The 55,647-nt window shown below is 62.9% G+C and carries 58 protein-coding genes (2 of these 58 running past the window's edge); 35 read left to right on the top strand and 23 right to left on the bottom strand.

All coding sequences use genetic code 11. From position 1 onward, the window contains the following. The 3 genes in view from G455_RS0110875 to G455_RS0110865 are tightly spaced (at most 17 nt apart) and all read left to right on the top strand, a layout consistent with a single transcriptional unit that may run on beyond the window. Nucleotides 1-380: the 3' portion of a TetR/AcrR family transcriptional regulator gene (locus tag G455_RS0110875; RefSeq protein ID WP_028093735.1), read on the top strand. 259 nt of this gene lie to the left of the window's left edge; only the last 380 of its 639 coding nucleotides appear in the window; its start codon lies beyond the left edge, outside the window; its stop codon occupies nucleotides 378-380. Between the two features lies 1 nt (nucleotide 381). Beyond that, complete coding sequence (locus tag G455_RS0110870; RefSeq protein WP_028093734.1) at nucleotides 382-792, top strand: organic hydroperoxide resistance protein; 411 nt, start codon at nucleotides 382-384, stop codon at nucleotides 790-792. Between the two features lie 17 nt (nucleotides 793-809). Then, nucleotides 810-1,787, top strand: a complete 978-nt coding sequence (locus G455_RS0110865; RefSeq protein WP_028093733.1) for a zinc-binding dehydrogenase — start codon at nucleotides 810-812, stop codon at nucleotides 1,785-1,787. 4 nt (nucleotides 1,788-1,791) lie between these two features. Here the strand turns inward: G455_RS0110865 and G455_RS0110860 are convergent, their stop codons facing one another. Further along, nucleotides 1,792-2,712, bottom strand: a complete 921-nt coding sequence (locus tag G455_RS0110860; protein ID WP_229861764.1) for a LysR family transcriptional regulator — start codon at nucleotides 2,710-2,712, stop codon at nucleotides 1,792-1,794. Between the two features lie 223 nt (nucleotides 2,713-2,935). Here G455_RS0110860 and G455_RS0110855 point away from each other — a divergent pair, with 223 nt between their 5' ends. The 11 genes from G455_RS0110855 to G455_RS0110805 all read left to right on the top strand — a co-directional run bounded on the left by G455_RS0110855 (nucleotide 2,936) and on the right by G455_RS0110805 (nucleotide 13,832). Then, a complete protein-coding gene (locus G455_RS0110855) occupies nucleotides 2,936-3,718 on the top strand; it encodes a 5-oxoprolinase subunit PxpA (protein ID WP_028093731.1) in 783 nt (260 codons plus the stop codon). Between the two features lie 33 nt (nucleotides 3,719-3,751). After that, the gene (locus G455_RS0110850; protein WP_028093730.1) at nucleotides 3,752-3,988 is read left to right on the top strand and encodes an acetyl-CoA carboxylase; all 237 of its coding nucleotides are present in this window, start codon (nucleotides 3,752-3,754) and stop codon (nucleotides 3,986-3,988) included. Nucleotides 3,989-3,990: 2 nt separating this feature from the next. Continuing rightward, nucleotides 3,991-5,373, top strand: coding sequence for an acetyl-CoA carboxylase biotin carboxylase subunit (locus G455_RS0110845; protein ID WP_028093729.1), 1,383 nt, complete (start codon nucleotides 3,991-3,993; stop codon nucleotides 5,371-5,373). Continuing rightward, the gene (locus G455_RS0110840; RefSeq protein WP_028093728.1) at nucleotides 5,370-6,245 is read left to right on the top strand and encodes a 5-oxoprolinase subunit B family protein; all 876 of its coding nucleotides are present in this window, start codon (nucleotides 5,370-5,372) and stop codon (nucleotides 6,243-6,245) included. The genes G455_RS0110845 and G455_RS0110840 overlap by 4 nt, the downstream gene beginning before the upstream one ends. Then, nucleotides 6,235-7,206, top strand: coding sequence for a 5-oxoprolinase subunit C family protein (locus G455_RS0110835; protein ID WP_028093727.1), 972 nt, complete (start codon nucleotides 6,235-6,237; stop codon nucleotides 7,204-7,206). Before G455_RS0110840 ends, G455_RS0110835 begins: the two co-directional genes overlap by 11 nt. A gap of 70 nt (nucleotides 7,207-7,276) precedes the next feature. Continuing rightward, the gene (gene torT, locus G455_RS0110830) at nucleotides 7,277-8,347 is read left to right on the top strand and encodes a TMAO reductase system periplasmic protein TorT (protein WP_028093726.1); all 1,071 of its coding nucleotides are present in this window, start codon (nucleotides 7,277-7,279) and stop codon (nucleotides 8,345-8,347) included. Between the two features lie 70 nt (nucleotides 8,348-8,417). Beyond that, a complete protein-coding gene (locus tag G455_RS0110825) occupies nucleotides 8,418-9,926 on the top strand; it encodes a sugar ABC transporter ATP-binding protein (RefSeq protein ID WP_028093725.1) in 1,509 nt (502 codons plus the stop codon). Beyond that, nucleotides 9,923-10,933, top strand: a complete 1,011-nt coding sequence (locus tag G455_RS0110820) for an ABC transporter permease (RefSeq protein WP_028093724.1) — start codon at nucleotides 9,923-9,925, stop codon at nucleotides 10,931-10,933. The genes G455_RS0110825 and G455_RS0110820 overlap by 4 nt, the downstream gene beginning before the upstream one ends. 83 nt (nucleotides 10,934-11,016) lie before the next feature. After that, complete coding sequence (locus tag G455_RS0110815) at nucleotides 11,017-11,769, top strand: alpha/beta fold hydrolase (protein WP_028093723.1); 753 nt, start codon at nucleotides 11,017-11,019, stop codon at nucleotides 11,767-11,769. 117 nt (nucleotides 11,770-11,886) lie between these two features. Then, nucleotides 11,887-12,600: an alpha/beta fold hydrolase gene (locus tag G455_RS0110810; RefSeq protein WP_028093722.1), complete on the top strand. Its 714-nt coding sequence runs from the start codon at nucleotides 11,887-11,889 to the stop codon at nucleotides 12,598-12,600. Next, entirely contained in the window at nucleotides 12,597-13,832 is a 1,236-nt protein-coding gene (locus G455_RS0110805; protein WP_028093721.1) for a glycosyltransferase, read from the top strand. The genes G455_RS0110810 and G455_RS0110805 overlap by 4 nt, the downstream gene beginning before the upstream one ends. Nucleotides 13,833-13,923: 91 nt before the next feature. Here the strand turns inward: G455_RS0110805 and phaZ are convergent, their stop codons facing one another. Further along, nucleotides 13,924-15,228, bottom strand: a complete 1,305-nt coding sequence (gene phaZ, locus G455_RS0110800) for a polyhydroxyalkanoate depolymerase (RefSeq protein ID WP_028093720.1) — start codon at nucleotides 15,226-15,228, stop codon at nucleotides 13,924-13,926. A gap of 111 nt (nucleotides 15,229-15,339) precedes the next feature. Between phaZ and phaC the strand changes: the two genes are divergently transcribed. The 5 genes from phaC (at nucleotide 15,340) to G455_RS23830 (ending at nucleotide 20,044) form a co-directional block, all read left to right on the top strand. Continuing rightward, the gene (gene phaC, locus G455_RS0110795; protein ID WP_028093719.1) at nucleotides 15,340-17,145 is read left to right on the top strand and encodes a class I poly(R)-hydroxyalkanoic acid synthase; all 1,806 of its coding nucleotides are present in this window, start codon (nucleotides 15,340-15,342) and stop codon (nucleotides 17,143-17,145) included. A 130-nt stretch (nucleotides 17,146-17,275) separates the two neighbouring features. Continuing rightward, nucleotides 17,276-17,719 carry a phasin, PhaP gene (locus G455_RS0110790; RefSeq protein ID WP_028093718.1) on the top strand — a complete coding sequence of 148 codons (444 nt, stop codon included), beginning with the start codon at nucleotides 17,276-17,278 and terminating at the stop codon, nucleotides 17,717-17,719. Nucleotides 17,720-17,972: 253 nt separating this feature from the next. Continuing rightward, a complete protein-coding gene (locus tag G455_RS0110785; protein ID WP_028093717.1) occupies nucleotides 17,973-18,416 on the top strand; it encodes a phasin family protein in 444 nt (147 codons plus the stop codon). 133 nt (nucleotides 18,417-18,549) lie between these two features. Continuing rightward, nucleotides 18,550-19,110 (top strand): polyhydroxyalkanoate synthesis repressor PhaR, encoded by a 561-nt coding sequence (phaR, locus tag G455_RS0110780; RefSeq protein ID WP_028093716.1) that lies wholly within the window; start codon nucleotides 18,550-18,552, stop codon nucleotides 19,108-19,110. 103 nt (nucleotides 19,111-19,213) lie between these two features. Then, nucleotides 19,214-20,044 (top strand): trypsin-like serine peptidase, encoded by an 831-nt coding sequence (locus G455_RS23830; protein WP_051312377.1) that lies wholly within the window; start codon nucleotides 19,214-19,216, stop codon nucleotides 20,042-20,044. Between the two features lie 115 nt (nucleotides 20,045-20,159). Here G455_RS23830 and G455_RS0110770 read toward each other — a convergent pair whose 3' ends face one another. The 15 genes from G455_RS0110770 to secG form a co-directional block, all read right to left on the bottom strand. Next, entirely contained in the window at nucleotides 20,160-21,368 is a 1,209-nt protein-coding gene (locus tag G455_RS0110770; protein WP_028093715.1) for a DegT/DnrJ/EryC1/StrS family aminotransferase, read from the bottom strand. Nucleotides 21,369-21,505: 137 nt separating this feature from the next. Beyond that, nucleotides 21,506-22,816: an NAD(P)/FAD-dependent oxidoreductase gene (locus tag G455_RS0110765; protein ID WP_028093714.1), complete on the bottom strand. Its 1,311-nt coding sequence runs from the start codon at nucleotides 22,814-22,816 to the stop codon at nucleotides 21,506-21,508. Between the two features lie 84 nt (nucleotides 22,817-22,900). Next, nucleotides 22,901-24,262 (bottom strand): glutamine synthetase family protein, encoded by a 1,362-nt coding sequence (locus tag G455_RS0110760; RefSeq protein WP_028093713.1) that lies wholly within the window; start codon nucleotides 24,260-24,262, stop codon nucleotides 22,901-22,903. Then, nucleotides 24,259-24,942: a type 1 glutamine amidotransferase gene (locus G455_RS0110755; protein ID WP_028093712.1), complete on the bottom strand. Its 684-nt coding sequence runs from the start codon at nucleotides 24,940-24,942 to the stop codon at nucleotides 24,259-24,261. The genes G455_RS0110760 and G455_RS0110755 overlap by 4 nt, the downstream gene beginning before the upstream one ends. 78 nt (nucleotides 24,943-25,020) lie before the next feature. Continuing rightward, nucleotides 25,021-26,355 (bottom strand): glutamine synthetase family protein, encoded by a 1,335-nt coding sequence (locus G455_RS0110750; RefSeq protein ID WP_028093711.1) that lies wholly within the window; start codon nucleotides 26,353-26,355, stop codon nucleotides 25,021-25,023. A 182-nt stretch (nucleotides 26,356-26,537) separates the two neighbouring features. Continuing rightward, nucleotides 26,538-27,344 (bottom strand): ABC transporter permease, encoded by an 807-nt coding sequence (locus G455_RS0110745; RefSeq protein WP_028093710.1) that lies wholly within the window; start codon nucleotides 27,342-27,344, stop codon nucleotides 26,538-26,540. Then, complete coding sequence (locus G455_RS0110740) at nucleotides 27,341-28,234, bottom strand: ABC transporter permease (RefSeq protein ID WP_028093709.1); 894 nt, start codon at nucleotides 28,232-28,234, stop codon at nucleotides 27,341-27,343. The genes G455_RS0110745 and G455_RS0110740 overlap by 4 nt, the downstream gene beginning before the upstream one ends. Before the next feature lie 83 nt (nucleotides 28,235-28,317). Continuing rightward, nucleotides 28,318-29,040, bottom strand: a complete 723-nt coding sequence (locus tag G455_RS0110735; RefSeq protein WP_028093708.1) for a transporter substrate-binding domain-containing protein — start codon at nucleotides 29,038-29,040, stop codon at nucleotides 28,318-28,320. Between the two features lie 32 nt (nucleotides 29,041-29,072). Then, nucleotides 29,073-29,852 carry an ABC transporter ATP-binding protein gene (locus G455_RS0110730; RefSeq protein ID WP_028093707.1) on the bottom strand — a complete coding sequence of 260 codons (780 nt, stop codon included), beginning with the start codon at nucleotides 29,850-29,852 and terminating at the stop codon, nucleotides 29,073-29,075. A 23-nt stretch (nucleotides 29,853-29,875) separates the two neighbouring features. Beyond that, nucleotides 29,876-30,004, bottom strand: a complete 129-nt coding sequence (locus G455_RS27095; protein WP_268246073.1) for a hypothetical protein — start codon at nucleotides 30,002-30,004, stop codon at nucleotides 29,876-29,878. Between the two features lie 20 nt (nucleotides 30,005-30,024). Further along, complete coding sequence (locus G455_RS0110720; RefSeq protein WP_028093706.1) at nucleotides 30,025-30,462, bottom strand: tellurite resistance TerB family protein; 438 nt, start codon at nucleotides 30,460-30,462, stop codon at nucleotides 30,025-30,027. 43 nt (nucleotides 30,463-30,505) lie between these two features. Next, entirely contained in the window at nucleotides 30,506-30,949 is a 444-nt protein-coding gene (locus tag G455_RS0110715) for a tellurite resistance TerB family protein (protein WP_028093705.1), read from the bottom strand. A 43-nt stretch (nucleotides 30,950-30,992) separates the two neighbouring features. Further along, nucleotides 30,993-31,286, bottom strand: coding sequence for a DUF1330 domain-containing protein (locus tag G455_RS0110710; RefSeq protein ID WP_028093704.1), 294 nt, complete (start codon nucleotides 31,284-31,286; stop codon nucleotides 30,993-30,995). Nucleotides 31,287-31,781: 495 nt separating this feature from the next. After that, on the bottom strand, nucleotides 31,782-33,425 hold the full coding sequence (locus tag G455_RS0110705; protein ID WP_028093703.1) for a CTP synthase: 1,644 nt from the start codon (nucleotides 33,423-33,425) through the stop codon (nucleotides 31,782-31,784). A gap of 158 nt (nucleotides 33,426-33,583) precedes the next feature. After that, the gene (secG, locus tag G455_RS0110700) at nucleotides 33,584-33,952 is read right to left on the bottom strand and encodes a preprotein translocase subunit SecG (protein ID WP_028093702.1); all 369 of its coding nucleotides are present in this window, start codon (nucleotides 33,950-33,952) and stop codon (nucleotides 33,584-33,586) included. Between the two features lie 126 nt (nucleotides 33,953-34,078). On the opposite strand from secG, the gene nthA reads away from it, so the two are divergent. From nthA to G455_RS0110675, 5 genes are all read left to right on the top strand, one after another. Further along, the gene (gene nthA / locus G455_RS0110695) at nucleotides 34,079-34,702 is read left to right on the top strand and encodes a nitrile hydratase subunit alpha (RefSeq protein ID WP_028093701.1); all 624 of its coding nucleotides are present in this window, start codon (nucleotides 34,079-34,081) and stop codon (nucleotides 34,700-34,702) included. Further along, a complete protein-coding gene (gene nthB, locus G455_RS0110690; RefSeq protein WP_028093700.1) occupies nucleotides 34,699-35,376 on the top strand; it encodes a nitrile hydratase subunit beta in 678 nt (225 codons plus the stop codon). The genes nthA and nthB overlap by 4 nt, the downstream gene beginning before the upstream one ends. Further along, entirely contained in the window at nucleotides 35,373-35,714 is a 342-nt protein-coding gene (locus G455_RS0110685) for a nitrile hydratase accessory protein (protein WP_028093699.1), read from the top strand. Before nthB ends, G455_RS0110685 begins: the two co-directional genes overlap by 4 nt. 180 nt (nucleotides 35,715-35,894) lie before the next feature. Then, nucleotides 35,895-37,190, top strand: a complete 1,296-nt coding sequence (locus G455_RS0110680) for an adenylosuccinate synthase (protein ID WP_028093698.1) — start codon at nucleotides 35,895-35,897, stop codon at nucleotides 37,188-37,190. A 5-nt stretch (nucleotides 37,191-37,195) separates the two neighbouring features. Next, a complete protein-coding gene (locus G455_RS0110675; protein WP_028093697.1) occupies nucleotides 37,196-37,453 on the top strand; it encodes a DUF2842 domain-containing protein in 258 nt (85 codons plus the stop codon). Nucleotides 37,454-37,456: 3 nt separating this feature from the next. Here the strand turns inward: G455_RS0110675 and G455_RS0110670 are convergent, their stop codons facing one another. Together G455_RS0110670 and G455_RS0110665 are read right to left on the bottom strand one after the other, a co-directional pair. Next, nucleotides 37,457-37,921 (bottom strand): GNAT family N-acetyltransferase, encoded by a 465-nt coding sequence (locus tag G455_RS0110670; protein ID WP_028093696.1) that lies wholly within the window; start codon nucleotides 37,919-37,921, stop codon nucleotides 37,457-37,459. A 167-nt stretch (nucleotides 37,922-38,088) separates the two neighbouring features. Continuing rightward, nucleotides 38,089-40,140, bottom strand: coding sequence for a hypothetical protein (locus tag G455_RS0110665; protein WP_028093695.1), 2,052 nt, complete (start codon nucleotides 40,138-40,140; stop codon nucleotides 38,089-38,091). Nucleotides 40,141-40,278: 138 nt separating this feature from the next. Between G455_RS0110665 and G455_RS0110660 the strand changes: the two genes are divergently transcribed. After that, nucleotides 40,279-40,944, top strand: a complete 666-nt coding sequence (locus tag G455_RS0110660) for a thiamine diphosphokinase (protein ID WP_028093694.1) — start codon at nucleotides 40,279-40,281, stop codon at nucleotides 40,942-40,944. Here the strand turns inward: G455_RS0110660 and G455_RS0110655 are convergent. Further along, nucleotides 40,928-41,848 (bottom strand): DMT family transporter, encoded by a 921-nt coding sequence (locus G455_RS0110655; RefSeq protein ID WP_028093693.1) that lies wholly within the window; start codon nucleotides 41,846-41,848, stop codon nucleotides 40,928-40,930. The two genes, G455_RS0110660 and G455_RS0110655, sit on opposite strands and share 17 nt — an antisense overlap. A 150-nt stretch (nucleotides 41,849-41,998) precedes the next feature. Then, on the bottom strand, nucleotides 41,999-43,372 hold the full coding sequence (locus G455_RS0110650) for an L-serine ammonia-lyase (RefSeq protein WP_028093692.1): 1,374 nt from the start codon (nucleotides 43,370-43,372) through the stop codon (nucleotides 41,999-42,001). Between the two features lie 327 nt (nucleotides 43,373-43,699). Here G455_RS0110650 and G455_RS0110645 point away from each other — a divergent pair, with 327 nt between their 5' ends. The 6 genes from G455_RS0110645 to hflC all read left to right on the top strand — a co-directional run bounded on the left by G455_RS0110645 (nucleotide 43,700) and on the right by hflC (nucleotide 51,120). Further along, a complete protein-coding gene (locus tag G455_RS0110645) occupies nucleotides 43,700-44,845 on the top strand; it encodes an NADH:flavin oxidoreductase/NADH oxidase (protein ID WP_028093691.1) in 1,146 nt (381 codons plus the stop codon). 371 nt (nucleotides 44,846-45,216) lie between these two features. After that, entirely contained in the window at nucleotides 45,217-46,005 is a 789-nt protein-coding gene (gene rpiA / locus G455_RS0110640; protein ID WP_028093690.1) for a ribose-5-phosphate isomerase RpiA, read from the top strand. A gap of 230 nt (nucleotides 46,006-46,235) precedes the next feature. Further along, nucleotides 46,236-47,297, top strand: coding sequence for a hypothetical protein (locus G455_RS0110635; protein WP_154664368.1), 1,062 nt, complete (start codon nucleotides 46,236-46,238; stop codon nucleotides 47,295-47,297). Between the two features lie 330 nt (nucleotides 47,298-47,627). Beyond that, complete coding sequence (gene gor / locus G455_RS0110630) at nucleotides 47,628-48,986, top strand: glutathione-disulfide reductase (protein WP_028093688.1); 1,359 nt, start codon at nucleotides 47,628-47,630, stop codon at nucleotides 48,984-48,986. Between the two features lie 86 nt (nucleotides 48,987-49,072). After that, nucleotides 49,073-50,236: an FtsH protease activity modulator HflK gene (gene hflK / locus G455_RS0110625; protein ID WP_028093687.1), complete on the top strand. Its 1,164-nt coding sequence runs from the start codon at nucleotides 49,073-49,075 to the stop codon at nucleotides 50,234-50,236. Next, nucleotides 50,236-51,120, top strand: a complete 885-nt coding sequence (hflC, locus tag G455_RS0110620; protein ID WP_028093686.1) for a protease modulator HflC — start codon at nucleotides 50,236-50,238, stop codon at nucleotides 51,118-51,120. The genes hflK and hflC overlap by 1 nt, the downstream gene beginning before the upstream one ends. 112 nt (nucleotides 51,121-51,232) lie before the next feature. On the opposite strand, the gene G455_RS26380 is transcribed toward hflC, so the two are convergent. Then, nucleotides 51,233-51,592, bottom strand: coding sequence for a hypothetical protein (locus G455_RS26380; protein ID WP_154664367.1), 360 nt, complete (start codon nucleotides 51,590-51,592; stop codon nucleotides 51,233-51,235). A gap of 599 nt (nucleotides 51,593-52,191) precedes the next feature. On the opposite strand from G455_RS26380, the gene G455_RS0110605 reads away from it, so the two are divergent. The 4 genes from G455_RS0110605 (at nucleotide 52,192) to G455_RS23825 (ending at nucleotide 54,904) form a co-directional block, all read left to right on the top strand. After that, nucleotides 52,192-53,670 carry a DegQ family serine endoprotease gene (locus G455_RS0110605; RefSeq protein WP_028093683.1) on the top strand — a complete coding sequence of 493 codons (1,479 nt, stop codon included), beginning with the start codon at nucleotides 52,192-52,194 and terminating at the stop codon, nucleotides 53,668-53,670. 262 nt (nucleotides 53,671-53,932) lie between these two features. Then, entirely contained in the window at nucleotides 53,933-54,139 is a 207-nt protein-coding gene (locus G455_RS0110600) for a cold-shock protein (protein WP_028093682.1), read from the top strand. A gap of 117 nt (nucleotides 54,140-54,256) precedes the next feature. Beyond that, nucleotides 54,257-54,529, top strand: a complete 273-nt coding sequence (locus G455_RS0110595) for a DUF982 domain-containing protein (RefSeq protein ID WP_154664366.1) — start codon at nucleotides 54,257-54,259, stop codon at nucleotides 54,527-54,529. Nucleotides 54,530-54,658: 129 nt separating this feature from the next. Then, the gene (locus tag G455_RS23825; protein WP_035366590.1) at nucleotides 54,659-54,904 is read left to right on the top strand and encodes a hypothetical protein; all 246 of its coding nucleotides are present in this window, start codon (nucleotides 54,659-54,661) and stop codon (nucleotides 54,902-54,904) included. A 298-nt stretch (nucleotides 54,905-55,202) separates the two neighbouring features. On the opposite strand, the gene G455_RS0110585 is transcribed toward G455_RS23825, so the two are convergent. After that, a protein-coding gene (locus G455_RS0110585) for a Crp/Fnr family transcriptional regulator (protein WP_028093680.1) crosses the window boundary here: on the bottom strand, nucleotides 55,203-55,647 show its 3' portion. Its footprint extends 230 nt past the window's final position; the window shows 445 of its 675 coding nt (coding positions 231-675); its start codon lies beyond the right edge, outside the window; its stop codon occupies nucleotides 55,203-55,205.

Here is a 55,647-nt window from a genome sequence, read left to right as displayed (position 1 = left end):
TGATGCGCTATTGGGGCGCCTGGCTGGCGGGCACCGAGGATCCGGCCCGGGGCTGGGCCGAGGATTGCCTTGTCGTCAAGCTGGCCGCCGAGGTTGCCGATCTGTCCGAAGACATGCGCCTGGTGCTGAGCGAGGGGACCGAGGCGTTGATCGCCCGGATCGCGCAGATGATCGCAGAGGCGCGTGCCGATGGCTCTCTGCCCGGTGGTGCGCCCGCGCCGGGATTGGCGCAGATGCTGTATCAGATGTGGCTGGGCGCGGCGCTGCTGACCAAACTTTCGCGCGATCGTGCGCCGATGCGTCAGGCCTATGAGGCGACCCAGGCGCTGCTGGTCTGTTCCGGACATTCGCATATTCACCCTGACCCAGAGGAGGACTGAGATGAAGATTTTCTACAAGACCCGCGCCACCGCGACCGGCGGCCGTTCCGGCCATACCGAACTTGACGACGGCAGTCTCGCCTTCGATCTGGCGGTGCCCGGATCAGGCAAGGCCGGCGCCAACCCCGAACAGCTTTTCGCGCTGGGCTATGCCGCCTGTTTCGACGGTGCCCTGGCGGTCGTCTCGAAACAGATGGGGCTCGATGCCACCGGCAGTAAAACCTCGGTCGAGGTCGGCATCGGCCAGACCCCGGAAGGTGGCTACAAGCTCGATCTCGACATCTACATCGACGTGCCCGGTCTGTCCGAGGCAGAGGCGCAGAAGCTGATCGCCGCGACCCATCAGGTCTGCCCCTATTCCAATGCCACCCGCGACAATATCGACGTGCGTCTGCACGTGACTGCTGCCTAAGTTCAAGGAAGACCACCATGCGTACTGCAAAACATGCAACCTTCGGCGACCCGGCCGAGGTTCTGGCCCCCGTCGACGCGCCCCTGCCGGACCCCGCAGCGGGTCAGGTGCGGATCAAGACGATCCTGTCGCCGATCCACAACCACGATCTTTGGACCGTGCGTGGCCAATATGGCTATAAACCCGAACTGCCGGCCATCGGCGGGTCCGAGGCGGTCGGCACCGTCGACGCGCTGGGCGAAGGCGTCGAGGGCGTGACCCTGGGCCAACGGGTCGCCGTCGCCGGCGTCCATGGCACTTGGGCGGAGTATTTCACCGCCTCAGCCAAGGGGCTGGTGCCATTGCCCGAGGAGATCGGCGACGAGGCGGCGGCGCAGTTGATCGCCATGCCGTTCAGCGCCCTGACGCTGCTGGAGTTCCTTGAGGTCAAGGAAGGCGACTGGATCGTTCAGAACACCGCCAACGGCATGGTCGGCAAGGCGGTCGCCATGCTGGGCAAGGCGCGCGGCATCAATGTGATCAATCTGGTGCGTCGTGATGCCGGTATTGGTGAGCTCGAGACGCTGGGGATCGGCAACGTGGTGTCCACCGCCGCCGAGGGCTGGAAGCAACAGGTCCGCGCGCTGGCCGGGGATGCTCCCATCGTGGCTGCCATCGATTCCGTCGGCGGCACCGCCAGCGGTGATCTGCTGTCGCTTCTGGGTGATGATGGGCTGTTGGTCTCCTTCGGCACAATGACTGGCGAGCCGATGCAGATCTCCTCGGGCGATCTGATCTTCAAACAGGCGGTGGTCAAGGGCTTCTGGGGCGCCAAGGTCAGCGCGGCGATGCCTGCGGACGAACGTCAGCGTCTCTTCGGTGAACTGATGCGCCTGGTCATCACCGGTGCCGTGCAGCTTCCGGTCGAGGCGATCTTCCCGCTGGACCGGATCGGCGACGCGGTGCGTGCCTCGCTGGCACCGGGCAAGGCCGGCAAGGTGCTGCTGAAGCCCTGAGCCTTCACCCCCGTCCCAGCGAAAACGGCGTCTGGGGCAGGGCGTAACACTGCTTGAAATAGTCCACCAGGACCGAGACGGGGCGCGAGAATTCGATGCCCCGTCTCCACGCCAGACCGACGTCCATCGACGGGATTTCCTTGTCTGTGGTGAGCGTGCCGATGCGTTTTCCCTCAAGCGACCAGGGGCGATAGACCATGTCCGACAGCATCGTCACCCCCTGACCGTTGGCCACCATCGACCGCACTGCCTCGACCGAGGAGGTGCGCAGTTTCACCCGCGGTTGAAAACTGGTCATGCTCCAGTATTTCATTGTGGTGTGGGCGGCCTCGTCGACCGTCAGCATGATGTAATCCTCTTGCGCGATCTCCTCGAAACTCGCCTTGCCGCGGCGCTGGAACGGATGGTTGTTCGGCACCCAGAGCCGCCGGGTGGATTTCAGCAATGTCTCGCTTTCCAGCTCGGGGTTGTTCAGGTTCGAGGTCAGGACCACCGCCATGTCGAAGCGGTTCGACAGCAGCCCCTCTTCGATGCTCTCGCGGTTCAGCTCGCTCAGCCGGACCTCCAGCCCGGGATAGAGATGCTGCAGCCGATCCAGGTGATAGGGCAGGAAATACCCGATCACCGTATAGGAGGCCGCCAGAGAAATCACACCGCTGACCGTGGAATGCCGTCTGGTCAGCTTGGTGGCCTCGTCCAGCTTCTGCAGGATTTCCCGCGCCGAGGCGAGAAATTCGCGCCCCGCCTCGGTCAGTTCCATCCCGTGCGAGGTGCGTAGAAACAGATCTGTGCCCAGCTCGGTCTCGAGATCGCGGATCGCCCCGGTGACCGAGGATTGGGAGATCGCCAGCAGGTTGGCGGCGCGGCTGACCTGGCCCGATTCAGCCGTCGCCACGAAGTACTTCAGATGCCGAATGTTCATCATCACGGGTCTCCCGGTTTTCTGTCGCATCATTATCGGAAAAACCGATATATGGCCGCGCCTTGCCTTTTTGTCTTGGAAAAACAGCGATTTTACAGAGATTTACCGCAATGGGCAGATCGTTGCATTATCGGATTTTCAGAATTTGCATTCGCAGCATTTAGAATTTTACTTCTACATGAAACGAAAGTGAAGATGCCTCCAGAAGACTAACAGGGGCGAGACCATGCGTGGCATCATCGATCTGAACTGTGACATGGGCGAAGGCTTCGGCCATTGGACCCTGGGGGAGGCGGCGGACGAGGACCTGATGGAGCTGATCAGCTCGGCCAATATCGCGGCCGGGTTTCATGCAGGCGATCCCAGCACCATCGACCGGGTGGTCAAGCTGGCGCAGCAGCATGGCGTCGGCATCGGGGCACATCCGGGATATCGCGATCTGCAGGGCTTTGGCCGGCGCTATATCCGCACCAATTCGGAAGAACTGGTCAACGACATCCTCTATCAGGTGGGCGCGATCCGTGAATTCGGCCGCCGCTATGGGGTGCAGCTCCAGCACATCAAGCCGCACGGCGCGCTTTATATGGAAGCTGCGGTGAACGAGGAGCTGTCTCAGCATCTGGTCGATACGCTCAGCAAGACCTGCGGCGACGCGATCCTGTTCTGCATGGATATTTCCAAGACCTACGAGATCGCCAGGCGCATGGGCCAGCGGGTGGTGCGCGAATTTTATGCGGATCGTGACTATGATGACAGCGGTTCGATCGTTTTCGCCCGTCAAGTGGCGCGGCCCGACCCGCAGGCGATTGCCGACAAATGTCTGCGGGCCTGTAAGGAGGGCCTGGTGCGCACGGTGACCGGCAACGACATCAAGATCGAATTCGAGTCGATCTGCTTCCATTCCGATACGCCGGGCGCCCTGGAAAACGGCAGGGCGATCCGCAAGGCGCTGCTGGACAACGGCATCACCATCGCGCCGGCCGCAACAGTTCTTGAAAACATGGCCTGACCCAAAATCGGCCCAACAGGAGAGAGAAAGACAATGACACAAATCCAATCCCCGCTGCCCGGCACCTTCTATCACAAGCCCTCGCCGGAGGAGCCCGCCTATAAGGCCCAGGGGGATGCGGTGGCCGTGGGCGACGTGATCGGGCTGATCGAGGTGATGAAGACCTTCATTGAGGTCAAGGCCGAGGCGGCGGGCACCTTCGCCAGCTATGTCGCCGAGAACGAGGCGCCGGTGATGGCCGGCGCCGTCCTGGCGGAGCTGGACGACTGACAATGACCATCAGCCGTCTTTTCATCGCGAACCGGGGGGAGATCGCGGTCCGGATCATTCGGGCCGCACGGGAGTTGGGCATTCACACCATTCAGGCCTATTCCGAGGGCGACGCCGACATGCTGGCCGTCAAGCTCGCGGATGAGGCCATCTGCATCGGGCCGGCGCCGTCGAAGGACTCCTATCTGGATATTGCCAAGGTCGTGGCGGCGGCGCAGCAGACGAAGGCTGATGCGGTGCACCCGGGGTACGGGTTCCTGTCGGAAAGCCCGGCCTTCGCCCGGGCCTTGGCCGAGGCCGGGATCGCCTATGTCGGTCCCTCTGCCGAAACCATCGAACGGATGGGCGACAAGGTCGCCGCGCGTCAGGCGGCCGAGGCTGCGGGCGTCCCGGTGGTGCCGGGGTCCAAGGGCCGGATCGGCACCGTGGACGAGGCCGCCGAAGTTGCCAAGACCGTCGGATACCCGGTGATGATCAAGGCCGCTGCCGGCGGTGGCGGGCGTGGCATCCGCATCGCGGCGGATGAGGCGGAGCTGCGCAAGCTCGCCCCGCAGGCCCAGGCCGAGGCACAGGCGGCCTTCGGCGACGGTGGACTCTATCTGGAGCGCGCGGTGCAAAGCCCGCGTCATATCGAGGTGCAGATCCTCGGCGATGGCGAAACCGCGATCCACTGCTATGAACGCGAATGCTCGCTGCAGCGGCGACGGCAGAAGGTCTGGGAAGAGGCGGGTGCCGCCTGTCTTGATAATGAGACGCGCGAGGCGCTCTGTGCCTCGGCCGTGGCCTTGGCCCAGGCGGTGAATTATCGCGGTGCCGGGACGCTGGAATACCTCTATGACAGTGCCCGCAACGAGTTCTACTTCATCGAGATGAACACCCGTATCCAGGTGGAACACCCGGTGACCGAGATGATCACCGGCGTCGATCTGGTGCAGGAGATGATCAAGGTTTGCGGCGGCGAAAAGCTGAGCCTGACACAGGCGGATATCACCCGCACGGGCCATGCCATCGAGGTGCGGATCAACGCCGAAGACCCGCTGATGCAGTTCATGCCCTGGCCTGGCAAGGTCGGCGCCATGACCCTGCCGGAAGGCGAGGGGGTGCGCTTCGATCACTTCCTTTACGAAGGCTATCAGATCCCGCCCTTCTATGACTCGTTGCTGGGCAAGCTGATCGTTCAGGCGCCGACCCGCACCGAGGCGATCGCCAAGCTTGCCGCGGCGCTCGAGGAACTGAGCCTTGAGGGGCTGAAGACGACCGCGCCGCTGCACAAGGCACTGGCGGCCGATCCCGGCGTTCAGGCCGGCGATTTCCACACCCAGTGGCTCGAACCCTGGTTGGAGGCCGGCAATCTGACAAAAGCAACAACAGGAGGTGCGTCGTGAAGACACGATATTCTTACGGCGGCGACGAACACATCTATGTCGAAGTAGATGAGGAAATGTCGCTGGACGCGTTTTTCATCTCGCTTTCGATGAGCAACGCGGTGCGCGAGGCGAATATCCCCGGGGTGACCGAAATCTGCCCCGCCAACGCCTCGTTCGAGGTGCGCTTCGATCCCGACGTGATCGCGCCTGCCGACATGATGGCGCGGATCAAGGAACTGGAGCACAAGGCCGAGACCGCCGAAAAGCGCCTGTCGACCCGGATCATCGAGATCCCTGTGTTCTTCCAGGACCCCTGGACCCATGAAACCCTGATGCGGTTCCGCGAACGGCATCAGGACCCCAGCGGCTCCGATCTGGATTATGCCGCCCGGATCAACGGCTATGACAGTGTCGAGGCCTTTATCGAGGCCTTCCATTCGCAACCCTGGTTCGTATCGATGGTGGGGTTCGTCGCGGGGCTGCCGTTCCTCTATCAACTGGTGGATCGCGACAAGCAGCTCGAGGTGCCGAAATACCTGCGTCCGCGTACCGATACGCCGAAACAGACGGTTGGCTATGGCGGCTGCTTCTCCTGCATCTATTCGGTGCGGGGCGCCGGTGGCTATCAGATGTTCGGCATCACACCGATGCCGATCTTCGATCCGGAACAGAAGGTCTCCTATCTCAAGGACTTCATGGTGTTCTTCAAACCGGGTGACATCGTGAAATGGAAGCCGATCGACCAGGCTGAATACGACCGCATCACGGCTGCGGTGGAAGAGGGGACCTACACCCCCCGTATTGCTGAGGTCGACTTCGATCTCGATGCCTTCAACGCCGATATGACCGGTTTCAACGCCAAGCTGATGGAGGCGCTCAATGACGCTTAAGATTGTCAAACCCGGGCTTGCCACCTCGATCCAGGATCTGGGCCGCCCCGGCTATTTCCACCTCGGCATTCCCGAAGGGGGCGCGATGGACCGTCTGGCGCTGCGTGCAGCCAACCTGCTGGTGGGCAACCCCGAGGATGCCGCCTGTCTCGAAGCGGTGTTCATGGGCCCCGAGATCACCTTTACCGCAGATGCCAGCATCGCCATCACCGGCGGCTCGATGCCGATCCTGCTCGATGGCGAGGCGCGCGACGGCTGGACCAGCTTCAACGTGAAAGCGGGCCAGACGCTGAGCTTCGGCTTCCTCACCGGCGGCGCGCGGATCTATATTGCCGTCTCCGGCGGGATCGCCACCGAACCGGCACTGGGCAGCCGTTCGACCTATCCGATCGGGGCGCTCGGCGGTTTTCATGGCCGCAATATCGCCGCCGGCGACGAAATCCCGGTGGGTGACGCAGCGCTGGTGGAAGAGGGGCGCACCGTTCCGGTCGTACTGCGCCGTGGTCCGGGCAATCCGGCCGAACTGCGGGTGCTGACCGGTCTTTACTGGTATCGGCTGACCGAGAAATCGGGCGAGGCCTTCTTCAACGACACCTGGACCGTCGCGCCAGAAGCCGACCGCATGGGGTATCGTTTCCGGGGGGGGCAGCCGATGGAGTTCGTCGAACGCGAACAGCCCTTCGGTGCCGGCGCCGATCCCTCGAACATCGTGGATGGCTGCTATTCCTACGGTTCGATCCAGGTTCCGGGTGGCTCGGAACCCATCGTTCTGCACCGCGACGCGGTGTCTGGCGGCGGCTACTTCACCCTTGGTGCGGTGATTTCGGCCGACATGGACCTGATCGGGCAATTGCAGCCCAACACATCGGTGAAATTCGTCAAGGTCGGGATGGAAGAGGCCCTGCAGGCCCGCGCCGATCGCAAGGCGATGATTGCGAAAATCCGAAAAGAGCTCGTCTAAGAGCCGGACAATACCCCCAAAACGCGGCTTGCCGCTTTGGACTTTTGGAACTGACATGGAGGTCAGAACAATGAAGCTCGCCCTCAAGACAGCCGCAGCCCTGGCGCTTGCGACCGTCATTCCCGCCAGCGCCTTCGCGGCGGACTGGTTCCCTTACCCGGCCGAAGAGGTGACCCCGCCCTTCACCGCCGACGGCAAGGTCAGCCCGGTGACCTACGCGCCGCTCGCCAAGGCGGAAAAGCCGTGGAACATCTGCGTGTCCTTCCCGCATATGAAAGACGCCTATTGGCTGGGCGTGGATTATGGCGTCGCCGATGAGGCCAAGCGCCTGGGCGTCAAGATGAACCTGGTCGAGGCCGGCGGCTATACCGAGCTGAACAAGCAGATCGGCCAGATCGAGGATTGCGTGTCCAGCGGTGCCGACGCCGTGGTGATTGGCGCGATCTCTTACGAGGGGCTGAACAGCGTGGTGAAAGAGGTCGCCGCCAAGGGGATCCCGGTGATCGACGTCATCAACGGCATGTCCTCGCCCGATATCGCCGCCAAGTCGCTGGTCTCCTTCCGGACCATGGGCTTCGAGACCGGCAAGTATCTGGCCGAGAAGCATCCGGCGGGTTCCGAGCCGGTCAAGGTCGGCTGGTTCCCGGGGCCCGCAGGCGCCGGCTGGGTCGAGGCCGCGAACGAAGGCTTCATGGAAGCCGTCAAAGGCTCGGCCGTCGAGGTGCTGGAACCCCGCTATGGCGACACCGGCAAGGAAGCCCAGCTCAAGCTGGTCGAGGACGTGCTGCAGGCCAATCCCGATGTCCGTTATCTGGCAGGCACCGCAGTAACCGCCGAAGCCGCCCAGGGGCTGATCCGCGAACGGGGGCTCAAGGGCAAGGTCGATCTGCTGGCCTTTTACATGACCCCGGGCGTCTATGCCGGCATCAAGCGCGGTTTCATCCTGGCCGCCCCGGCGGATTCGATGGTCATCCAGGGCCGGATCGCCATGGATCAGGCGGTGCGCATCCTCGAAGGCAAGGACTACATGAAACATGTGGGGCCGAAGATCTTCGTCGTCGATCCGTCGAACATCAGCACCGTGGCGCGTGAGAACATCCTGCCGCCGGACGGGTTCAAGCCGGTCTTTTCGGTCGACTGAGACCGCAGGCTGAACTGGCATGCGCGGGCCGGGCGACCCTGTCCGGCCCGCATTCCTTCCGGAGGCGGAAATGCAATCAACAAAGCTGGTGGAAACACGCGGCCTGACCAAACGCTATCCCGGTGTGCTGGCCTTGAACGGGGTGGATTTCGATCTTGAGGCGGGCGAGGTCCATGTTCTCTTCGGCGAGAACGGGGCGGGAAAATCGACCCTGATCTCGATGCTCGCCGGGGCCAACAGCCCGACCGAGGGCACGATCACCCTGAACGGGCAGGCGCTGGCCTTTTCCTCGGTTGCCGATGCGCAGCGCGCCGGCATCTATACGGTGTTTCAGGAATTCTCGCTGATCCCGACCCTCACCGTGGCCGAGAACATCTTTCTGGGCTGGGAGCCGATGCGCGGCCCCTTCGTCGATCACCGGGCCATGCGCCGCCGTGCGCATGATATGTTCGAGGAGCTGGATTTCCCGATCGACCCCACCGCCATCACCGCGTCGCTGTCGCGGGCGCAACAGCAGATGGTCGAGATCACCAAGGCGTTTCACGGCGATCTCTCGGTGCTGATCCTCGATGAACCGACCGCCTCGCTCACCGACCGCGAGGTCGATCACCTGTTCGGCTTCATCGCCTCGCTCAAGGAACGCGGGGTGGGGATCATCTACATCTCGCACCGCATCCAGGAGTTCCAGCGCATCGCCGACCGGGTGACGGTGCTGCGCGACGGTGCCAGGATCGGCACCGTGGCAATGGCCGAGACCGACGAACATGCACTGGTCGAGATGATGACCGGTCGCGCCATCACCGAGATTTACCCGCAGATCGCCCATACGCCCGGTGACGTGCTGGCGACGGCCGAGGGGCTGGTGACGTCCGGCGTCTCCGCGGCGTCTCTGGAGATCCGCGCGGGCGAGGTGCTGGGGATCGCAGGCCTCGTGGGCTCGGGCAAATCACGGCTCTTTCGCGCGATGATGGGGCTGGCGCCCCGGCTCGGCGGTAAGGTCACGCTGAAGGGCCAGGATGTTACCCGTGCCCCGACCCGGGCGATTCTCAAGGCGGGGATGTATTACCTGTCTCCCGACCGCAAGGCCGAGGGGCTCGATCTGGCGAAGACCTCGAACGACAACCTGGCCCTCAATCTGGTGATGGGCGGCACGGGCGTGTCGAGGATGGGCTTCATCAACTGGAAAGAGGTCCGGGCCGAAAGCGCGCGGATCGCGGATTATGTCGAACTTCATGCGGGGTATCGGCCCAAGCTGGTGTCGCAGCTATCGGGCGGCAACCAGCAGAAGGTGCTGTTCGGCAAATGCTTCGGGCAGGAGGCCGACATCTATGTCTTCGACGAACCGACGGTCGGCGTCGATATGGGCACGCGTTCGGCCCTCTACCGGCTGATCCAGCAATTGGCCGAGGCCGGCAAGGCGGTGGTGGTGATCTCCTCCGACCTGCCGGAAGTGCTGAACCTGTCGCACCGGATGCTGGTGCTGGCACATGGTCGGATTTCGGCCGAACTGAGCGGGGACGAGATGGTGGAGGAGCTGGTCCTGAAACATTTCTTCGATGAGAGCGGAGCCAAGGCATGAGCGAGCAAAGCAAAAAATACGGCGCGGGAGGTCTGATCAAGCGCGTTTTCGTCAAGGTGGGCGTTCTGCCGTTCTTCCTGTTGGCGGCGCTGGTGATCTTCACTGCGTTGTCGTCGAAATTCCTGACCGGGCAGAACCTGGTCAATGTGGCACGGCAATCGGTCTATCTGGTGCTGGTGTCGCTAGGGCAGATGCTGGTGCTGATCTCCGGCGGGTTCGACCTGTCGGTGGGCACTGCGATCGCGCTGACCTCGGTGGTCTCGGCCTCGGCCATGGTGTTCTTCGCAGGCCTCTTTCCGGATGCGATCTGGCTGGCGATCCTCTTGGGGGCCTTCGCGGGCTTTGCCGCGGCGCTGCTGGTGGGGATGGTGAATGGCCTCGGTGTCGCCTATTTCGACGTCTCGCCCTTCATCATGACGCTGGGCGTCTCCTCGGTGGGCGCGGGACTGGCGCTGTTTCTCACCGGTGGCGTGCCGGTCTCTGGCCTGCCGTTTGAATTCGCCGATACCTTCGGTTTCGGGCGGCTCTGGGGGATACCGGTGCCGGTGCTGATCGCGGTGATCTGCATCGTCGTGATGTGGGTCTTCATGTCGCGTACCCGGCTTGGCACCCAGATCTACGCGGTCGGCGGCAATCTCAAGGCGGCGCATCTGTCGGCGATCAACACCAAGCGTACCTTGATGCTGGCCTATATGGTCTGCGCGCTAATCGCCTCGCTCACCGGTCTCTTGCTGACCGCGCGGGTTGAATCGGGCGAGGCGAACCTGGGCGGCACCATCGCGCTGGAATCCATCGCCGCCTGCGTGATCGCCGGCGTCTCTCTGCGCGGTGGTATCGGTCGGGTGGAAAACGTGGTGCTGGGGGCCTTCTTCATCGTGCTGGTGCAAAACGGCATGAACTTGGCGCAGGTCAGCTCCTACATGCAGATGGTACTGCTGGGGGTGCTGCTGATCCTGGCGGTGATCTTCGATCAGCTCCGCTATCGCATCATCATGAGCGGGCGCTAAACACCTTTGGCGCCGGGCCGCATTCCACATTGCGGCCCGGCGCCACTGCCGGCATGATATTTTACAAGTGTAAGGAGACGTGCATGCCAGCCACCACTTTTCTCGACAGCCCGCAGGGCCGCAAGCTTGCCTATCACCGGACCGAGGGGCAGGGGCCCTGGGTGGTGTTCCTGGGCGGGTTGAAATCCGACATGGAGGGCACCAAGGCCACCCATCTGGAGGCCTGGGCCAAGGCACGCGGGCAGGCCTTTCTGCGGTTCGACTACTCCGGGCATGGTGAAAGCTCCGGCCTGTTCGAAGAGGGCGCCATCGGCGATTGGCACGAGGATACGCTGGCCGTTGTCGAGGCTCTGACCGATGGGCCGATCATCCCGGTCGGCTCTTCGATGGGCGGCTGGCAGGCGCTGCTGCTGGCCCGTGCCAAGCCTGAGAGGATCAAGGGTGTGGTCACCGTGGCTGCGGCCCCGGATTTCACCGAAGATGGCTATTGGGCCAATTTCTCGCCCATTCAGAAGGCCCGGCTCAGGGCCGATGGTTATGTGGAACTGCCTTCGGATTACATGGAACCCTATCGGGTTTCGAAGCGGATGATCCTCGATGGTCGCGACCACCTGGTGCTGCGCGACCCATTGCCGTTGCCTTTCCCGGTGCGCTGCCTGCAGGGCACGGCGGATAGCGCGGTTTCCACCGCCACCGCGCTCAGATTGCTGGATCACGCGACATGCGACGACATGCGGCTGACGCTGGTCAAGGATGCCGATCACCGCTTTTCCGACGGTCCCTGCCTGGGGATGATCGAGGCCGCGATCGAGGATATTCTGCACCCGGCCGGTTGAACACGACAGCCGTGTCGGTCGGGGAAAGCCGCTTGCCCGCCGGGCAGGAAATCCGCATGGTATCCGTACTTCTGTGGCCCGCCGTTTGGCGAAGGGGGGCGGAGAAAAGGGTATTCTATGACCGAGGCGTTGGTTTTGCTGCCGGGCATGATGTGCGATTCGCGTGTTTTTACATCGCAGATCAATGCGTTGTCGCGAGATCGTGCCGTCATGGTGGCGCCGATTACCCAAGGCGAGAGGGTGGAGGAGATCGCCTCGGCGCTGATCGACGTTCTGCCGCAGCGCTTTGCGCTGGCCGGGCTCGGTCTGGGCGGAGTGGTGGCGATGGAAATCTTGCGCCGGGTGCCGGACCGGGTGCGGCGATTGTGTCTGATGGCGACCCATCCATTGGCGGAAAGTCCGACCGAGGCCGCCGCGCGCGAGCCGAAGATCGTCGGAGCTCGGGCCGGGCGGTTCGACGAGGTCATAGCTGGTTTGATCCCGCCTGACAGTCTTGCCCCGGGGGCGGGGCGGATTACTGTGCGCGCCGGCCTTCGCGCCATGGCCATGGATTTGGGGCCGGAAATCTTCGTCCGTCAGTCTCGTGCGTTGCAACGCCGCCGCGACCAGCAAAGTACATTGCGCAAATACAGGGCACCGACGCTGATCCTGTGCGGGGGCCATGATGGGGTGACGCCGATCCGGCGCCACGAAGTGATGGCCGACCTGATGCCCGCGGCGCGGCTCGAGGTGATCGAGAGCGCCGGCCACCTGCCACCGCTCGAGGCGCCTGAGCTCACCACGGCGGCGCTACGCGACTGGTTGCAGGCCCCCTCGGGGGGGCGAGCGTGAGCGGCCATCCCAAGGCCGGGGCACTACTGCTCTATGCGCCGGTGCCGGTCTATGAGTGGGAGGGAGAGCTCTGGATCGAAGCCCAGGCGATCAACGGGCTGCGGCTCTGGGCGGTTCATTTCGAAACGGTGGTGGCGATGATGCCGCTGGCGCCGGGGCCGCCGCCGCAGGGGTGGCTGTGCGCTGCCGATCATGCCGAGGCGCTTGGGCGGGTACGGATCGAACCGCTGCCGATGGCCTATCGTCCCGATGTGTTCCTGCGCTGCCTGCCGGCCACCCGGCGCCGGATCAAGGCGCTGATCGCCGAGGCGCAATACCTCAGCTTTGCCATCGGTGGGTTGTTCGGCGACTGGGGGGCGGTAGCGGCGCTGGCCGCGCATCGCATGGGGCGGCCATTCGCGGTCTGGACTGACAGGATCGAATCCCAGGTGATCCGGGTGATGCCCAAGGATGCCAGTTGGCGCCGCCGCTTGCGGGTCTGGCTCACGCATCGCCCGATGGCCTGGCTTGAACGCAGGGTGGTGCGCCGCGCCGCATTGGGGCTGTTTCACGGGCGCGAGACCTATGAGCATTATGCGCCCTACAGCGGAAATCCGCATCTGGTGCATAATATTCACATCGGTGTGAAGGATCATATTTCCCCCGACCGCCTGACTGCCAAGCTGGCCGAGGTGCGCGCTGGCGCGCCGTTGCGAGTGCTCTATGTCGGGCGGGCAGAGATGATGAAGGGGCCACTGGATTGGCTTGCCGCGCTTGACGGGTTGCGGCAGCGGGGTGTCGACTTTCAGGCCGAATGGATTGGCGACGGCGCAATGATGCCGGAAATGCGCCTGCGGATCGAGGCTCTCGGCCTTGCGGGCCGGGTCGAGCTCAGGGGATTTGTGTCGGATCGCGCCCGTATCATCGAGGCCTATCGGGCCGCGCATGTTTTCCTGTTCTGCCATTTGACGCCGGAATCACCCCGGTGCCTGATCGAGGCGCTGATTTCAGGCACGCCGCTGATCGGCTACGAGGGCGGATTTGCCCAGGATCTGATCGCTGCCCATGGCGGTGGCCTGCTGGAGCCGCAGCGGGATACCACCAGCCTGTCCGACAGCTTGGCGGAGCTGGCAGGGGACCGGTCCAGCCTGGCCGCTTTGATCGGGCGTGCGGCGCAGGATGGGGCGCCCTTCACCGATGAGATGGTCTTTCGGCATCGCTGTGATCTGATCAAGACGCATCTGGCGGGCTGAACGAACTGTCGCGCAGCCAAGCCGGGGAAAAGAAAACGCAGGGGAATTGCCCCTGCGTGATCGTTTTACCTGGGGTCCGGAAGCTGCGGGATCAGACCGCAGCCGCATTTCTGTTGGCCGCATTCTGTGCCGCGGAACCGGGCTGCCGGCGGCGCTGGGAACGTTTGGTGTTGTTCTTGTTCATGAACTGCAACACCAGGGGGCGGATATTGTCGCGCCACGAACGGCCGGCAAAAATGCCGTAATGGCCGGCGCCGGGTTCCAGGTGCTGGGCTTTCATGCTGTCCGGAAGCCCGGAGCACAGGGCCAGTGCCGCGACGCATTGACCGGGGGCGGAAATGTCATCATTGGCGCCCTCGACCGTCATCACCGCCACATTGGTGATCTTGCCGGTATCGACCTTGTGCCCGTCGACGATGAATTCATTCTTGGCGATTTCACCATTCTTGAAGACACGCTCGACCGTCGACAGGTAGAATTCCGCCGTCATGTCCATCACCGCCAGATATTCGTCGTAAAAGCGGTTGTGGGCGTCGTGGTCCGATGCCTCGCCGCGCATTTCGCGACGGATTTGGTTCGAGAAGGCCTCGGAATGGCGATCGGCGTTCATCGACATGAAGGAGGTGAGCTGCAGGAGACCGGGATAGACCATCCGGCCGACGCCCTTGTACTTGAAGCCAACCCGCTGGATCGCGGTTTCCTCAAGATGGCCCATGGTGACGCGGCGACCGAAGTCGGTAACCTCGGTAGGGGTGGCGTCAGGGTCGATCGGGCCACCGATCAGCGTCATGGTCAATGGCTGGGCATCCGGGTCCTGCTCGGCCAGATAGGCGGTGGCGGCCAGCGCCAGCGGTGCCGGCTGGCAGACCGCGATCACATGGGTGTCGGGGCCCAGATGGCGCATGAAGTCCATCAGGTAGAGCGTATAATCCTCGACATCGAACTTGCCGCAGGACACCGGAATGTCGCGGGCGTTGTGCCAGTCGGTGACATAGAGTTCGCAATCGGGCAGCAGGCTGGCCACGGTGGAACGCAAGAGCGTCGCGTAATGGCCCGACATCGGCGCGACCAGCAGAACCTTGCGCTGCTGGATGTCGCGGCCCGGAACCTTGAAATAGATCAGATCGCCGAAGGGCTTTTCCACCACGGTCTGAACTTCGACAACGTGATCTTTACCATCTTCGCACGTAACCGTCCGGATACCCCAGTCGGGTTTCGCGACCATTCGCTGGAATGACCGCTCGGTCACCCGACCCCAGGCTGCCATCCAGTTCAACGTCGGGTTCGGGATCATGGCAAAGGCGGGGTAGGAGGCGAAAGATTGAGCAGTGGCACCCAGCCATTGATTGGCGTTTCGGGCGGACTCCATGAGATCATAGGTCATCATGTAGCGCATTCAGGTCTCCTTGGCTTTTATGACGACGCAAATTGGACCAAACGCCGCTTTGCCTCCCGAACGTGGCGACGGTATCCTGCGTATGAGAGAGAGTAGGGGGGATTCGTTAAAATGACAACTGTACCCGATGTGGGCGGCCCGGTACCGGGGGAGCATCTGGACCGGCTGACCGAGAACCTTTCCAAAGTCGAAGCGCTGTCTAAGCGGCTGATCGACGTGATGACGCACAAGACATCTCACAATCCTGGATTGAATACTCCCGATCACGGGGTGTTTACCAAGGCAGCGGCAGCCTATTGGGCTCAGGCCGTGCAGAACCCCGCCAAGGTGTTGGAGCATCAGATCGAATATTGGGGCAAGTCGGTAAAGCATTTCGCCGAGGCTCAGCAAGCGCTGGCCAGCGGCAAGCTGGTGGCGCCGGCGGATCCCGGCCCGCGCGACCGGCGGTTTGCCAATCCGCTGTGGGACACGCATCCTTATTTCAACTTCATCAAGCAGCAATATCAGATCAACGCAGAGGCGATTGAACAGGCAGTCGCCAGTGTCGATACGATCGACGAGATCGAAAAGCGGCGATTGAAGTATTTCGCGCGCCAGATCGTCGATCTGATGTCACCAACAAATTACCTGGCGACAAACCCGGATGCACTGGAACGCGCGCTTGAGACCGAAGGGCAATCGCTGGTCGACGGGCTGGAGAATCTGATCGCCGATCTCGAAGCGAACCAGGGCGAACTGGTGGTGCGGCTGGCCGATGAAAGCGCCTTCCAGGTTGGCGGCAATATCGCCACCTCGCCCGGAGAGGTGGTCTATCGCAACCGGATGATGGAAATCGTCCAGTACAGCCCGACCACAGAGACGGTGCATGAAATCCCCATCGTGTTGTTCCCGCCTTGGATCAACAAGTTCTATATCCTCGACCTCAAGCCGCAGAACAGCCTGATCAAGTGGATCGTCGAACAGGGCTATACGCTCTTTGTGGTAAGTTGGGTCAATCCCGACGAGAGCTATGCCGACGTCGGCATGGAAGATTACATCGAGGACGGTTTCCTGACCGCGCTGCGCGAGGTCAAGGCCATCTGCAAGACCGAGCAGGTCAATGCGGTGGGCTATTGCATCGCCGGGACCACTCTGGCGCTGGTGCTGGCGCTCTTGCACAAGCGTGGCGACAAGTCGGTGAAATCCGCCACCTTCTTCACCACGCTGACCGATTTCGCCGATCAGGGCGAATTCACCCCCTTCTTGCAGAATGATTTTGTCGATGCGATCGAGGAGGAGGTGAAGGAAAAGGGGATCTTGCGCTCTTACATCATGGCGCGCACCTTCTCGTTCCTCAGGTCGAACGATCTGATCTACAGCCCGGCGATCCGCAGCTACATGATGGGCGAGGCGCCTCCGGCCTTCGATTTGCTGTTCTGGAACGGTGACGGCACCAATTTGCCGGGCAAGATGGCGGTGCAATATCTGCGCGGGCTGTGTCAGCGCAATGAATTCTGCTCCGACGGGTTTGAACTGTGCGGCGAAACCTTGCGGGTCAAGGACGTGACCGTGCCGCTGATGTCGATTTCCTGCGAGACAGATCATATCGCTGCCTGGCGCGACTGCTATCGCGGCGTGCGACAGATGGGATCGCGCTCGAAGCAGTTCATCGTGTCGCAATCGGGCCATGTCGCCGGCATCGTCAACCCGCCCAGCAAGAAGAAATATGGTCACTACACCAATCCGGATCTGAGTGGGGATGCCGAAACCTGGATGAACGGGGCCACCTTCAACGAAGGGTCCTGGTGGCCGCAGTGGGGGGCCTGGCTGTCGAAGCGGGCGGGGAAGCAGGTGCCGGCTCGCGTTCCGGGTGATTCGGAGCATCCGAGCCTCGGCGCGGCTCCGGGGACCTATGTGGCCTCGACGACAAGCCTCTGATCTCGGCTGAAAATTCCAAAACTTTTCTGCATCGCAGCGAATTTCCTTGAAATGCTGCGCTGCAGCATGCATATTGTCTGTAGCTGAACAAACGCGGGATACTCCCGAACAGCGCGTAAGGATTGTGACAATGGCAAAGACTCAAGATTTCACCGCGATGATGAAAGATGTGATGGGTGCCTTTCCGGTGGACACCACCGCGATGGAAGATGCATTCAAAACCACTGCGGCCCTGAACGAGAAACTGTCGGCCGTGGCGATCGAAGCGGCGGAAAAGACCTCGGAGATTTCGTCCGCCTGGGCCAAGGACACCCTGTCCAAGCTCGCCGATGTCTCGAAGGCGAAGGCCGAGCCGGCAGACTACGCCAAGGCATTCAGTGATTTCGCCTCGGCCTCGGCTGAAGTTGCCGCCGAGAACATGGCCGCCTTTGCCGAAATCGCCAAGAAAGTGCAGATGGACACCGTCGAGCTGCTGATGGCTGCCGGGAAAGACATGACCCAGGACGCCACTGCTGCGGTGAAGAAGGCCACCGAAGAGGTGACCGCCGCCGCCAAGAAAGCCGCCGCGAAATAAATCGCGCGCCACGGATCGCAAGCCTGCACCCCTCTCCTCCCAACCGGTGCAATTTGCGAAGGGCAGGTCGAAAGAACTGCCCTTTTTTCGTGCTCATCGTGCTAAAGTAGGGAGGGAGGGCGAAAAATGCTGCAGCGCAGAAAATACCCTCTTGAAATGCTGCGATGCAGCATTCATATTCCTGTCAGCAACCATGGGCATGATGACGGCAGCAGGCCATACCGCGGGCCCCAATCGAATAAGGAAATTGACTATGACCAATACCAAGGATTTCGCCGACATGATGAAGGACCTGATGGGAAAGAGCTTTCCTGTCGACATGTCCGCGATGGAAGAGGCATTCAAAACCTCGGCCTCGCTGAACGAAAAGCTGTCCTCTGTTGCATTGGAAGCGGCTGGAAAATCGGCTGAAATCTCGAACAAATGGGCCAAGGACACCCTGTCCAAGCTGAACGTGATGTCCCGCGCCAAGTCTGAACCGGCCGATTATGCCAAGGCGATGAGCGATTTTGCTTCTGCTTCGGCCGAAGTCGCCGCCGAAAACATGGCCGCCTTCGCCGAAATCGCCAAGAAGGTGCAGATGGATACCGTTGAGCTGCTGATGGCTGCTGGCAAGGACGTGACCGAAGATGCCAGCGCGGCCATGAAAAAGGCCACCGAAGGCGTGGCAGCGGCAGCGAAAAACGCCACCAAGTAAATGTATTGTCCCGGATATTCCGGGCAGATGAAAATGCACAAGACTTGGGCGGGCAGCTCTGTCCCGCCCTTTCTTTTTGTTTTCCGCTCGCATAGTGTTTTCCGCAAGCATCGTGTCTCGTGGAGGGCAAGACGTGGCCGAAGACCAAAAACCTCTGTTGATCAAGCGGTATGCGAGCCGCCGGCTCTATAATACCGAAACCAGCGATTACGTGACGCTGGAAGATATCGCGGGGTTTATCCGCAGCGGTCGCGAGGTGCAGATTGTCGATCTGAAGACTGGCGACGATCTGACTCGGCAATATCTGCTGCAGATCATCGCCGAACATGAAAGCCGCGGTGAAAACGTCCTGCCGGTGACTGTGCTGAACGATCTGGTGCGCAGCTATATGGTGCCGGGCGGCGGGATGATGCCGCAATTTCTCCAAAGCTCCTTCGAAATGCTGCGTGAAAGCCAGTCGAAGATGATGGAAAACATGAACGCCATGAACCCGATCGCCAAGATCCCCGGGTTCGAGGCGATGAAAGCCCAGCAAGAGGCGTTTCTCAAGGCCATGACCGGTGGATTGTCGGGCAGCTGGTCCGGTCCTGAGCCCGAGACATCGGGCAAGGAGGGCGGCAAGGGAGGCGAGGATCTGGATGCGATAAAGCACCAACTGGCCGAATTGCAGGAACGTCTCTCAAAGCTCAAATAAGCCATGCCGCCACCCAGGGCGAGGCGGGGGCATTGCTGGGCAAGGGCTTGACCGAGGGCCATCTCTTTACGCTCTCCCTGAGGGAGCTCGCAATCAGGAGGCCATGACGGTGATCCGATCCTTCGTTCCAGCGGTTCTGGCGATCTGCTGGGCCGTCTCTGCTGCGGCCTCGGACCCCGCGCGCCCGGACACAGGGCCGTTGCGCGATGAGGTCTTTACTCCGGCGTTGGATGCGATTTGCGGGCGGGGTGAGCAGTTGTCTGCCGGCTGCGCGGCAATCCGCGCGCGGCGGATCGTGGAGGCCTCTCAGGCGCCCTGGTCCCGGATCGGTCGGGTCAATTTCGCCAGCCGCGAGGTGCGCCAGCATTGTACCGGGGCCCTTGTCGGCGAGCGGTTGGTGCTGACTGCAGCGCATTGCCTTTACAGTTTCCCGCGCAAGGCCTGGATCCCGGCATCGAGCCTGCACTTCGCGGCCGGTTATCAACGTGGGCAGGCGGTGGCGCAGGCGCAGGTCCGGGGCTATGTCCTTGGGCCGGGCCAGAATACCGACAGCCGCGATTTTCGCGGCGGGGTGATGCGGGACTGGGCTTTGCTTGAACTCGAAGAACCGATCGGGCGCGATCTGGGCTTTCTGCCACTGGTCCGCCCCGAGGTGGGGGAGCCGGTCATGCTGGCAGGCTATGCCGGGTTGCGCCCGCATGTGCTGTCTCTGGCGGAGGATTGCGGCGGCTGGCGTCCGTTCGAATCCGAGGGGGTGGCACTGACCGATTGCTCGGCGATGCCTGGCGATTCCGGCGCGCCCTTGCTGGTGCAGAGGGAGGGGGAGCTTGGCGTGGCCGGGGTGTTTTCCACCATCGTGACGACCGACACGGAGGCGGTATACAGCCTCGCCGTCATGACATCGGTTTTCGAAGCGGCGATCACGGGCCAGTAGCGGGGACAGGCCAGTTGTCAGGATGGGCCAGTCGCAGGGGCGGAATAGAAAAGGGCCGCGGCATTGCGCGGCCCCCTGCATATGTGATCGGGCGCTGCCTTGGGCCTTGGTCGTTTCAGGCGGCAACCGGGGCGGCGGCCTCGGCGGCGGCAGCGATCAGAACCTCAGCGATGGCATCAAGTTGATCGGGCTTCAGATAGACCGGCAGCCGCACATCGCAGGCGCGCATCAGCATGGCGCGGGTTTGCGGCAGCTCGGGCAGGTCGGGGATGAACTGCCAGTTCCAGAAGGCGCGGGCGTTGTCCGTGCTCATCCCGAAAACCTGTACCTTGACGCCCGCGGCGGCGGCGGCATCGGCAAAGGCGCGGGTCTGGGCACCATCCATGCCCACCAGGTTGAACTGGATCGAATCCGGGGCGCGCACCTCGGGTCCCAGCGGATCGGGCACCGACAGGAAGGGCGAGGTGTTCAGCCTGGCCGCCACATAGTCGTGATTGCGGCGCCCGTCTTCGACGCGGCGCATCAGTTCGGGCAATTGCGGCCGGATCACCGCCGCCGACAGGTTGCTCATCCGCAGGTTATAAAGCGGAAGCTGGTTCTGCCAGCGTTCGAAGGCAAGTTGCAGCGTCTCGCTGTTATCGCCATGCGGGCCCTTGTGCTTTTTCCAATTGTGCTCATAGGCGCCCGACATGATCACCGCACGGGCGACCAGATCGGCGTCGTCGGTGATCATGATGCCGCCTTCGCCGGCGTTGATCATCTTGTAGGACTGGAAGGAAAAACAGCCGATCTTGCCGATGGTGCCGATATTCTTACCGTCCCAGACGGTGCCCAGCGAATGCGCCGCATCCTCGATCACCGGGATGTCGCGCGCCGCGCACAGCGTCATGATCGCATCCATGTCGCTGGTGTGGCCGCGCATGTGGCTGATGATGACGGCGGCGATATCCTGATCCAGCTTGGTTTCGAAATCTGCCAGGTCGATCCGGTAATTGTCCTTCACCTCGCAAAGCACCGGATAGCAATCCGCATGCACCACCGAAGAGGGGACCGCGGCGAAGGTGAACCCGGGGATCAGCACCCGGGCGTCGCGCGGCAGGTTCAGCGCCTTCAGCGATAGAAACAGCGCCGCCGAGCAGGAGGAGACTGCGAGCGCGTATTTCGAACCGATCATGTCGGCGAATTCACGCTCAAGCAGGGCCACCGGCGCGTCCTGCGGTGCGGTATAACGGAACAGATCGCCCGATTGTAGCAGCGCATCAATCGCATCGCGGGCCGCAGGGGGGATGGGTTCGGCGTCGTGGACGTTCGGGATAAGGGCCATATTTGGAATTCCTGAATTGAACCTTCGGGAAAGGTAAAACAGATGTTCCAAGATGCCAAGCGCACAAAAGGACAGAGGGGACAGAAAACGCCCCTTTGCCCGCGTCGTGTCGCAGATCGGATGAAATCAGAAGGCGATCAAATTCCCAATCGGTCGCGCAGACCGAACCAGGTCATCGCCAGCACCAGCAGAGGATTGCGCAGTGCGGTTCCGCCGGGGAACGGCGTGTTGGGAATGCGTGCCATGGTGTCGAACCCCGTCGCCTCGCCCCGTACTGCCTGAGCCATCAGGTATCCTGCATGGGTGGCAGTACCGACCCCGTGACCGGAATAGCCCGAGGCAGAAAGCATATTGGGCGCCACCCGTGCCAGGTAGGGCATCCGCTTCATGGTGATCGCCAGGGTGCCGCCCCAGGCATAATCGACACGCACATCTTTCAGATGCGGATAGATCTCCAGCATCGGTTTGCGCACCAGGTCCTCAATGCTCGCCGGAAAGCGATAGCCATAGTTTTCGCCGCCGCCGAACAACAGCCGCCCGTCGGCACTGAGGCGGAAGTAATTCACCACAAACCGGCTGTCGGCCACTGCGATGTCCTTGGTTAGGATCCTGGCGGTCTCGGTGCCAAGGGGCTCGGTCGCGACGATGAAATTGTTGATCGGCATGACGCGGGTCGCCACCCTCGGTTCCAACCCGCCGAGATAGCCGTTGCAGGCCAGGATCACGTGATCGGCAGTTACCTCGCCCTGCGGGCAGCGCAGCCGAGCGCGCGGGCCTTTTTCGATCTCCCGAACCTCGGTCATCTCGTGGATGCGCACGCCGGCGTCCCGCGCCGCCCGTGCCAGTCCCAGCGCATAGTTCAGCGGATGCAGATGGCCTGCGTCCCAATCGACGATGCCGCCCTTGTAATCGGGCGAGGGGCAGAGATCGTGAAAGGCCTCTCTCCCCAGGATGTCGATATGCTCATAGCCATAGCGGTCCTGCAGGTGCTTGGCATAATCGTGCAGATGGCTGACATCGCTTTTCGACGACCCCGCCCAGGCGACACCCGGTTTCAGGTCGCAGTCGATGTTGTGGCGCTGGATCAGCCCCTTGACCACCGCCTTGGCTTCCTCGGCCAGACGCCACAGCTTGTCGGCCTCGGCCTGGCCGCTCATCTTCTCGACGATGTCCTGGGGCTGGCGTTGACCGCTGCCCAATTGCCCGCCGTTGCGCCCCGATGCGCCGAAGCCGACGCGGTTGGCCTCGAGCAGCACGACATCCATCCCGGCTTCGGCCAGATGCAGCGCCGCCGATAGGCCGGTATAGCCGGCCCCGACCACCACCACATCGGCATGGGTATGACCCGAGAGCGCCGGAAAGGGATCGAGCAGGGGGGCCGTCGCCGCATACCAACTGTTCGGATAGCTGCCCGGTTTGTCGTTGGAATAAAGCAGGTTCAGGCCCATGCCGGTCCTTTCCGCGCACGCAGGCGCCGTCTTTCGTGCAGATTGTCTTGGTCCTTGCCGGGGCCCGGTCCGACCCCTGCGGGGTCAGACGTTCAGCAGCAGATGCTCCCGCTCCCAAGGCGAGATCACTTGCAGATACTCTTCATACTCCAGCCGCTTGACGATGCTGTAGACGCGGCAGAATTCGCCGCCCAGCATGTGGCGCAGATCGTCGGACTCATCGAACAGGTCGAGCGCCTGGCCCATGACCTGCGGGATGTCGGGTTCACCATTATAGGCATCGCCGCGCTGCTGCTTGTCGGGCCGGATTTCCTGCGTCATGCCGAGATAGCCGCAGGCGAGGCTGGCGGCGATGCCCAGATAGGGGTTGCAGTCCATGCCCGCCAGACGGTTCTCGACCCGCCGCGCCTCGGGCGAGGAGATCGGCACGCGGATGCCGGTGGTGCGGTTGTCGCGGCCCCAGCTCAGGTTGATCGGCGCGGCCTGTTCGCGCACATAGCGGCGATAGGAGTTCACGTAGGGCGCCAGCACCGCGATCGCCGCCGGCAGATGCCGCTGCAGGCCGCCGATGAAGTGAAAGAACATGTCCGTCTCACCGCCCTGCGGCCCGACGAAGAGGTTCTGCTTCTTCGAGCGGTCCATGACCGAATGGTGCACATGCATGGCGCTGCCCGGTTCGTCGGCGATGGGTTTGGCCATGAAGGTGGCGAAACAATCATGGCGCAGCGCCGCTTCGCGGATCAGGCGCTTGAAATAGAATACCTCGTCGGCCAGCTTCACCGGATCGCCGTGGCGCAGGTTGATCTCCAACTGCCCGGCGCCGCCTTCCTGGGTGATGCCGTCGATTTCCATCCCCATGGCCTCGGCAAAGTCATAGATGTCATCAATCACCGGGCCGAATTCGTCCACCGCAGTCATCGAATAGGCCTGGCGCGCCGCTGCCGGGCGGCCGGAGCGGCCCATCATCGGCTGGATTTCCTTGGCCGGGTCGGTGTTGCGGGCGACCAGATAGAATTCCATCTCGGGTGCCACCACCGGCTCCCAGCCCTTGTCACGATACATCTGCACCACGCGTTTCAGCACGTTGCGCGGGCTGAAGGGAATCGGATCGTTGTCGCGGTCATAAGCGTCATGGATCACCTGCAACGTCCAGTCGCCGGTCCAGGGGGCGGCGGTTGCAGTGGACATGTCGGGGCGCAGGATCATGTCGCGTTCGATGAACCCGTCCTCGCCTGCGGCCTCGCCCCAGTCGCCGGTGATGGTCTGGAAGAAGATGCTGTCGGGCAGATGGAAATAGGGCTGGCGGGCAAATTTCGTCGCCGGCACCGCCTTGCCGCGGGCAATGCCGGGCAGGTCGCCGATGATACATTCCACCTCGTCCAGGCGGCGGCCCTCAAGATAGGCCTCGGCGGCTTGCGGCAGGTCTTTCATCCAGTCGGTGGTCATGCGGACCTCTTGCCTTTCAGGAATTCGGCCATGAATTGCGCGATGCGATCATTATCCACCGGCGCGTCGAGCTGATCTTCGGCGCGTTCCAGCAGCGGTTCGGGGACCACTCCATGCCCCCGGGTGTCGATCAGCCCCTTGATGAATGCGGGGCGGAACTCCGGATGGGGCTGCACGGTCCAGACATTGTTGCCATAGGCAACGATGGCGTTCTTGCAAAAGTCGTTGCCGGCCAGAACCCGGGCGCCTTCGGGCAGTTCGGTGACCTGATCCTGATGCCAGGCATTCAGCATGACCGGGGCACCGTCCAGCATGTATTGCTGGCGTCCCACCGACCAGCCGCCGGCGAATTTCTCGACCTTGCCGCCAAGGGCCTGGGCGATGATCTGATGGCCAAAGCAGATGCCGATCAGCGGCTTGCCGCTGGCCGTAATGTCGCGGATCAACTGTTCCAGCGGCGGAATCCAGGGGTGATCTTCGTAAGCACCATGGCGCGACCCGGTGACGATCCAGCCGTCGGCGGCCTCGGTCCCGGAGGGGAAGACGCCGTCGACCACAGGAAAGATCCCGTATTCGAAGCCATTGCCGTCGAGCAGATTTTCAAAGAGCCGATCATAATCGCCCAGCGGTGCGATCAGCGGATCGGGGGAGTGGCCGGTTTGCAGGATGCCGATTTTCATAGATCACCAGGTTATGGCTGTCGTGAGAGTAGTGAGCGCACGGCGTTCGGGCAAGGGGGCCCGAACGCCAGGGCACGATCACACCGTGTCGAGATAGATTTCAACCTGCTCGGCCGGTGACAATTCAGCCATATAGTGCAATTCCTGTCGCTTTGTCAGTGTCAGATTGCGGATCAGTTCGGCCGGGAAGATGCGCGGCATCAGCGGGCTGTTGGCGAAGGTTTCGATCGCCTTGCCCCAGTCCGTGGGCACTTGCGGCAGGTCGAGATCATAGGCGTTGCCGGAAATGGGGGCAGGCGGTTCGATCCGGTCTTCGATACCGACCAGCGCGGCACCGAGAATGGCAGCGACGGTCAGATAGGGGTTCACGTCGCCCCCCGCGACCCGGTGTTCGATCCGACGCGCCGCCGGATTGCCCGATGGCACCCGCACCGCCGAGGTCCGGTTCTCATAGGCCCAGCAGATGCGCGTCGGCGCATGGGCGCCAGGCACCAGCCGGTCATAGCTGTTGGCATGGGGCGCGAAGACCAGGGTGGAATCATGCATCGCCGTCAGGCAGCCGCCGATCGCGTGGCGCAGCGTATCGGTGCCACGGGGACCGCCATCATCGAAGATGTTGTTACCATTCTCGTCAAGGATCGAGAAATGCATATGCAGTCCCGAGCCGGAGTAATCCTCGTAAGGCTTGGCCATGAAGGAGGCGGCGAAACCGTGCCGACGCGCCATGCCCTTGACCAGCATCTTGAACAGCCAGGCATCGTCTGCGGCGCGCAGCGCGTCGTCCTGGTGCATCAGGTTGATCTCGAACTGGCCAAGGCCCGCCTCTGAAATCGCGGTGTCGGCGGGGATATCCATAGCCTCGCAGGCGTCATAGAGATCGGTGAAGAAGGTGTCGAAGGCATCGAGCGCCCGTATTGACATGATCTCAGCCGCCTTGCGGCGCTTGCCCGAGCGCGGCGACAGCGGCACCTGCAGCGACTTGCCGCTGTCGTCGATCAGGAAGAACTCAAGCTCTACCGCGACAACAGGGGTCAGCCCCCGCGCCTTGTACCGTTTCAGCACCGAGGCCAGGGCATGGCGCGGATCGCCGTCGAAGGGGCGGCCATCGTCATAGAACATCCAGATCGGCAACAGCGCGGTGGGCGCCTCGAGCCAGGGCATCGGTACAAAACCACGTTCGGTCGGCTTCAGCACCCCGTCGCGGTCGCCGCTTTCAAAGACCAGTGGGCTGTCATCGACATCCTCGCCCCAGATATCGAGGTTCATCACCGACAGCGGAAAGCGGGTGCCGTCGGTGACGACCTTGTCGGCGAAACGGGCGGGGACGCGTTTACCGCGCGGCTGGCCGTTCAGATCGGCGGCGGCGACACGGATGGTTCGGACCTGGGGCGTCTTGCGCAGCCAGGATTTCATCGCATTGGCGGACATAGTTTCAATCGTTCCGTAATTTGATCAAATTATGGATAGCGAGCCGCGCCCCGGTTTGGCAAGTGATAAAGCCGGTAGGTTGTCGGTTCAGGGGGAAACCGCGTCAGATTGCGCAGCTTTCGGGCGCCTGGCCAAGGTTGGCGGGGCGGACCAAGGCGGGGCGGGGCTCAGCGCAGAAGGTTGGGTCGGATACGCAGCGGGCGGCGGCGCTCGGTCGGCAGATGCCGGTTCAGGCGCTTGTTGATCAGGCCGAAAACGCTCACCACCGTCAGCGTCAGCAGAATGAAATACATCGCCAGGATCGGGTAGGGGATGAAGGGGTTGAAGGTCTTGTCGGCGAAATAGCTGGCATAATACAGCGCATCGCCCCGCTGCTGGCGTGCCGGAAAGCCCGAGAAGAAGACCAGTGTGGTGGCATGGAACAGAAAGATCGCCTCGTTGGTATAGGCGGGCCAGGCCAACCGCAGCATGGTCGGCCAGGTGATCTTTCTGAACTTGTTCCAGCCGGTGAACCCGTAGGCATCCGCCGCCTCGAGATCGCCGCGCGGGATCGACAGCAGCGCGCCATAGAAGATTTCACCGGAGTAGGCGGCGGTGTTGAAGAACAGCACCACCAGCGCCCCCAGCCAGGCCGAGGTAAAGGCGTCGAAGAAGGGCGAGACCCCCTTGAGGCTGAGAAAGAGGAAATAGGCGAAGAAAAACTGGATAAACAGCGGCGAGCCGCGAAAGACGAAGATGAACCATTCTGCGGGTTTGCGTAGCAGCCGGTGGCGGGAGGATTTGCCGACCGCAAGCGCGGTGGCCAGAAAGAACCCGGCCAGCAGCGCCAGCAGGCCGAAATAGATGTTCCACATCATGCCCGAGCCTATCAGCGTGAACTGCTGGCAAAGCGTGAAATCATCGCGCGGCAGCAGCCGTTCGCCGATACCGATCGCGCGCAGGCCATAATCCTGAACGGTCTGCCAACAGCTCATGGCGGGCCTCCTGCGCTGCGTCGCTGTGCCTCGCCGGCGGCGGTGGCCTGGCCATGCGATAGCCGGCGCATGATGCGTGTCAGCACCATTTCGGATAGGCGGGTGAAGACCAGATAGAACACCAGCAACACCAGGAAATACCACATCCGCCAGTCGCCATGCGGGTAATCGGTGAAGCGCGCGGTCTTCGACCCGCCCAGTTCGCGCGCCCAATAGACGATATCCTCGACCCCCAGCAGGAACAGAAGCGGGGTCGCTTTGATCAGCACCATCCACAGGTTCGACAGCCCGGGCAGCGCATAGACCCACATCTGCGGCACCAGGATGCGCCAGAACGCCTGCCGGTGCGACATGCCATAGGCCTCGGCGGTTTCGATCTGGGGCCGGGGCACGGCGCGCATCGCGCCATAAAGCACATTCCCGGCGAAGGCGCCGAAGACAATGGCGAAGGTCAGCACCGCGAGGAAGAAGCCATAAGTTTCATGCACCCATTGTGGGGCTGTTCCCAGGGGCAGTTTTGCCGCCGGGCAGACCACGAAATCATTGCCCTGTCGGATCGGCTGATCCCAGTCCGGGCATTTGATCTCGTGCCGGAGCCATTCGAACCCCTGATCCAGCGCGATCACGAAGAACAGGAAAAAGGCGATGTCGGGCACGCCGCGCACGATGGCGATATAGAGCTTTCCCAGCCAGCTCAGCGGCGCGAAATGCGAGCGAGCGGAGGCGGCGGCGCCGAAGCCGAACAACAGCGCCGCCGGCGCGGTGATCGCCAGCAGCAGCAGCACGACCCCGAAGGAGCCGTAAAAGGCCAGATGTTTGCCGGTTGTCAGATAGCAGGCAAACCATTGCCATTGCGGCAGGGTGGAGGGATCTGAACAGACGCTGAAAATGGCGGGCCTCATGCGGCAGGCGGGCGAAGAGGGTCAGCGGGCGCATCGGGTGCGGAAAGGCCCCCGGCGCGCCCGCTGACAGATCAGAAGTGCGGCGAATCCTCGCCGAGATACTCGATGATCAGATTGTTCAGGCTGCCGTCGGCCTTCATCGACTTGATCGCCGCGTCGAATTTGCCGCGCAGCTCGGGGTCGGATTTGCGGAAGGCCATGCCGATGCCGCCGCCCAGCGGCAGGTCGTCGCCGACGAAGACCAAGGCGCCGCCAGATTCCTCAACCACCGGGATCAGGTAATCCTTGTCGGCCAGCACCGCGTCGGCCTCGTCCGATTGGACAGCGGCGACGGTTTCATCGGGCGACGGGAATTCAAGCAGGGTGGCGCCGGTGCTGGCGATATGCGCCGCCTGGATGGTGCCGGTCTGTGCCGCGATCACCCCGTTTTCGATATCGGCATCGGCGGATTTCGCCATATAGGCCGAGGGCGACGGCGGCGTGTAGTTTTCCGAGAAATCAACAACTTGCTTGCGCTCGTCGGTGATCGACATGCCGGCGATGATAGCGTCATAGTTGCCGCTGACCAGGTTCGGGATGATCGAATCCCAGTCATTGGTGACCCATTCGCAGGTCAGTTCGGCGCGTTTGCACAGCTCGTCGCCCAGCACGCGTTCGAAACCGGCGACCTGGCCGTTGTCGTCAATGAAGTTATACGGAGGATAGGCACCCTCTGTCCCCAGACGCACGGTTTGCGCCGCCCCCATGCCGGCGGTCAGGGCCAGCAGCGCCGTACCGAGAATGAGATGTTTCATGACTGGTAACTCCCTAATGTTATTGGGTTTTGTTATGCCGCGTGGGACGTCGAGGACAAGAACCCGCGCAGGCGTTCGGATTTCGGCGCGCCAAACAACAGGTCGGGCGGGCCCTGTTCCTCGATCAGCCCTTGATGCAGGAATACCACGTGATCCGAGACATCATGGGCCATCTTCATGTCGTGGGTGACGATGATCATGGTGCGCCCTTCCTGGGCGAGCGCCTTGATCACCTTGACCACTTCCTGTTCCAGCTCGGGATCGAGTGCGCTGGTGGGTTCGTCGAACAACAGCGCCTCGGGTTCCATGCACAGCGCCCGGGCGATGGCCGCGCGTTGCTGCTGGCCCCCGGAAAGCTGCGCCGGATAGGCATCGCATTTGTCGCCGATTCCCACCTTGGCCAGATAGGCGCGGGCTGCCGTTTCGACCTCGCCCCGATTCCGGCCCAGCACTGTCAGCGGCGCTTCCATCACGTTTTGCAGGATGGTCATATGGGCCCAGAGGTTGAACTGCTGGAACACCATCGACAGGTTGGTGCGGATGCGCAGCACCTGCTTGGGGTCCGCGGGACGGCGGTTCAGCCCTTGCCCGCGCCATTTCACCGCCTCTCCCTTGAACAGGATGTCGCCCTTCTGGCTGTCTTCCAGCAGGTTGGCACAGCGCAGCAGCGTCGATTTGCCAGATCCAGAGGAGCCGATAAGCGAAACCACATCGCCCTTATGGGCGGTGATATCGACGCCTTTCAGAACCTCCAGGTCGCCATAGCTTTTGTGCAGGTCGCGAATCTCGATGACAGGGGGCGTGTCCGGCACGGGGGCTCCGTCTGTTGCGTCGTTTACGCGGCATTGGGCCGGAAATTCATTTGCATTGCAACGTTCAAATTGGACAGGAGCGAGCGGAAACCGACCAGTTGACCAATGGTCAAGCGATTTTCGCCGCTGGCGGCGGCGGTCGATCCGGTCATGTCCCTGCCGTGTCGGAGGTTTACCCCTGTGCCGCCTTTTGCCGCGCCAGGGCCGAGTCGCGATCGTTCACCCCCAGCAGATTGGCGACCAGCCGCAACAGCGCGTCTTCCTCGTCGTCGCGGCTGCCATCGGCCAGGGCCACCGACCATGCGGCCTCTATCACCGCGCGGCGGGCCTCGTAAGGGACCGCCTCCTTGATTGCACGGGTAAAGCGGACCGTGTCGGGGGCCTGTTTCTCAAGCTCTTCAGCCTCGCGGCGCAGATGCGCGACCTCGAAGGGAGACAGCCCATAGCGCGCGGCAACGATGCGGTCGATGCGGTCGCGCTCGGTTTCGGCATAATCGTCATCGGCCCGGGCCACGCGCACCAGAAGCGCGGTCAGCGCCAGACGGGCGTCGCCATCGTCAAGCGGGGCGGGGGTGGGCTGGATCAGCCGGGAAAGGAAATCCTGAAGCATGGCACCGATATAGCGGCGGCGGAGGGACGGGCCAAGGCCGCCGTCACATCCGCGCGATCACCCTTTCGCGCGCGGCCTTGCTGTCGGCCAAGCTGAGCCCCATCGCACGGCAGGCCTCGTCGACGATCTTCAATTCGCCTTCCTTCTGGGTGCCATCGGCCAGAACCACCTCCCACAGCGCTTCCAGCGCGGCGAGCCGTTCTTCCAGCCCGGTGGTTTCGCGGATCAGCTTGCCGAAGGTATCGGTCTCGGGCGCGGCGGTGTGCAGTTTCTCGCAGGTGGCACGAACCTTGGCGGCCTCGATCGGATTGTGTTCGTACATCCGTGACAGGATGCGGTCGATCAGGCTGATTTCCTCGACCTGATAGGCGCGGTCCGATTGCGCGACGCGCACCAAAAGCGCCCCCAGTGCCAGTTCGGCATCCGGATCGGGCAGCGGTGCGGTGGCTTCCGCCGGACGGAAGCTCTGGAAGAGTTTCTTCAGCATGGGGGGAAGTTTACCTGCTTTGCGCAATGCAGCCAAGCGACCTTCAGCCATCATAGCCCTCGACAATGATCAGGTCTCCGGTGGACACCGGATCGCGCAGCGCCTTGGCGGCCTGATAGCCAGCGCTTTCATAGCAGGCGACAGCCTTTTCATAGCTGTCGAATTCGATCACCACGGTGCGTTGGCGGCACTGCCCCTCGCGCTGCTCTTGCGGCGCGCCGCGCACCAGGAACTTAGCGCCATATTCGGCAAAGGGCGCGGCATTGGCGGCACGATAGGCCTCATAGGCCTGGGGGTCGTCGACATCGACATGGGCAACCCAATATCCTTTGGGCATCTCTCGTCCTCCTGCAATCATTGGCGCGACTCTGGCGCTGGCAACGGGGCTTGGCAAGGGTCTGCGTGGCGGCCTCTGGCCGTGTGCGTGTCGCGGACAGCCCAGGGCAGGGAAGCCACAAGCGGGATCGGTGCCGTTTCGGCTTTGCCATGCGACCGGTTTGCGCCACTCTCCTCCCCGGGGGAGACAATGTTGAAGGAGTGGATATTGAAACGATTGATATTGGTGGCGGCGACGCTTTCCGCCCTCTTGTCCGGTCCGGCGGCTGCCGGTCGTCCGGGGCCGGCATCTCTGCTGTTGACGGTGCAGGAGGTCGGGCATGGGGGCGGGTGCCGCAAAAGCTCTCCGCCGGGGAAATGCTGCCATATGCAGAAAAGTACCGGCAAGGTGCATTGTCACTGATCTTGGTCGGGGCGCGATTCTGATCCGCCTCGCCGATATAATAACGCCCCGGCCATCGGTCGGGGCGCGTTCTGTTTCCGGGACAGGGCAGGATCAGACCAGCCTGCTGGCCTCTTTTGCTGCGCGGACGAAGCCTTTGAACAGCGGGTGCGGATCGAAGGGTTTCGATTTCAGCTCCGGGTGGAACTGCACGCCGATGAACCAGGGGTGATCCTTCCATTCGACGATCTCGGGCAGCCGACCATCAGGCGACATGCCGGAGAAGGCCAGGCCGCAGGCCTCGAGCTGATCACGATACTTGATGTCGACTTCATAGCGGTGGCGGTGGCGTTCCTCGATATTGAGCGCGCCATAGACCTCGGCCACCCTGGACCCTTCCTTGAGCACCGCGTCATAGGCGCCAAGGCGCATGGTGCCGCCCTTGTCATCCTCGGTGCTGCGCTTGACCTTGTAGTTGCCCTGCACCCATTCCTTGAGGTGATAGACGACGGGCTCGAACCGCTTCTTGCCGGCTTCGTGATCGAATTCCTCCGAGCCCGCAGTGGTCAGGCCCGCGACATTGCGCGCCGCCTCGATCACCGCCATCTGCATGCCGAGGCAGATGCCCAGATAGGGCACCTTGTGCTCGCGGGCGAATTGCGCCGCCTTGATCTTGCCTTCGGTACCACGTTCGCCAAAGCCACCGGGCACCAGGATGGCGTCATAGCCTTCCAGATAGGGGGCGGCATCTTCGTGATCGAAGATTTCCGCATCGACCCATTCGATCTTGACCTTCACCCGATTGGCCAGCCCGCCATGGGTCAGCGCTTCGGCGATCGACTTATAGGCGTCTTCGAGCTGGGTGTATTTGCCGACGATGGCGACCTTGACCTCACCTTCCGGGTTCTCGATCCGGTCGGCCACATCTTCCCAGCGCGACAGCTCGGGGCGCGGGGCGGGGCTGATCTGAAAGGCGTCCAGAACCGCCTGATCCAACCCTTCGCCGTGATAGGCCAGCGGCGCCTCGTAGATGGATTTCAGATCCTGTGCCGCAATCACCGCCTCAGGCCGCACGTTGCAGAACAGCGCCAGCTTCTCGCGTTCCTTCTGTGGGATCGGCCCCTCGGAGCGGCAGACCAGGATATCGGGCGCCAGTCCGATCGAGCGCAGCTCTTTCACGCTGTGCTGGGTCGGCTTGGTCTTCAGCTCGCCGCTCGCCTTGATGAAGGGCAAGAGCGTCAGATGCATGAACAGGCATTGGCCGCGCGGCTTTTCCTGGCTGAACTGGCGGATCGCCTCGAAGAACGGCAGGCCTTCGATGTCGCCCACGGTGCCGCCGATCTCGCAGAGCATGAAATCGACCTCATCCTCGCCGATGCGGATGAAATCCTTGATCTCGTTGGTGACATGCGGAATCACTTGGATGGTCTTGCCCAGGTAGTCGCCGCGGCGCTCCTTCTCCAGCACGTTGGAATAGATCCGGCCCGAGCTGACCGAGTCGGTCTTGCGGGCCGCAACCCCGGTGAACCGTTCGTAGTGGCCTAGGTCCAGATCGGTCTCGGCGCCGTCGTCGGTGACGAAAACTTCGCCATGCTCAAACGGCGACATCGTGCCCGGATCGACGTTCAGATAGGGGTCGAGCTTGCGCAGACGCACGGAAAATCCGCGTGATTGCAGCAGCGCTCCCAGCGCCGCCGATGCCAGCCCCTTACCAAGAGAGGACACAACCCCGCCGGTGATGAAGATGAAACGCGCCATGGTTCGGCTGCCCCCGTGATTAGCCTGCAATTCAGTGCCCGCCCGGTTTCGAAAACCGCAGCACCACGGGACTCCATCCTTACAGGATTCGCATAACAAAGGCAAGGGAACCGCAAGATGCTGTTGCGGTCCCTTGTGAATTTCCAAGGTGTTGTAGCTTAGTCGGCGCGCGGTACCAGCGGCGCATTGTCACCCGGTGCCGGCGGCAGCAGGTCGGAGCCCGCCGGCGCGGCAGGCGTCGCATCCTGCTCTTGCGCCGGGGCGGAGACGCCCAGCCGGTCGATGACCGAGGTTCCCGCCGATTTTTCCGCTGCGATGATGGTCAGCGCGATCGAGGTCACGATGAAGGCTGCGGCCAGCACCCAGGTGACCTTGGCCAGCGCCGTCGCCGCCGCGCGTCCGCTCATCACGCCGCCACCGCCACCGCCGCCCATGCCGAGGCCACCGCCTTCCGAGCGCTGCAACAGCACGACGGCGATCAGGCCAACGGCCAGGATGAGATGGATGATGAGGACGACGTTTTCCATGAGTTCCTGCGGCGCTTGCTCGGTTCGCGGGGTATGTAGGGAAGTTTGCCGCGCGGGGCAAGCAATCAGTTGGCACCGGTGCTAGGGACTCGACAAATCGCGGGCAACGCGCTCATGCTGCGGGGCATGGCACACGATCATCACGACCACGACCATGCGCATGCCCTGCTGCCGCCCGATCCGGCGCTCAGGGTGCGGGCACTGGAGACATTGCTCAGTCGCAAGGGGTTGATCGACCCCGCCGCGCTGGACGAGATCATTGATACATATCAGAACCGTATCGGCCCGAAGAACGGCGCGCAGGTGGTTGCTCGCGCCTGGGCCGATCCGGAGTTTCGCGCGGCCTTGCTGGCGGATGCGACACCGGTTGTCGCCGATCTGGGGTTTTTTGGCCGGCAGGGGGAACATATCGTCGCCGTCGAGAATACCGAAGAGGTTCACAATATGGTCGTCTGCACCCTGTGCAGCTGCTATCCGTGGCCGCTTTTGGGAATTCCGCCGGCTTGGTACAAATCCGATGCCTACCGCGCGCGTGCGGTGCGTGAACCGCGGGCGGTGCTGGCCGACTTCGGCGTCACCCTGCCTGAAGGGGTCAAGCTGCGGGTCTGGGATTCGACGGCCGAGGTCCGCTATCTGGTGATCCCCCGCCGCCCCGCCGGCACCGAGGGGATGAGTGTCGATGACCTGGCCCGGCTGGTCACCCGCGACAGCATGATCGGCACCGGTCTGGCGCGGGAGCCGGGGGCATGACCCGGGTGCATGACATGGGCGGGCGGTTCGGCGATGGCCGGATCGACCCGGGCCACCCCGAGGATCCGATCTATGCCCAGGACTGGCATGCCCGGGCGCTGGCGGTGACGCTGGCCGCGGGTGCGCTGGGGCAGTGGAACATCGACATGTCGCGACATGCGCGGGAAAGGCTGTCGCCGCGCGATTACACCGATTTCAGCTATTACGAAAAATGGATTTCGGCGCTGGCCGATCTTCTGGTCGACACCGGGGTGCTGAGCGCCGACGATCTGGCCGGGCAGGGGGACGATACGCGCCATCCGCTGGCCGAGCGCGCGCTGAAGGCCGAGGATGTCGCGGCGGTACTGGCGCGTGGCGGGCCGGCCGATCGGCCGATGACTGGCATGCCCGCCTTCGCCCCCGGTCAACGGGTGCGCTGCCTGCGCCCGGCCGCAAACCGGGCGGTCGATGGCGGGCACACCCGTCTGCCCGCCTATGCCGCCGGGGCCGAGGGGCAGATTCTCCGCTGTCATGGCGCCCATGTCTTTCCCGACAGCAATGCCCATGGATTGGGCGAGGCGCCCGAGCCGCTCTATACGGTGGTCTTCGCCGCGGCGGAGCTCTGGGCGCAGCCGGAGCGGCCCGGGGACGAGGTGATGCTGGACCTCTGGCAATCCTATCTGGAGCCGGCATGACCGATCTGGCCCCCGACCCCGTCTTCAGCGCCCCCTGGCACGGGCAGGTCTTCGCGCTGACCGTTCATCTGAACGAGACCGGGCAATTCGACTGGTCCGAGTGGACCGCGCGGTTTTCGAGGACCCTGGCGGCACATGGTCTGTCGCGTGAGCTGGATGGAGGCGATGATTATTTCACCGCCTGGCTGGAAACGCTGGAGGCGATCCTGGCGGAGATCGGCCATGCCGCTCCGCCCGAGGTCGAACGCCTGCGCGCCGCCTGGGAGGCCGCCTATCTGTCGACGCCGCATGGCGATCCGGTGCATCTGCACGCGGGGGAGGACCCCGACAGATCGTGACGCAGCGGGCCCAATGCCGCCTCCGGCCTGCCCAGTGACGGGGGCAAGGCCGGGGCTTCGCTTTCCGCCTCCTGCAACTCCGTCTCGACTTTGGTGCATAACATCCAGATTCCGGTTTCCCTGCTGCGACGGCATCGCTATACGGGCTCGGGTTTGAATAAACGCAGCAAAGGACCTGATATGGCCAATGTCGTCGTTGTCGGCGCCCAGTGGGGCGACGAGGGGAAGGGCAAGATCGTGGACTGGCTCTCGGAGCGTGCCGATGTGATCGCGCGCTTCCAGGGCGGTCACAATGCCGGGCACACTCTGGTCATCGACGGCCAGGTCTACAAGCTGAACGCGCTGCCTTCGGGCGTTGTGCGCGGCGGCAAGCTCAGCGTGATCGGCAACGGGGTGGTTCTGGACCCCTGGCACCTGGTGTCCGAGATCGCCAAGATCCGTGAGCAAGGGGTGGAGATTTCCCCTGAAACGCTGATGGTGGCCGAGAATACGCCGCTGATCCTGCCGCTGCATGGCGAGCTGGACCGCGCCCGTGAAGAGGCCGCCGCCAAGGGCACCAAGATCGGCACCACCGGGCGTGGCATCGGCCCGTGCTATGAGGACAAGGTGGGTCGCCGCGCCATCCGCGTCGCCGACCTGGCCGACCGTGCCACGCTCGAGGCGCGTGTCGATCGGGCGCTGACCCACCACAACGCGCTGCGCGCCGGGCTCGGGCTCGAGCCGGTCGACCGCGACGGGCTGATCGCCAAGCTGGAAGAGATCGCACCCGAGATCCTGCAATATGCCGCCCCGGTCTGGAAAGTGCTGACCGAAAAGCGCAAGGCTGGCAAACGCATCCTCTTCGAAGGCGCGCAGGGCTCGTTGCTGGATATCGACTTCGGCACCTATCCCTTCGTCACCTCGTCGAATGTGATTGCCGGTCAGGCGGCCACCGGTGTCGGCATCGGGCCGGGGTCGATCGACTTCGTGCTGGGGATCGTCAAGGCCTATACCACCCGCGTGGGCGAAGGCCCGTTCCCGACCGAGCTGACCGATGAAACCGGCGAACGGCTGGGCGAACGTGGGCGGGAATTCGGTGTGGTCACCGGCCGCAAGCGTCGCTGTGGCTGGTTCGATGCCGCCTTGGTGCGCCAGACCTGTGCCGTTTCCGGCGTCAACGGTATCGCGCTGACCAAGCTCGACGTGCTCGACGGCTTCGACACGCTGAAGATCTGCGTCGGCTACGAGCTGGACGGCGAGCGGCTGGATTACCTGCCCACCGCGTCCGATCAGCAGGCCCGCTGCACGCCCGTCTACGAGGAAATGCCGGGCTGGTCGGAATCGACCGAAGGCGCGCGGAGCTGGGCCGATCTGCCCGCCAATGCGATCAAATACGTGCGCCATATCGAAGAGCTGATCGACTGCCCGGTCGCGCTGCTCTCGACCTCGCCGGAACGCGAGGATACCATCCTCGTCACTGACCCGTTCGAGGATTGATGCCGATGGCCGGTGACCCCACTCTCAGCTACAAGGCCCGGCGGCGCTGGTCGCTGGTGATCCTGCTGGTGGGGATGCCGGCCTATATCGTCGTGGCGGTGACGCTGCTGAACTGGCTCGACCGGCCTCCGCTCTGGGTGGAACTTCTGGTCTATGTGGCGCTCGGCATCCTCTGGGCGCTGCCGTTCAAATTCGTCTTTCGCGGGGTCGGCCAAGCTGATCCCAAGGCGGAGGACGACCGTGACGAGAGCGAAGAGCCCTAGCGCCTAGGGCTCTTTCCGCGCCGGCAGACGGCGTTTCTGGAAACCGGTTTTCGACTGTTCGAACCCCGCGCCGGCATAGAAGGCGAGGGTGGCAGGCGTCTTCGATCCGGTCATCAGCATCACCTTGTAACAGTCTTCCCGCCAGGCCGCTTCGGTCGCGGCGTCCAGTATTGCCTTGCCGTAACCGCGCTGGCGAAACCGCGCATGGGTCACCACGTTTTCGATCAGCCCATAGGGACGGCCGCCGCGCGTCAAATTGGGGATGACCACCAATGTGCAGGAACAGGCGGGCAGCCCATCGACCTCCCCCAGAAAGATGGCGCTGCCGGGATAGCGGAGGAACCGGTCAAAGCTCTCTGCTGCCTGCCGGGGCGTCGGGCGGGTATCCTCGGCGTCGAGGTGTCGATAGAGATCGAGCAAGGGGTCGAGATCGTCGTGATCCGTCGGTCTGATCTTGAGCTGGTCCATGGCGCGACGCTGCCGGTTGCCGAGGACGGGCGCAATGGGGAAATGCAGTGGGGAAATGGGGCTGGGTGGCGGCCTGTGTCCCAGGCGAAAAATGAAAAGGCAGGCGCAAGGCCTGCCTTTCCCCCAGGTGGGCGGGCTTTCAAAAGCCGCGCCGCGAAATCTTCGGTTCAGCCCGCCGCGCGGGTGGACGATGTCGGCTGGAAGCCGATCTCTCCCGAGGCGACGAAGCGGCCCGGGTCCTTCTTGACGATCTTGCCTTCGCGCAGCAGCACGCCGAAGCTGCGCAACCCGTCCTCGCGGTTGAACTCCTCGACGGAGGCCTCGCGCGCCTTGTGGATCAGTTGCGGGCGGGTGAATTGTTCGCGCCCCTCGACGAATTGCATATAGGCGGCGGCGGCTTCCAGCAGGGCGGGCAGCTCGGTCGCGCCCATCTCATGGGCAAATTGCGCAAAACTGCCAGAGGGCACCTCGGTCGGACGCGGCGCTTCGTGGGCTGCGGCGACGCGGCGCGGGCGCACCGGGCCGGGGCGCGCCGGTGCCGGCGCCATGTCGTCGACCCGCTGTTCGGCCACCAGTTTCAGCGGCGCCGGGCGCGGCTCACCGCCGCGGCGGCCTTGTGGTGCGCTCGCGGCAGGACGGCGCGGATGTACCACCCGGGCGAGATCGTCGCGATAGGCATCGGCATCGGGGTGTTTCGGCGCCAGCCCGCTGGCGGAATTCTCCGCCTCGGTGGCGGCGACGGCGGCGCGCAGATGCGAATAGGTCTCGCGGGTGGAGGCGGTTTCCGGGTCGTCCAGCCGGGCGTCGGCGGCGGCCATCAGGCGCGACAGGTCGGACTGGCTGTCCTCGGTGGCGGCGGCGGCCTGCGCGTCTGCTGTCACGAGGTGATCCGCAGCGATGGCGGTGCCGGTCTCTTCCTCCTCGATATCATCGCCGCGCAGCTCGGCCTCGACCTCTGCCAGTTCGCGCATCAGATCGGCTTCGTCCTCGGGCGAAAGCGTGCCGGGCGGCAGCGGATGGGCTGGCCGTTGCGGATGCGTGAGAGTGACGGCGATATGATCGTCGGCGCTGCTGTCCTCGTCGTCCTCGACTTCCAGTTCGATATCGGCGTCTTCGTCGTCTTCGACTTCCTCGAGATCGCCTGCGGCGAGCGCGGCTTCAAGCTCGGCGCGTTTGATCTTGAGCACCCGGGCATGAGGCCGGTCGCCTTCCTCGGAGAGGTCGTCGTCGGCGGTCTCATCAGCATCGGCGGCAGCCTGCGGTGCATCTCGGTCGAGATCGGCGAACAGCGTGTCGTCGTGATCGTCCTCGCGGATGGCGTCCTCTTCCGGCTGGGGCAGCTCGTCGGTCAGGACCAGCGGAACCTCTGGCGTCTGTTCACTGGCAGGTCCCTCGGCAGCTTCCTCAATCCGGGTTTCGATCTCGGGTGCGATCTCCTCGTGGTCCTCGTCGAGCGCTGCGGCGATGTCGCGCGCAGCCCGGGCCAGGAAATCGTTGTCCGAATGCTGATCGTCGGCATGCACTGCCGCAGGGGCCGCCTTTTCGTTGCGTGACACCACGGCGCGGATGCGCTGCAGCTTGGCGGCGATGCTGTCGGGCGATGCCGCAGGGGACTCGGTGACCGGATCGGCCATCAGTTCGGCCAGTTCGGTCTCCTCGTCCTCCTCGATGTCCTCGACCGGTTCTGCGGTGGCCATGAAGGCCGCGACCGCATCCTGATTCGGGACCGCCTCGGCGAGTGTCGCTTCGCCAAGGTCCGCCAGCATCGGTTGGGTCGTGGTTTCGACCGTTGCGGGCGCTGCCTGGGCGGAGGCTTGAGGCGCATCGACCGGCTGCGCGGCAGCGGCCTGCGGGGTGGTTTGTTCGTCCTGCTGCGCTTCGGCTTCGGCCAGCGTGGCCTCGGCGACGATGTCATCCTCGGTCGGGGGCATTGGCCTGGCCGGGGGCATTGGCGCCGGGCCGGCTTCGGCGGCGCGCAGATAAAAGCCCGAACCGTCGCGGCGCGCCTCCACCTGGCGGGCGATCTCACGCTCGGCAATGCGGGCCAGCATGTCGGCATCCGGCTGTGGCGGTTCGGCTCCGAAATAGCGGTCGTCAGCAGCCAGATCGCGGAAATATTCCGCAATCGCCTTCATCGTGTCGAACGAGTCCTCGAACCCTTCGAGCGTGCACGAGAATGTGCCGTATGAAACGGTCAACACCTTGTTGCTTTGTACCATAGGCTGCTCGTCCTTTTAAAAACCGTTGGACTGACCTAACACCCCGGACAAGACAAATTCGGTCCGAATCTGTGCCCATCACCGTATCATTTTGTGACCAGATTGTGATCTGTTTCCAAAAGCATCATAAATCGCGATATGAACTCAATCATTGTCCAGTCTGAAGTCCCTGTTACCTTGATCGGCGGTGGTGCTGTCGGTGTCAACGATCTGGAAACGGCGCTGGCACTTGCGCCTGAGCTGGTGGCGGCCGATGGGGGCGCCGCTGCGGCGCTGGCGGCAGGATATATGCCCCAGGCGGTGATCGGTGATTTCGATTCCATCCCGGAAACGGTGCGGGCGCGGATTCCGGCCAGCCGGTTGTTTCCCATCGGGGAACAGGAGAGCACGGATTTCGACAAGGCGCTGCGGTCGGTTGCGGCGCCCTTGGTGGTGGCGGTGGGGTTTCTGGGCGATCGCGTCGATCACCAGCTTGCCGCGTTCAACGTGCTGGTGCGCCATGCGCATCGCCCCTGTATCCTGCTGGGCGCCCACGAGGTGGTTTTCCATGCCCCGGCGCGGCTTCGTCTCGATCTGCTGGCGGGAGATGTGGTGTCTCTATTTCCGATGGGGCGGGTGACGGGCCGTTCGGACGGGCTCGAATGGCCGATCGACGGGCTCCACTTCGCGCCGGACGGGAGGGTTGGTACATCGAATCGGGCGCTGGGACCGGTCACCATCGAAACCGACGGGCCGGGGATGCTGACGATCCTGCCGCGGCGGGCGCTGATGGCGGTGGCGGCGGCGCTCAGCCGGGGGACTTAGCGGCGCGGGCCATCGCGCGGGCCATGGCGCGTTCGCGCAGCACGATATACAGGCCCGCGGCAATGGTGATCAGGATGCCGATCGCGGCCTCGTCATTGGGCAGATCGTGGAAGATTACCCAGCCGACGAAGGTGGCAACGGGGATTTCCAGATATTGCATCGGCGCCAGCGTGGCGGCCGGGGCATAGCGCAGCGACCAGGTCATCACCAGATGCGCGGCAGTGCCGAGGACGCCGATGGCGAGAAGGCGCAGCCAGTCGCCGAGGTTGGGCGCGACCAGGCTGAGGATCTCGATGTCGTTGCTCTGTCCGATCAGCAGAACCGGCAGCATGATCGCGCAGGCGATCACACCGCTGATTGCCTGCAGGCCGATCGGGTCGGTATCCTTGGCCAGTTGACGGGTGACCAGCATGAACAGGGAGAAGACCACTGCCACGCCGAGGGGCAGCAGCGCCGGCCAACCGACCGAGGCAAAGCTTGGCTGGATCACCAGAAGGGTGCCGCCGAAGCCTACCGCACAGGCGGCCAGTCGGCGGAAACCGACCTCTTCGTGCAGTACGAATTTGCCCAGCAGCAGCATCAGGAAAGGCATCACGAAGGCGATCGCGGTGGCGTCGGCCAGCGGCAGGAATCTGAGCGCCGAGAACATGAAGCCGATGCCGCTCATGTGCAGCAGGGTACGCAGGACCATCAGCCAGAAGATGCGCGGCGACATGCGCCACAGCCGGCCGCTTTGCGCGACGATCGGCAGCAGCAGGATCGACTGTGTTGCAAAGCGCGCCAGCAGCAGCTGGCCCAGCGGCACATGACCGCCCAGAAGTTTGGCCACCGCATCGCCCATGGGGGCGATCACGCAAAACAGCAGCATGAAGATTATGCCCAGAACGGGCCGATCATCGGTCATGCATGAACGCTAGGGGGCAAAACGGAATCCTGCAAGTTCCGGGTGAAGGGGAATTTTTTCCCCGTCACGTCGAAACCGGCGCCGGCTGTGTCTGATCGTGGAAGCAAGCTGCGGTTGGCCGGACACGCTATCAGGACTGCATCGGATCTTTCAGCAGTTCGGCACGTTCACCGCCAGCCCCCCCAGCGAGGTTTCCTTGTAATGCTCATGCATGTCCCGACCGGTTTGCCGCATCGTTTCGATACAGGCGTCGAGCGGAACGAAATGCTGGCCGTCGCCGCGCAAGGCCAAGCTCGCTGCGCTGACCGCCTTGATCGCCCCGAGGCCGTTGCGTTCGATGCAGGGCACCTGCACCAGCCCCTTCACCGGATCGCAGGTCATGCCCAGATGATGCTCCAGCGCGATCTCGGCGGCGTTCTCGATCTGCTCGGGCGTGCCGCCCATCACTGCGCAGAGGCCGGCTGCGGCCATGGCGGCGGCGCTGCCGACTTCGGCCTGGCAACCGGCCTCGGCGCCTGAGATCGAGGCGTTGTATTTCACCAACCCGCCAATCGCGGCAGCGGTCAGCAGGAATTCCTCAATCCGTGCGGGGGTGGCGCCGGGCACATGGTCCAGCCAATAGCGGATCACCGCCGGCACCACACCGGCGGCGCCATTGGTGGGCGCGGTCACTACCTGACCGCCAGCAGCGTTCTCTTCGTTGACGGCCAGCGCATAGACGGAAATCCAGTCGTTGATCACATGCGGCGCCGAAAGATTCATGCCGCGCTCTGCCTGCAGCGCATCATGGATGCCCTTGGCGCGGCGTCGGACCTTTAGCCCGCCGGGCAGGATGCCGTCGGTGGTCAGTCCGCGGTCGATGCAGGCGTTCATCACCTCCCAGGTCCGGGCGATCCCCTTGGCCAGAGCGTCCCGGCTGCCGCGTGAAATCTCGTTGGAGCGTTTCATCGCGGCGATGGTCTTGCCGCTGGTTTGCGCCATCTCCAGCATCTGGGCGGCTGAGCGGAACGGATGGGGGACGGGGGGGCCGTCATCGGTATCCCGGCCTGCGGCGAGTTCGGCTTCGGTCAGCACGAAGCCGCCCCCGACAGAATAATAGACTTCGCGCAGGATGACGTCGCCTTGGGCATCGGTTGCCATCAGCACCATCGCGTTGGCGTGTCCGGGAAGTGGCGTGTCATAGTCGAAGATCAGATCGCGATCGGGGGCGAAGCGCAGGTCGCCCAGATCGTCGACCGGAATGGTTTTTGTCCGGTGGATCGCCGCCAGCACGGCTTCGGCTTTTTCACCGTCATAGGTGTCGGGGCGGAAGCCGGCGAGCCCGAGGATCGTCGCCCGGTCGGTGGCATGCCCGACGCCGGTGAAGGCCAGAGAGCCGTGTAACGAAGCGCGGAGCCCGGTCACGCCGAAGGGGGCGGCGCGGATCCGATCAAGAAATCGCGCCCCGGCAACCATCGGCCCCATGGTATGCGAGGAGGAGGGACCGACGCCCACTTTGAACATATCGAAGACAGAGAGGAACATGTCGCTGGTGGATCCTTCAGGCGGGAGGAGGAGGGGAGGGGGTGAAAAAGACGTCAGCCCGCCCGCGATCCTTCCGCGCCGGACGGGAGGCGGGCGCAGTTGTGTCGGAGGTGTCATGAAGGTGGTCAGGCAGGCTCATGCGGTGATCCTAGCAGGCCGCAGCGACAAGGGGGCGCCACAAAACGACGTTTCCTATCGGAAACAAGTCATCTCCGGCACTTGTGAACGCCCGTGCTGCAGGATGATCTCGGGCCGATTGCGGGCGCGACCCCCGGCAGGATAGCTTGTGCCCGACTCGAGATAAACAGTAACGCCCGGAGCTTCGCCTTGACCGATACAACGCATCTTTTTCGCCCGCTTTCTCTGCGCGGGATCACCAGCCGCAACCGTGTGGTGATTTCGCCGATGTGCCAGTATTCCGCGCATGAGGGGCATCTGGATGATTGGCACCTGGTCAACCTCGGACGCTTCGCCATGGGCGGGGCCGGGATCATTTTCACCGAGGCGACGGCGGTGCAGAAGGGCGGGCGGATCACCCATGGCTGCCCCGGGCTTTGGTCCGACAGCCAGATCATCGGCCATGCCCGGGTGGCGCAATTCGCATTGCAACATGGTGCCATCCCGGCAGTGCAGCTTGGCCATGCCGGGCGCAAGTCTGGGATGCAGCGGCCTTGGTTCGGCAACGGCCCGCTGACCGAGGCCGACCTTGCCCGGGGGGATATGCCCTGGACGCCGGTCGGCCCGTCGGAGATCCCGGTGGGCGAGGGCTGGCCGATGCCCCATGCACTGAGCAAGGCCGAGATCGCCACGTTGGTTGAGGATTTTGCCGCCGCCGCCCGCCGGGCACTGGCTGCCGGTTACAAGATCGTCGAGGTGCACGGCGCGCATGGCTATCTGATCCATTCCTTCCTGTCGCCGCTGTCGAACAGGCGGACCGATAGATATGGCGGTGATCTGGAGGGGCGGATGCGGTTGGCGCTGGAGGTGACCGAAGCGGTACGGGCCATCTGGCCCGAGGATTTGCCGGTGTTCTTCCGCATCTCCGCCGTTGACGGTGATCCGGCGGGCTGGACCCTGCCCGATACGGTGGAGCTGGCCAAACGGCTGAAGGTGCTGGGTGTCGACGTGATGGATTGTTCCTCCTCCGGCATCGCCGGGGCGGCGACGGCGGCGGGCGGCGGCAAGCGTCAGCCCGGGTTCCAGGTGCCCTATGCCGATGCCGTGCGGCGCGAGGCAGGCCTTGCCACCATGGCCGTCGGCCTGATCACCCATCCGCAGCAGGCCGAGGATATCCTGACCGAGGGCAAGGCCGATCTGATCGCCATCGGGCGTGAGGCTCTGGTTGATCCGATGTGGGCGCTGCATGCCGCTCAGGCGCTGGGCCATGATACGGACTACAGCACTTGGCCGGCGCAGTCGGGCTGGTGGCTGGCAGGACGCGAGAAGACTTCAGACTTTTATCAACCGAAGTGATGTCTTTCCTGTCGCGCGTGGGGACGTGAGAGGAAGCGCCTTCAGTCGTGCACATCGACCCGACGGGCGGCGATCCGCTGCCCGTCGGCGCATGCGCATGCGGAGGCCGAGGAGGGGGATGTTGACGGCCCGCCAGCCAGTCCAGTGTCTGACCGATGGCAACGCCGGTGTCGAACTGTCCGCCCTGGGCGCTCAGTGTCAGAAACATGGCGCAATTCCTCGATCTGATGAAAAAGGTGATTGCCCGAGTGCAAAAGGCGCACCAGCCACCGACATTGTCACCAGCCGCTCAGGGCGGGGATGAATAGCACTCGCAGAAGCGGGGCGCGTTGCCTATAAGTTGAGTGACCCTGTGACAAAGAGGCTGTGCCATGACCGGAGAATTGTCCCCAATCGACAAGGCCAAATTCGTCGCTGCCCGCCGGGCGGCCGATTACGTCGAAGACGGGATGCGCGTGGGCTTGGGAACCGGCAGCACCGCCGCCTGGCTGGTGCGCTGTCTGGGGGAATTGGTGCGTCAGGACGGGTTGAAATTCAAGGGCGTGCCGACCTCGACCCGCACCGCCGCGTTGGCCCGCGAAGTGGGGATCGAGGTGATCGGCCTGGACGAGGCCCGCTGGCTCGACCTGACCATCGACGGGGCCGATGAATATGACGGCGATCTGAACCTGATCAAGGGCGGTGGCGGCGCGCTGCTGCAGGAAAAGATCGTGGCGACGGCCTCGGACCGGATGGTAGTGATTGCCGATGCCGGCAAGAAGGTCGAGACGCTGGGGGCCTTCCCGCTGCCGGTCGAGGTGGTGCCCTTCGGATGGCGTACCACTCAGGCGCTGGTCGAGGAAACCTTGATCTCGATGGACGTTCTGGGCCGCGATGCGACGCTCAGAATGAACGGTGAGGCGCCCTTCGTCACCGACGAGGGCAACTTCATCCTAGATTTGCATCTGCACCGTATCGGCAACCCGCGGCAATTGGCGCTGGTGCTGAACCAGATGCCGGGCGTGGTTGAAAACGGGCTTTTCATTGATATCTGCGACACGGTGGTGATCGGCCATGGCGACGGCCGGGTCGAGCTGCATGACATCAACGAGGGCACGGTCGAGCATGACAGGCTGAACTTCGTCGAAAGCGAAAACCTGTTTACAGATCTGTCGGAGTAAAGGTTGATACGAGGCGCCCATTCTCGCCACCTTGCCAGCTTCCCCGATTTCAGGGAAATTGCATTCTATCGTCTGTTGTTTTCAGATTGATTTCCTTGAAGTCGATTGTGTGGCGTTGTTTTTTTGCGGATGATTTGTTTTTCATCAATATGTGACGGTCTTCGTATTTGAATTTTTGACTGGAAAAGTGATTCCCGGAGAGCCTGTTTGGGTATTTTGGGGGTGTTTTCATGTCTTCTTTTATTAAAGCTTTGCTGTCGCTCGGTGCAGTCGTCGGATTGGTGGCCTGTGGTTCGCAGCCGGTTAATGCGCTGGACAATATGACGATCAGTGTCGGGAATGATGGTGAGATTTCCAGGCCGGTCAATTTCAATTATCCGCTTCAATCCCGGTTCCTCGCGATCAATGGGCAACTGCCGGTCCCGGCGCCGGGCGCCTCCTGCCTTGCCAGCAGCTTTCGGGTGGCGAATTCGATCATTTGCTTCAGCAGCGACGGCAGCACTCATGTTTTGACGAGGACATTCAAGTTCAAGAAAGCGGCAGGTGAGATTTCGGAAGAGGCCGCGGTTCAAGCTGTGAAAACTGAACTGATGGAGCTGAATGTTCTGATCGTGAAGCTTGTCGCAGCAAGAGCGTTTCTGGCTGAAGCTCAGGCGAAAAAAGGCACCTCATCTGCCGATCTCTCGACACTCGCAAACAAGGTCACGCAGGCGAATACCTCGGTGGACGAAAAGGCCAACGAGGTGGCGCAGGCTTTGGCGCGGAACAACCTCTTTATCTTCCGTTGGGCGGGAGCGGCCGAGGGAGGCGGCTCTGTCAAGTTGGCCGATGTGCTTTCAGGCAGAGGAGAAGTTTCACATTCGCAGAGCGGGCTGGTCATCGTCGCCGGACTGACTGTGTCTCAGCTAATGATCGGGGTTGATGATTTCAAAGATGATTTCAATAAATTCCCCGATGGAGCAAAAATTGCGACGCTGACGATGGGGGCGGAACATTTGTCATTCTTGACGAACGCCGATATCGGCGCGGCTTTGCGGGGGCGTTTCTCGGGGACGTTGGAAACTGCGCAAAGCTCCCTTTCTGCAACGACGGAGATTACCGCGCGAGTCTATGCAGCGATCGAACGGGCGCAGGAAAATCAGGGTCAATTTTCCGCACCAGAGATAGGCAGGCAAGAACTTTCGGACTACGAAGAAGGTGCGTCGTCGCAGCAGATTTTCTACGCCACAATGACGGATATCGGCAGTCTGATGAAAAACTTGTCGAAAACCGCGGGGGCGCGTTCGCAGTAGGGGCGCGATTGGCCTTCGGGGCGGGCGGCCCCTTTCCGGGACCTTTCGTCTCATGGCTTGTCCATTCTGTGGTCTCTCAATCCGACGGCAGACCAAACCCGCGCCGGGCCGTTTCTTCGGGCGGCGCCGGGGGGCCGTGCCTGTGTTGCATGCTGAATGGGCTACGGGCATGGTGAATGCCCCCGATGACGGTGGCAAGGTCACCAAGACGCGACAAATCGGGTTTTCGCCTGGGTTTCGCTTGCGTGCCGGTTGGACTCTCACACCCGATGCAATACATGAGGCGTCACTCCTGACGGGACGGGGTGCGATTGAAGAGAGAGGCAGGCGATGAGCTTTGATTACGACCTATTCGTCATCGGCGGTGGCTCGGGCGGGGTGCGCGCGGCGCGTGTCGCAGCGGGAGACTGCGGAGCCAAAGTGGCGCTGGCGGAAGAGGATCGCTATGGCGGGACCTGTGTGATCCGCGGCTGTGTGCCGAAGAAGCTGATGGTCTATGCCAGTGGTTACTCCGCGATGGTGGCGGATGCCCAGGCCTATGGCTGGTCGATTGCTCCGGGCGATTTCGACTGGAATGTCTTTCACGACAAGCTGGTGGCGGAACTGGACCGGTTGGAAGGCATCTATCGAAACCTGCTGAAGAATTCGGGGGTCGAGACCTTCGATCAGCGGGCCAGGCTGGTTGATCCGCATACCGTGGAGCTGGCCGATGGCAGCCGCAAGACCGCCAAGCATATCCTGATCGCCACCGGTGGGCGGCCGTCGCTGCCCGATGTGCCCGGGGCCGATCTGGGGATCAGCTCGAACGAGATTTTCCATCTGCCGAAGCTGCCGAAATCCATCCTGATCGTCGGCGGGGGGTATATCGCCAGCGAATTCGCGGGAGTTCTGAACGGTCTGGGCGTGGCCGTGACGCAATATTGCCGCAGCGAACAGATCCTGCGTGGCTTCGATGACGAGGCGCGCAAGCTGGTCGGAGAAGAGATGGTCAAAAGCGGCATCGACCTGCAGTTTAACGTCAACGCGCAGGAGCTGGCCCGTGACGGCGACGGCATCCGGGTCACCTCGACCGACGGTCAGGTGCGGGTCTTCGACCAGGTGATGTTCGCCACCGGGCGCAGCCCCAACGCGGATGATCTCGGGCTGGAGGAGATCGGCATCGCCCGTGGCCGCCGGGGCGAGATCGTGGTCGATCAATACAGCCAGACCGCGGTGCCGTCGGTCTATGCGATCGGTGATGTGACCGATCGGGTCAATCTGACGCCGGTTGCGATCCGCGAAGGCATGGCCTTTGTCGAAACCGTCTTCAAGGGCAACCCGACGCCGGTGGATCATGATCTGATCCCGACTGCGATCTTCACCCAGCCCGAAATGGGAACGGTGGGGCTTTCGGAAGAGGCTGCGGCCAAGCAAGAGCCGGTCGAGATCTATTCGACCAGCTTCAAGCCGATGCAGTCGAGCTTTGCCGGTCGGGCCGACCGGGTGCTGATGAAGCTGGTGGTCAGCAAGGCGACGCGGAAGGTTCTGGGCTGTCATATCGTCGCGCCGGGTGCCGGAGAGATGATCCAGCTGGCCGGCGTCGCGATCAAGATGGGGGCCACGAAAGAGGATTTCGACCGCACGGTCGCGGTGCATCCGACCATGGCCGAAGAAATCGTGACGATGAAGTCGCCGGTACGTAGCGCTTGAATTTTCGCGCTGCATACACAGTTTAGTGATCAGCAGAGCTGACAGAGACAAACCGCTTCGGGCGGAATGAAAGAGGACTAGAATTTATGGCGGGTAACAGCGGTGGCCCCTGGGGGGGTGGCGGGTCGTCCGGGGGCGGAGGTGACCGGGGAACGAATGGCAGCGGCGGCGGTGGCCGGCGCCCGGAAGACGACGGACCGCAGATCCCAGAGATCGACGAGCTGATGAAGAAGGGCCAGGAGCAACTGCGCGTGCTGATCGGCGGGCGCGGTGGCAAGGGCGGCTCTGGCGGGCCGTCGGGCCAGGGCGGGGGCGGGCCCATGTTCACCAAGGGCACTATCGGGCTCGGCGTGATCGCCGCCGTCATCCTCTGGGGGGTGGCGAGCTTTTATACCGTCAAGCCGGAAGAGAAATCGGTCGAGCTGTTTCTCGGCAAATTCTACGGCATCGGTGAGCCCGGTCTGAACTTCGCGCCCTGGCCGTTGGTCACGGCTGAGGTGCTCCCGGTCACCACCGAACAGCGCGAGGATATCGGCACCGGTCGTGGCCAGGATCAGGGGCTGATGCTGACCGGCGACGAGAATGTGGTCGATATTGACTTCCAGGTGATCTGGAACATCAGCGACCCGGCGAAATATCTGTTCAACCTGCGTGATCCGCGCCAGACCATCCGCGCTGTTTCGGAATCGGCGATGCGCGAAATCATCGCCCAGTCGAAGCTGGCACCGATCCTGAACCGGGATCGCGGCCAGATCGCCGATCGGCTGCACGACCTGATCCAGACCACGCTCGACAGTTATGACAGCGGCGTTCATATCGTCCGGGTCAACTTCGACAAGGCCGATCCGCCGCAGCAGGTGATCGACGCCTTCCGCGAGGTTCAGGCCGCCGAACAGGAACGCGACCGTCTGCAGAACGTCGCCGACGCCTATGCCAACCGGGTGTTGGCCGAAGCGCGTGGTCAGGCCGCCCAGCTTCTTGAAGAGGCCGAAGGCTATCGTGCCCAGGTCGTCAACGAGGCGCAGGGTGAAGCAAGCCGCTTCTCCGCCGTGCGCGAGGAATACGAGAAGGCGCCGGATGTCACCCGCAAGCGGATGTATCTGGAAACCATGGAAAAGGTGCTGGGCGGGATGGACAAGATCATCCTCGATGAGGGTGCCGCCGGGCAGGGCGTCGTGCCCTATCTGCCGTTGAACGAGCTGCGCCGGGACGGCGCCGCCTCTGCCACCAGCAAACCGGAGAACAAGTGATGCGCAAGACCACCTTTATCCTGCCTATCGTCGTGATCCTGGTGGCCGCCGGCCTGTCGTCGATCTTCATCGTGGACGAGCGTCAGAAGGCGCTGGTGCTACAGTTCGGTCGCGTGGTGTCGGTCAAGGAAGAGCCGGGACTGGCCTTCAAGATCCCGCTGATCCAGCAGGTCGTGCGCTATGACGACCGCATCCTCAGCCGGGACGTGCAACCGCTCGAGGTGACGCCTCTCGATGACCGCCGGCTGGTGGTCGATGCCTTCGCGCGTTATCGGATCACCGATGTGACGCGGTTCCGCCAGGCCATCGGCACCGGCGGCATGCCGGCCGCCGAGGCGCGGCTCGATTCCATCCTGCGCTCGAAAACGCGGGAGGTTCTGGGGTCGGTCAGCTCCGGCGATATCCTGAGTTCGGATCGTGCCGCGCTGATGGCACGTATCCGGGATGGCGCAGAGGTCGAGGCGCGGGCGCTGGGGGTCGATATCATCGACGTGCGGCTGAAGGCCACTGACCTGCCGTCGCAGAACCTCGCGGCCACCTTCGACCGGATGCGCGCCGAACGCGAGCGCGAGGCCACCGATGAACGCGCCCGCGGCAACGAGGCGGCGCAGCGGGTCCGCGCCCAGGCCGACCGGACCAAGGTCGAGCTGGTGTCCGATGCGCAGCGTGAGGCCGAGATCATTCGCGGTGAGGCCGATGCCGAGCGCAACAAGATCTATGCGGAGGCCTTCGGCAAGGATCCCGAGTTCTTTGCCTTCTATCGGTCGCTCACCGCCTATGATCGGGCGCTGAAGGGCAACAATTCTTCGATGGTTGTCAGCCCGGATTCAGACTTCTTCAATTATCTCAAATCCCCCGAGGGTGCCGCCGCTGGCGGCAAGTGACGGAAGCGTTTCCGTCCCCTGGGACGATGTTGATCAGGAAAGGGCCGGCGGTTGCGCCGGCCCTTTTTTCTGGCCCGATGGGCAGCCTGTCCCAGTCGGCGGCGCCGTTGGCCTAACCCTTGCCGGGGTCAAGCACGCTGACGTCGATCGGGGAAATCGCCTTGACGCTGAGACTGGTCCCCTGGGTTTCCAGCAGGAAGCTGCGGCTCCAGGCAAAAACGGTATTGTCGAAACCGTCCGGACTGCCCCTCAGTGTGAGGTCGATCTTCGCGACTTCGGCGGGGCGAAAGCCGGGCACCTTCAGGCGGGTCGAATCATAGGGTGCAGAGGCATAGCCGGGGGCGATCTCGTGGCGTCCGATTATCCTGCCTCCGGCATCTCGGGCGATCAGGGTTCCGCCCTTGATCGTCGCGCCGAGAGTACCCCGAAGTATAGACTTCGAGCGTGCCGTCCTGGCTGTCCTGTATGTCATAGGGGAAGGGGAGACAGGCCAGAGTGCAGGCAATCTGGGTGAGCGGGTTCTTGTCGCGCGTGAAGGTCGCTGTCAGTGCGTCCAGCGGATCGGAGGGGGTGATGTGTATTTGGGTGTTGTTTGTAGCCTGATCGTGGCTGTAGGTGCGGATTTCGATATGCTGCGACGCGGGGGGGGCGCCACTGCTCAAATACAGCGCGACTGCCCCGATGATCGCCGCAATGACTACTCCGCCTGCCGCGATATATTCGTTTTTCATGCCGCTGCCCTTCCGTGATGGGCGCCCTGGCCCCCTGAGACTCGCGCTGAATATTTGCAGATCGCCCGCCGCAAACAAAGGGTCGGCGGAGAACTGACGATCCACTGAATTTCTGTCGCATCGGCGCTGTTGCTGCGGTGGGGTTTGTGCCAAATCTGGGCGTGTCGCTGGGCGGAGTTCTGTCAAGCGGCGTCACGCATGATTCACAAGCCGTTGAGATCATGCAACACTCGTTGCAGCATGGGGGGGAGTTACTACATTCCACCCCGGGAACACAGCCTCGGGGCGACAGGTCGGTCGGGGCTTCCGATGACGTAAGGCTTTGACAAGGAGGCTATCAGTGCAGCCACAGGCAATCACTTCATTCAACGGGCTGGCCAGCCCGATCGTCCGCTTCCGGACGCTTTGGCTGACCCTTCTGACCGCGGTCATGGTTCTGGCGCAGGTGGCGCTGGCCGAGGCGCGACCGGAGAGCCTCGCCCCGCTGGTCGATAAGGTCAGCCCGGCGGTGGTCAACATCACCACCACAACCATGGTCGAAGGGCGCACAGGGCCGCAGGGCATCGTGCCCAAGGGCTCGCCTTTCGAGGACTTCTTCAAGGACTTCCAGGATCGCAATCGCGATCAGGACCGACCGCGTCGTTCGACGGCGCTGGGGTCGGGCTTCGTGGTGTCCGAAGACGGTTATGTCGTCACCAACAACCATGTGATCGACGGCGCTGACCAGATTCAGATCGAATTCTTCGACGGCAAGGAGTTGGAGGCCAAGGTTGTCGGCACCGACCCGAACACCGATATCGCCCTGCTGAAGGTCGAGGCCAAGGAACCGCTGCCTTTCGTCAAGTTCGGGGACAGCGATACCGCCCGCGTCGGCGATTGGGTCATGGCCATGGGTAACCCGCTGGGGCAGGGCTTCTCGGTTTCGGCCGGGATCGTTTCGGCCCGGAACCGGGCGCTTTCGGGCACCTATGACGACTATATCCAGACCGATGCCGCCATCAATCGCGGCAACTCCGGCGGGCCGCTGTTCGACATGGAGGGCGAGGTGATCGGCGTCAATACTGCGATCCTGTCGCCCAATGGCGGTTCGATCGGCATCGGCTTCTCGATGGCGTCGAACGTGGTCAGCAAGGTGGTCGATCAGCTCAAGCAATTCGGCGAAACCCGCCGTGGCTGGCTGGGGGTGCGCATCCAGGACGTGACCAAGGATGTCGCCGAGGCGATTGGCCTGACCAAGCCCGAAGGCGCGCTGGTCACCGATGTGCCGGACGGTCCTGCCAAGGATTCGGGCATGCTGTCGGGCGATGTGATCGTCACCTTCGACGGGGTCGAGGTGAAGGACACCCGCGCTCTGGTCCGCCAGGTCGGCAATACCGAAGTCGGCAAGACGGTGCGTGTGGTGGTCTATCGCGAAGGCGGCACCAAGACCCTGCTGGTGACGCTGGGCCGTCGCGAGGACGCCGAGAAGACCGCACCGGGCGCCGAGAACGGCGATCAGTCCAGCCCGAGCGAACAGCAGATGCTGGGTATGTCGCTGGTGGTTCCGAACGATGAGATGCGCCAGGAACTGGGCCTGCCCGACGATGCCAAGGGGCTGGTGGTCACGGATGTGAACGAAGCCTCGGAAGCCTTTGAAAAGGGCATGCGCGCCGGTGATCTGATCACCGAGGCGGGGCAGCAGAAGGTAACGACGATCGCCGAGCTGACCGCCCGGATCGACGATGCCAAGGAGGCTGGCCGCAAGTCGATCCTGTTGCTGATCCGTCGCGGCGGTGATCCGCGCTTCGTCGCGCTCAGCATCGACGACACCAGCAAGTAAGCTACGCTCAGCGTGTCACTCGAAAGGCCGGGCAGTTAGCCCGGCCTTTTTTTATGAATCCCGACCCCAGTCCCGGGCGGCGATACGCTTCTTTTGCGTGTGAGCACTTTTCAGCTTGCAATGTTGGCCTCAGGCACCCATCTAAAGGGTGCAAAGCATCTTCTTTCGACCTTCTGTATCCTAGCGGCCTCAGTAGTTCTTACGACGAAACTGGGCCGGGCCGTCGCGTTGTGTGGGCGGCAATTATCTAGGAGACATCACGATGGCTAATGGCACCGTGAAATGGTTCAATCAAACCAAAGGCTTCGGCTTCATCGCACCTGAATCTGGCGGCAAGGACATTTTTGTTCACATTTCCGCTCTGGAACGCGCTGGCATTCAGCGTCTGGACGATGGCCAAGCCGTGACTTTCGATATCGAAAGCGGGCGGGATGGTCGTGAATCCGCGTCCAATCTGGCGCTGGCGTAATATACGTCCTTCGGAACGATTCGGCGGGGTGGCCTCTTGGCTGCCCCGCCTTGTATTTGATGTGCCCTCAGGCGGTGCCTTGAGGGATGTTATGGCTTATTTTGGAATGTAACAGTTATGATAGAAATTAATTGGGGAAAGCCTCTGACATTCGTGGTTTCAGAGGATGGAGATACTCAGAAATTTACCACCATCGAACAGGCTCGCTACTGGCTTCGCAAGAAGTGGCCTGTTGCCGACCGAGATCGTGAACACGCGATCGAGCAGGTCGATGCTGCAATGGATTGCCTGACAACAGTGGACGCGGCACGCAAAGCTTTTGTCTCGGCCGCGAAGACGGCCGGCTTCAGGCCTGAACGCGCTAGTGCGGATATGGTGGCGGCTTTCTAGAGCGAAGGGGGACGGCTTCGCGCCTTTGCCAATTGGCGCTTGATCCGATGACAGCAAGAGGCCGGCCTTTCTGGCCGGCAGAGATGTGTCACGCGGCATAGACAAGCCGCTAATGAAGGAAAGCGCAGAATGGCGAAACCCACAAAAATCACATTAGACAAGATCAAGATGACGGCGCCTCGTGCGGAAACGCCGATGGACAAAATCTCCCGCGCGGCAATGGAGATCGTAGACGATGAGACGACTCAGCGGCGTCTCAGAACAGAGCGTTTACGCAAGGCTCGCCTTGAACGGGAAGCCAATGGCATTCCCGGAAAAAATCGTAATGATCAAAGTTCGGCGGAACCGGATCAGATTGGCAAGAAGAAATTCTGAGCCTGTAATTTCGGGACTTCCTCCAGCGGGCTTGCCCCCATTTAAAGGAAAATGAGCCATGTGTCGGGGGACACATGGCTCGAACCTGAACCGGTCCGGTAACGATACGGGAAAAGATGGATCGGCTCATACTACTGAGGAGGTTGCTCCCCCCCCGGACAACCACGTCGTGGGGGCGATGCAGCCATCCTGCGCCTGTCTTAGATGTGTTGTGGTCCGGCTTCTGTGACCTGGTTCACAACCTAAGAGAATTCGCGAAGAAATTTGTGCTTTACGCCGATTGTCTTGTTGTCGGCGATCAGATCGCCTCGGGGTCGGCCAGGGCCAGCAGGGCGTCGCGGTCCCGGATGGCCAGCCCGCCACGCGCGGCGGTGATGACCCCGTCCTTGCGCCAGGCGGAGAGGGTTTTCGATACCGCCTCGCGGGTGGCGCCGACGAACTCCGCCAGTTCCGATTGCGACAGCGCCAGTGCGGCGCCATCGCCGCCGGCCACCTCGGTCAGATGCAGCAGCTTACGGGCCAGTCGGGTAGGGAGCGGCAGGAACACCTGTTCGTTCAGCAGCCGGCCCATCCAGCGCATACGCTGGCCGGCCAGCCGGATCAGATCCTCGGCCAGGTCGGGATTGTGGCGGATATTGTTCAGCACATCCTTGTGGCGCACCCGCAGCAGCCGGCAGTGCGCCAGGGCTGTCACCGTGGCGGTGCGCGGGCCGGGATCGAACAGTGTGATTTCGCCAAAGATC

Source organism: Pseudodonghicola xiamenensis DSM 18339, assembly GCF_000429365.1.
Taxonomy (GTDB): Bacteria; Pseudomonadota; Alphaproteobacteria; order Rhodobacterales; family Rhodobacteraceae; genus Pseudodonghicola; species Pseudodonghicola xiamenensis.
Note: the sequence above shows the minus strand (reverse complement) of the source record. Positions and strands in the feature narration are given on the sequence as shown.

Bases quoted from the DNA above. Each gene is read 5' to 3' on its own strand.
- G455_RS0110790 (WP_028093718.1), top strand. From the start codon at position 17,276: ATGGCAAAGACTCAAGATTTCACCGCGATGATGAAAGATGTGATGGGT.
- G455_RS0110650 (WP_028093692.1), bottom strand. From the start codon at position 43,372: ATGTTCCTCTCTGTCTTCGATATGTTCAAAGTGGGCGTCGGTCCCTCC.
- G455_RS0110845 (WP_028093729.1), top strand. From the start codon at position 3,991: ATGACCATCAGCCGTCTTTTCATCGCGAACCGGGGGGAGATCGCGGTC.
- G455_RS0110680 (WP_028093698.1), top strand. From the start codon at position 35,895: ATGGCCAATGTCGTCGTTGTCGGCGCCCAGTGGGGCGACGAGGGGAAG.
- G455_RS0110685 (WP_028093699.1), top strand. From the start codon at position 35,373: ATGACCGATCTGGCCCCCGACCCCGTCTTCAGCGCCCCCTGGCACGGG.
- G455_RS0110770 (WP_028093715.1), bottom strand. From the start codon at position 21,368: ATGGCCCTTATCCCGAACGTCCACGACGCCGAACCCATCCCCCCTGCG.
- G455_RS0110670 (WP_028093696.1), bottom strand. From the start codon at position 37,921: ATGGACCAGCTCAAGATCAGACCGACGGATCACGACGATCTCGACCCC.
- phaC (WP_028093719.1), top strand. From the start codon at position 15,340: ATGACAACTGTACCCGATGTGGGCGGCCCGGTACCGGGGGAGCATCTG.
- hflC (WP_028093686.1), top strand. From the start codon at position 50,236: ATGCGCAAGACCACCTTTATCCTGCCTATCGTCGTGATCCTGGTGGCC.
- G455_RS0110815 (WP_028093723.1), top strand. From the start codon at position 11,017: ATGCCAGCCACCACTTTTCTCGACAGCCCGCAGGGCCGCAAGCTTGCC.
- G455_RS0110820 (WP_028093724.1), top strand. From the start codon at position 9,923: ATGAGCGAGCAAAGCAAAAAATACGGCGCGGGAGGTCTGATCAAGCGC.
- G455_RS0110835 (WP_028093727.1), top strand. From the start codon at position 6,235: ATGACGCTTAAGATTGTCAAACCCGGGCTTGCCACCTCGATCCAGGAT.
- G455_RS0110750 (WP_028093711.1), bottom strand. From the start codon at position 26,355: ATGAAATCCTGGCTGCGCAAGACGCCCCAGGTCCGAACCATCCGTGTC.
- G455_RS0110635 (WP_154664368.1), top strand. From the start codon at position 46,236: ATGTCTTCTTTTATTAAAGCTTTGCTGTCGCTCGGTGCAGTCGTCGGA.
- torT (WP_028093726.1), top strand. From the start codon at position 7,277: ATGAAGCTCGCCCTCAAGACAGCCGCAGCCCTGGCGCTTGCGACCGTC.
- G455_RS0110665 (WP_028093695.1), bottom strand. From the start codon at position 40,140: ATGGTACAAAGCAACAAGGTGTTGACCGTTTCATACGGCACATTCTCG.
- hflK (WP_028093687.1), top strand. From the start codon at position 49,073: ATGGCGGGTAACAGCGGTGGCCCCTGGGGGGGTGGCGGGTCGTCCGGG.
- G455_RS0110755 (WP_028093712.1), bottom strand. From the start codon at position 24,942: ATGAAAATCGGCATCCTGCAAACCGGCCACTCCCCCGATCCGCTGATC.
- G455_RS0110705 (WP_028093703.1), bottom strand. From the start codon at position 33,425: ATGGCGCGTTTCATCTTCATCACCGGCGGGGTTGTGTCCTCTCTTGGT.
- G455_RS0110810 (WP_028093722.1), top strand. From the start codon at position 11,887: ATGACCGAGGCGTTGGTTTTGCTGCCGGGCATGATGTGCGATTCGCGT.
- G455_RS0110865 (WP_028093733.1), top strand. From the start codon at position 810: ATGCGTACTGCAAAACATGCAACCTTCGGCGACCCGGCCGAGGTTCTG.
- G455_RS0110710 (WP_028093704.1), bottom strand. From the start codon at position 31,286: ATGCCCAAAGGATATTGGGTTGCCCATGTCGATGTCGACGACCCCCAG.
- G455_RS0110655 (WP_028093693.1), bottom strand. From the start codon at position 41,848: ATGACCGATGATCGGCCCGTTCTGGGCATAATCTTCATGCTGCTGTTT.
- G455_RS0110760 (WP_028093713.1), bottom strand. From the start codon at position 24,262: ATGACCACCGACTGGATGAAAGACCTGCCGCAAGCCGCCGAGGCCTAT.
- G455_RS0110745 (WP_028093710.1), bottom strand. From the start codon at position 27,344: ATGAGCTGTTGGCAGACCGTTCAGGATTATGGCCTGCGCGCGATCGGT.
- rpiA (WP_028093690.1), top strand. From the start codon at position 45,217: ATGACCGGAGAATTGTCCCCAATCGACAAGGCCAAATTCGTCGCTGCC.
- secG (WP_028093702.1), bottom strand. From the start codon at position 33,952: ATGGAAAACGTCGTCCTCATCATCCATCTCATCCTGGCCGTTGGCCTG.
- G455_RS0110765 (WP_028093714.1), bottom strand. From the start codon at position 22,816: ATGGGCCTGAACCTGCTTTATTCCAACGACAAACCGGGCAGCTATCCG.
- G455_RS0110720 (WP_028093706.1), bottom strand. From the start codon at position 30,462: ATGCTTCAGGATTTCCTTTCCCGGCTGATCCAGCCCACCCCCGCCCCG.
- G455_RS0110660 (WP_028093694.1), top strand. From the start codon at position 40,279: ATGAACTCAATCATTGTCCAGTCTGAAGTCCCTGTTACCTTGATCGGC.
- G455_RS27095 (WP_268246073.1), bottom strand. From the start codon at position 30,004: ATGACCGGATCGACCGCCGCCGCCAGCGGCGAAAATCGCTTGACCATT.
- gor (WP_028093688.1), top strand. From the start codon at position 47,628: ATGAGCTTTGATTACGACCTATTCGTCATCGGCGGTGGCTCGGGCGGG.
- nthB (WP_028093700.1), top strand. From the start codon at position 34,699: ATGACCCGGGTGCATGACATGGGCGGGCGGTTCGGCGATGGCCGGATC.
- G455_RS0110595 (WP_154664366.1), top strand. From the start codon at position 54,257: ATGATAGAAATTAATTGGGGAAAGCCTCTGACATTCGTGGTTTCAGAG.
- G455_RS0110825 (WP_028093725.1), top strand. From the start codon at position 8,418: ATGCAATCAACAAAGCTGGTGGAAACACGCGGCCTGACCAAACGCTAT.
- G455_RS23830 (WP_051312377.1), top strand. From the start codon at position 19,214: ATGACGGTGATCCGATCCTTCGTTCCAGCGGTTCTGGCGATCTGCTGG.
- phaZ (WP_028093720.1), bottom strand. From the start codon at position 15,228: ATGCGCTACATGATGACCTATGATCTCATGGAGTCCGCCCGAAACGCC.
- G455_RS0110855 (WP_028093731.1), top strand. From the start codon at position 2,936: ATGCGTGGCATCATCGATCTGAACTGTGACATGGGCGAAGGCTTCGGC.
- G455_RS0110870 (WP_028093734.1), top strand. From the start codon at position 382: ATGAAGATTTTCTACAAGACCCGCGCCACCGCGACCGGCGGCCGTTCC.
- G455_RS0110785 (WP_028093717.1), top strand. From the start codon at position 17,973: ATGACCAATACCAAGGATTTCGCCGACATGATGAAGGACCTGATGGGA.
- G455_RS0110860 (WP_229861764.1), bottom strand. From the start codon at position 2,712: ATGATGAACATTCGGCATCTGAAGTACTTCGTGGCGACGGCTGAATCG.
- G455_RS0110715 (WP_028093705.1), bottom strand. From the start codon at position 30,949: ATGCTGAAGAAACTCTTCCAGAGCTTCCGTCCGGCGGAAGCCACCGCA.
- G455_RS23825 (WP_035366590.1), top strand. From the start codon at position 54,659: ATGGCGAAACCCACAAAAATCACATTAGACAAGATCAAGATGACGGCG.
- G455_RS0110850 (WP_028093730.1), top strand. From the start codon at position 3,752: ATGACACAAATCCAATCCCCGCTGCCCGGCACCTTCTATCACAAGCCC.
- nthA (WP_028093701.1), top strand. From the start codon at position 34,079: ATGGCACACGATCATCACGACCACGACCATGCGCATGCCCTGCTGCCG.
- G455_RS0110600 (WP_028093682.1), top strand. From the start codon at position 53,933: ATGGCTAATGGCACCGTGAAATGGTTCAATCAAACCAAAGGCTTCGGC.
- G455_RS0110675 (WP_028093697.1), top strand. From the start codon at position 37,196: ATGGCCGGTGACCCCACTCTCAGCTACAAGGCCCGGCGGCGCTGGTCG.
- G455_RS26380 (WP_154664367.1), bottom strand. From the start codon at position 51,592: ATGACATACAGGACAGCCAGGACGGCACGCTCGAAGTCTATACTTCGG.
- G455_RS0110735 (WP_028093708.1), bottom strand. From the start codon at position 29,040: ATGAAACATCTCATTCTCGGTACGGCGCTGCTGGCCCTGACCGCCGGC.